General features: G+C 73.6%; 53 protein-coding genes (2 of these 53 only partly in view). 18 read left to right on the forward strand and 35 right to left on the reverse strand.

Going from position 1 to position 56,660, the window contains the following annotated elements:
* Positions 1-454, forward strand: the 3' end of a protein-coding gene (locus tag AC24FB_RS01790; RefSeq protein ID WP_425713090.1) for a hypothetical protein. The gene continues 566 nt to the left of window position 1, outside the view; 454 of the gene's 1,020 nt are visible here — the last part of the coding sequence; its start codon lies off the left edge, out of view; it ends in the stop codon at positions 452-454.
* Between the two features lie 4 nt (positions 455-458).
* Positions 459-1,298 carry a hypothetical protein gene (locus AC24FB_RS01795; RefSeq protein WP_425713089.1) on the forward strand — a complete coding sequence of 280 codons (840 nt, stop codon included), beginning with the start codon at positions 459-461 and terminating at the stop codon, positions 1,296-1,298.
* Between the two features lie 33 nt (positions 1,299-1,331).
* Here the strand turns inward: AC24FB_RS01795 and AC24FB_RS01800 are convergent, their stop codons facing one another.
* Complete coding sequence (locus AC24FB_RS01800) at positions 1,332-1,832, reverse strand: flavodoxin domain-containing protein (protein ID WP_425713088.1); 501 nt, start codon at positions 1,830-1,832, stop codon at positions 1,332-1,334.
* Between the two features lie 229 nt (positions 1,833-2,061).
* Here AC24FB_RS01800 and AC24FB_RS01805 point away from each other — a divergent pair, with 229 nt between their 5' ends.
* The 3 genes from AC24FB_RS01805 to AC24FB_RS01815 are packed head-to-tail and all read left to right on the forward strand — an operon-like array spanning position 2,062 to position 3,765.
* A complete protein-coding gene (locus AC24FB_RS01805; protein ID WP_425713087.1) occupies positions 2,062-2,451 on the forward strand; it encodes a hypothetical protein in 390 nt (129 codons plus the stop codon).
* Positions 2,448-2,723: a hypothetical protein gene (locus AC24FB_RS01810; protein ID WP_425713086.1), complete on the forward strand. Its 276-nt coding sequence runs from the start codon at positions 2,448-2,450 to the stop codon at positions 2,721-2,723. The genes AC24FB_RS01805 and AC24FB_RS01810 overlap by 4 nt, the downstream gene beginning before the upstream one ends.
* Before the next feature lies 1 nt (position 2,724).
* Positions 2,725-3,765, forward strand: coding sequence for a hypothetical protein (locus AC24FB_RS01815; protein ID WP_425713085.1), 1,041 nt, complete (start codon positions 2,725-2,727; stop codon positions 3,763-3,765).
* An 89-nt stretch (positions 3,766-3,854) separates the two neighbouring features.
* Here the strand turns inward: AC24FB_RS01815 and AC24FB_RS01820 are convergent, their stop codons facing one another.
* Entirely contained in the window at positions 3,855-6,659 is a 2,805-nt protein-coding gene (locus AC24FB_RS01820) for a phenylalanine--tRNA ligase subunit beta (protein WP_425713084.1), read from the reverse strand.
* 1 nt (position 6,660) lies between these two features.
* A complete protein-coding gene (gene pheS / locus AC24FB_RS01825) occupies positions 6,661-7,755 on the reverse strand; it encodes a phenylalanine--tRNA ligase subunit alpha (RefSeq protein ID WP_425713083.1) in 1,095 nt (364 codons plus the stop codon).
* A gap of 111 nt (positions 7,756-7,866) precedes the next feature.
* On the opposite strand from pheS, the gene AC24FB_RS01830 reads away from it, so the two are divergent.
* Positions 7,867-9,252: an NAD(P)/FAD-dependent oxidoreductase gene (locus AC24FB_RS01830; RefSeq protein WP_425713082.1), complete on the forward strand. Its 1,386-nt coding sequence runs from the start codon at positions 7,867-7,869 to the stop codon at positions 9,250-9,252.
* A 240-nt stretch (positions 9,253-9,492) separates the two neighbouring features.
* Here AC24FB_RS01830 and AC24FB_RS01835 read toward each other — a convergent pair whose 3' ends face one another.
* Positions 9,493-10,008, reverse strand: coding sequence for an aminoacyl-tRNA deacylase (locus tag AC24FB_RS01835; protein WP_425713081.1), 516 nt, complete (start codon positions 10,006-10,008; stop codon positions 9,493-9,495).
* Positions 10,009-10,247: 239 nt separating this feature from the next.
* Between AC24FB_RS01835 and AC24FB_RS01840 the strand changes: the two genes are divergently transcribed.
* The 7 genes from AC24FB_RS01840 to AC24FB_RS01870 all read left to right on the forward strand — a co-directional run bounded on the left by AC24FB_RS01840 (position 10,248) and on the right by AC24FB_RS01870 (position 18,191).
* Positions 10,248-10,976 (forward strand): DUF6318 family protein, encoded by a 729-nt coding sequence (locus AC24FB_RS01840; protein WP_425713080.1) that lies wholly within the window; start codon positions 10,248-10,250, stop codon positions 10,974-10,976.
* Positions 10,973-11,920 carry a hypothetical protein gene (locus AC24FB_RS01845; protein WP_425713079.1) on the forward strand — a complete coding sequence of 316 codons (948 nt, stop codon included), beginning with the start codon at positions 10,973-10,975 and terminating at the stop codon, positions 11,918-11,920. The genes AC24FB_RS01840 and AC24FB_RS01845 overlap by 4 nt, the downstream gene beginning before the upstream one ends.
* 179 nt (positions 11,921-12,099) lie before the next feature.
* Positions 12,100-12,522 carry a CBS domain-containing protein gene (locus tag AC24FB_RS01850; RefSeq protein WP_425713078.1) on the forward strand — a complete coding sequence of 141 codons (423 nt, stop codon included), beginning with the start codon at positions 12,100-12,102 and terminating at the stop codon, positions 12,520-12,522.
* Entirely contained in the window at positions 12,515-13,087 is a 573-nt protein-coding gene (locus AC24FB_RS01855) for an SRPBCC domain-containing protein (protein WP_425713077.1), read from the forward strand. The genes AC24FB_RS01850 and AC24FB_RS01855 overlap by 8 nt, the downstream gene beginning before the upstream one ends.
* A gap of 361 nt (positions 13,088-13,448) precedes the next feature.
* A complete protein-coding gene (locus tag AC24FB_RS01860; RefSeq protein WP_425713076.1) occupies positions 13,449-15,338 on the forward strand; it encodes an HNH endonuclease signature motif containing protein in 1,890 nt (629 codons plus the stop codon).
* 7 nt (positions 15,339-15,345) lie between these two features.
* The gene (locus tag AC24FB_RS01865; RefSeq protein ID WP_425713075.1) at positions 15,346-17,058 is read left to right on the forward strand and encodes an ABC-F family ATP-binding cassette domain-containing protein; all 1,713 of its coding nucleotides are present in this window, start codon (positions 15,346-15,348) and stop codon (positions 17,056-17,058) included.
* Positions 17,059-17,471: 413 nt separating this feature from the next.
* Positions 17,472-18,191 (forward strand): DUF488 domain-containing protein, encoded by a 720-nt coding sequence (locus tag AC24FB_RS01870; protein WP_425713074.1) that lies wholly within the window; start codon positions 17,472-17,474, stop codon positions 18,189-18,191.
* Positions 18,192-18,311: 120 nt separating this feature from the next.
* Here the strand turns inward: AC24FB_RS01870 and AC24FB_RS01875 are convergent, their stop codons facing one another.
* The 10 genes from AC24FB_RS01875 to AC24FB_RS01920 form a co-directional block, all read right to left on the reverse strand.
* Positions 18,312-19,268, reverse strand: a complete 957-nt coding sequence (locus AC24FB_RS01875) for a TrmH family RNA methyltransferase (RefSeq protein WP_487560785.1) — start codon at positions 19,266-19,268, stop codon at positions 18,312-18,314.
* A gap of 79 nt (positions 19,269-19,347) precedes the next feature.
* The gene (rplT, locus tag AC24FB_RS01880) at positions 19,348-19,728 is read right to left on the reverse strand and encodes a 50S ribosomal protein L20 (protein ID WP_425713073.1); all 381 of its coding nucleotides are present in this window, start codon (positions 19,726-19,728) and stop codon (positions 19,348-19,350) included.
* 30 nt (positions 19,729-19,758) lie between these two features.
* Positions 19,759-19,953: a 50S ribosomal protein L35 gene (gene rpmI / locus AC24FB_RS01885; protein ID WP_425708670.1), complete on the reverse strand. Its 195-nt coding sequence runs from the start codon at positions 19,951-19,953 to the stop codon at positions 19,759-19,761.
* Positions 19,954-20,029: 76 nt separating this feature from the next.
* Entirely contained in the window at positions 20,030-21,247 is a 1,218-nt protein-coding gene (gene infC, locus AC24FB_RS01890; RefSeq protein ID WP_425713072.1) for a translation initiation factor IF-3, read from the reverse strand.
* Positions 21,248-21,614: 367 nt separating this feature from the next.
* Positions 21,615-22,430, reverse strand: coding sequence for an SseB family protein (locus tag AC24FB_RS01895; RefSeq protein ID WP_425713071.1), 816 nt, complete (start codon positions 22,428-22,430; stop codon positions 21,615-21,617).
* Positions 22,427-23,293: a bifunctional 1-(5-phosphoribosyl)-5-((5-phosphoribosylamino)methylideneamino)imidazole-4-carboxamide isomerase/phosphoribosylanthranilate isomerase PriA gene (gene priA, locus AC24FB_RS01900; protein ID WP_425713070.1), complete on the reverse strand. Its 867-nt coding sequence runs from the start codon at positions 23,291-23,293 to the stop codon at positions 22,427-22,429. The genes AC24FB_RS01895 and priA overlap by 4 nt, the downstream gene beginning before the upstream one ends.
* On the reverse strand, positions 23,290-23,970 hold the full coding sequence (gene hisH, locus AC24FB_RS01905; protein ID WP_425713192.1) for an imidazole glycerol phosphate synthase subunit HisH: 681 nt from the start codon (positions 23,968-23,970) through the stop codon (positions 23,290-23,292). The genes priA and hisH overlap by 4 nt, the downstream gene beginning before the upstream one ends.
* A 186-nt stretch (positions 23,971-24,156) precedes the next feature.
* Positions 24,157-24,999 (reverse strand): hypothetical protein, encoded by an 843-nt coding sequence (locus AC24FB_RS01910; RefSeq protein ID WP_425713069.1) that lies wholly within the window; start codon positions 24,997-24,999, stop codon positions 24,157-24,159.
* Positions 24,996-25,595, reverse strand: coding sequence for an imidazoleglycerol-phosphate dehydratase HisB (hisB, locus tag AC24FB_RS01915; protein WP_425713068.1), 600 nt, complete (start codon positions 25,593-25,595; stop codon positions 24,996-24,998). The genes AC24FB_RS01910 and hisB overlap by 4 nt, the downstream gene beginning before the upstream one ends.
* Entirely contained in the window at positions 25,592-26,713 is a 1,122-nt protein-coding gene (locus tag AC24FB_RS01920; RefSeq protein ID WP_425713191.1) for a histidinol-phosphate transaminase, read from the reverse strand. Before AC24FB_RS01920 ends, hisB begins: the two co-directional genes overlap by 4 nt.
* A gap of 315 nt (positions 26,714-27,028) precedes the next feature.
* Here AC24FB_RS01920 and AC24FB_RS01925 point away from each other — a divergent pair, with 315 nt between their 5' ends.
* The 3 genes from AC24FB_RS01925 to AC24FB_RS01935 all read left to right on the forward strand — a co-directional run bounded on the left by AC24FB_RS01925 (position 27,029) and on the right by AC24FB_RS01935 (position 30,292).
* Positions 27,029-27,397, forward strand: a complete 369-nt coding sequence (locus AC24FB_RS01925; RefSeq protein WP_425713067.1) for a DUF952 domain-containing protein — start codon at positions 27,029-27,031, stop codon at positions 27,395-27,397.
* 205 nt (positions 27,398-27,602) lie between these two features.
* Positions 27,603-29,807: a RecQ family ATP-dependent DNA helicase gene (locus AC24FB_RS01930; RefSeq protein WP_425713066.1), complete on the forward strand. Its 2,205-nt coding sequence runs from the start codon at positions 27,603-27,605 to the stop codon at positions 29,805-29,807.
* Positions 29,808-29,860: 53 nt separating this feature from the next.
* A complete protein-coding gene (locus AC24FB_RS01935) occupies positions 29,861-30,292 on the forward strand; it encodes an SMI1/KNR4 family protein (RefSeq protein ID WP_425713065.1) in 432 nt (143 codons plus the stop codon).
* Between the two features lie 113 nt (positions 30,293-30,405).
* On the opposite strand, the gene hisD is transcribed toward AC24FB_RS01935, so the two are convergent.
* Complete coding sequence (hisD, locus tag AC24FB_RS01940; RefSeq protein ID WP_425713064.1) at positions 30,406-31,755, reverse strand: histidinol dehydrogenase; 1,350 nt, start codon at positions 31,753-31,755, stop codon at positions 30,406-30,408.
* Between the two features lie 189 nt (positions 31,756-31,944).
* On the opposite strand from hisD, the gene AC24FB_RS01945 reads away from it, so the two are divergent.
* Positions 31,945-32,181: an RNA-binding S4 domain-containing protein gene (locus AC24FB_RS01945; protein WP_425713063.1), complete on the forward strand. Its 237-nt coding sequence runs from the start codon at positions 31,945-31,947 to the stop codon at positions 32,179-32,181.
* A gap of 11 nt (positions 32,182-32,192) precedes the next feature.
* Here AC24FB_RS01945 and AC24FB_RS01950 read toward each other — a convergent pair whose 3' ends face one another.
* The 11 genes from AC24FB_RS01950 to AC24FB_RS02000 form a co-directional block, all read right to left on the reverse strand.
* Complete coding sequence (locus AC24FB_RS01950) at positions 32,193-32,963, reverse strand: SRPBCC family protein (RefSeq protein ID WP_425713062.1); 771 nt, start codon at positions 32,961-32,963, stop codon at positions 32,193-32,195.
* A complete protein-coding gene (gene dnaE, locus AC24FB_RS01955) occupies positions 32,960-36,520 on the reverse strand; it encodes a DNA polymerase III subunit alpha (RefSeq protein ID WP_425713061.1) in 3,561 nt (1,186 codons plus the stop codon). The genes AC24FB_RS01950 and dnaE overlap by 4 nt, the downstream gene beginning before the upstream one ends.
* A 222-nt stretch (positions 36,521-36,742) precedes the next feature.
* Positions 36,743-37,198: a GNAT family N-acetyltransferase gene (locus AC24FB_RS01960; RefSeq protein ID WP_425713060.1), complete on the reverse strand. Its 456-nt coding sequence runs from the start codon at positions 37,196-37,198 to the stop codon at positions 36,743-36,745.
* A gap of 98 nt (positions 37,199-37,296) precedes the next feature.
* Positions 37,297-38,232, reverse strand: a complete 936-nt coding sequence (locus AC24FB_RS01965; RefSeq protein ID WP_425713059.1) for an RluA family pseudouridine synthase — start codon at positions 38,230-38,232, stop codon at positions 37,297-37,299.
* Positions 38,225-39,523, reverse strand: a complete 1,299-nt coding sequence (lspA, locus tag AC24FB_RS01970) for a signal peptidase II (RefSeq protein WP_425713058.1) — start codon at positions 39,521-39,523, stop codon at positions 38,225-38,227. Before lspA ends, AC24FB_RS01965 begins: the two co-directional genes overlap by 8 nt.
* A gap of 7 nt (positions 39,524-39,530) precedes the next feature.
* The gene (locus tag AC24FB_RS01975; RefSeq protein ID WP_425713057.1) at positions 39,531-40,289 is read right to left on the reverse strand and encodes a DivIVA domain-containing protein; all 759 of its coding nucleotides are present in this window, start codon (positions 40,287-40,289) and stop codon (positions 39,531-39,533) included.
* 246 nt (positions 40,290-40,535) lie between these two features.
* A complete protein-coding gene (locus tag AC24FB_RS01980; RefSeq protein ID WP_425713056.1) occupies positions 40,536-40,838 on the reverse strand; it encodes a YggT family protein in 303 nt (100 codons plus the stop codon).
* Between the two features lie 4 nt (positions 40,839-40,842).
* The gene (locus tag AC24FB_RS01985; RefSeq protein ID WP_425713055.1) at positions 40,843-41,388 is read right to left on the reverse strand and encodes a cell division protein SepF; all 546 of its coding nucleotides are present in this window, start codon (positions 41,386-41,388) and stop codon (positions 40,843-40,845) included.
* Positions 41,389-41,448: 60 nt separating this feature from the next.
* Positions 41,449-42,315 (reverse strand): purine nucleoside phosphorylase YfiH/LACC1 family protein, encoded by an 867-nt coding sequence (locus AC24FB_RS01990; protein WP_425713054.1) that lies wholly within the window; start codon positions 42,313-42,315, stop codon positions 41,449-41,451.
* Positions 42,316-42,325: 10 nt separating this feature from the next.
* On the reverse strand, positions 42,326-43,732 hold the full coding sequence (ftsZ, locus tag AC24FB_RS01995) for a cell division protein FtsZ (RefSeq protein WP_425713053.1): 1,407 nt from the start codon (positions 43,730-43,732) through the stop codon (positions 42,326-42,328).
* A 231-nt stretch (positions 43,733-43,963) separates the two neighbouring features.
* The gene (locus AC24FB_RS02000) at positions 43,964-44,617 is read right to left on the reverse strand and encodes a cell division protein FtsQ/DivIB (protein ID WP_425713052.1); all 654 of its coding nucleotides are present in this window, start codon (positions 44,615-44,617) and stop codon (positions 43,964-43,966) included.
* A gap of 22 nt (positions 44,618-44,639) precedes the next feature.
* On the opposite strand from AC24FB_RS02000, the gene AC24FB_RS02005 reads away from it, so the two are divergent.
* Entirely contained in the window at positions 44,640-45,233 is a 594-nt protein-coding gene (locus AC24FB_RS02005; RefSeq protein ID WP_425713051.1) for a hypothetical protein, read from the forward strand.
* On the opposite strand, the gene murC is transcribed toward AC24FB_RS02005, so the two are convergent.
* The 9 genes in view from murC to ftsL are tightly spaced (at most 52 nt apart) and all read right to left on the reverse strand, a layout consistent with a single transcriptional unit that may run on beyond the window.
* Positions 45,184-46,566 (reverse strand): UDP-N-acetylmuramate--L-alanine ligase, encoded by a 1,383-nt coding sequence (murC, locus tag AC24FB_RS02010; RefSeq protein WP_425713050.1) that lies wholly within the window; start codon positions 46,564-46,566, stop codon positions 45,184-45,186. The two genes, AC24FB_RS02005 and murC, sit on opposite strands and share 50 nt — an antisense overlap.
* Entirely contained in the window at positions 46,559-47,617 is a 1,059-nt protein-coding gene (locus AC24FB_RS02015) for a UDP-N-acetylglucosamine--N-acetylmuramyl-(pentapeptide) pyrophosphoryl-undecaprenol N-acetylglucosamine transferase (protein WP_463654098.1), read from the reverse strand. The genes murC and AC24FB_RS02015 overlap by 8 nt, the downstream gene beginning before the upstream one ends.
* Before the next feature lie 52 nt (positions 47,618-47,669).
* On the reverse strand, positions 47,670-48,914 hold the full coding sequence (locus AC24FB_RS02020) for a peptidoglycan glycosyltransferase FtsW (protein ID WP_425713048.1): 1,245 nt from the start codon (positions 48,912-48,914) through the stop codon (positions 47,670-47,672).
* Positions 48,911-50,434, reverse strand: coding sequence for a UDP-N-acetylmuramoyl-L-alanine--D-glutamate ligase (gene murD, locus AC24FB_RS02025; protein WP_425713047.1), 1,524 nt, complete (start codon positions 50,432-50,434; stop codon positions 48,911-48,913). Before murD ends, AC24FB_RS02020 begins: the two co-directional genes overlap by 4 nt.
* Positions 50,431-51,516, reverse strand: coding sequence for a phospho-N-acetylmuramoyl-pentapeptide-transferase (gene mraY / locus AC24FB_RS02030; protein WP_425713046.1), 1,086 nt, complete (start codon positions 51,514-51,516; stop codon positions 50,431-50,433). Before mraY ends, murD begins: the two co-directional genes overlap by 4 nt.
* Positions 51,513-52,985 carry a UDP-N-acetylmuramoyl-tripeptide--D-alanyl-D-alanine ligase gene (locus AC24FB_RS02035; protein WP_425713045.1) on the reverse strand — a complete coding sequence of 491 codons (1,473 nt, stop codon included), beginning with the start codon at positions 52,983-52,985 and terminating at the stop codon, positions 51,513-51,515. Before AC24FB_RS02035 ends, mraY begins: the two co-directional genes overlap by 4 nt.
* Positions 52,982-54,523, reverse strand: coding sequence for a UDP-N-acetylmuramoyl-L-alanyl-D-glutamate--2,6-diaminopimelate ligase (locus AC24FB_RS02040; RefSeq protein WP_425713044.1), 1,542 nt, complete (start codon positions 54,521-54,523; stop codon positions 52,982-52,984). The genes AC24FB_RS02035 and AC24FB_RS02040 overlap by 4 nt, the downstream gene beginning before the upstream one ends.
* On the reverse strand, positions 54,520-56,319 hold the full coding sequence (locus AC24FB_RS02045; protein ID WP_425713043.1) for a peptidoglycan D,D-transpeptidase FtsI family protein: 1,800 nt from the start codon (positions 56,317-56,319) through the stop codon (positions 54,520-54,522). The genes AC24FB_RS02040 and AC24FB_RS02045 overlap by 4 nt, the downstream gene beginning before the upstream one ends.
* Positions 56,319-56,660, reverse strand: partial view of a cell division protein FtsL gene (gene ftsL, locus AC24FB_RS02050; RefSeq protein ID WP_425713042.1) — the 3' portion only. 84 nt of this gene lie beyond the right edge of the window; 342 of the gene's 426 nt are visible here — the last part of the coding sequence; its start codon lies beyond the right edge, outside the window; it ends in the stop codon at positions 56,319-56,321. The genes AC24FB_RS02045 and ftsL overlap by 1 nt, the downstream gene beginning before the upstream one ends.

Consider the following 56,660-nt stretch of genomic DNA (forward strand, 5'->3'; position numbering starts at 1 on the left):
GCAGGCGATCGAGGACCTGGGCGCCACTGTCATCGGACTCGGTGTCGAAGAGGCCACCGGCGCGATGGCGAATCGATGGGAACGGGTGGCTCGGGAGTTCGAGGCGGCCGCGGAGCAGCCCGAACCGCGGCGGATGCACGACCCCGATCTCGAGCGCTGGCGTGCTCTCCAGGAGGAGTACCGGAGCGGCAATCGCATCGCCGTCCCCGGCGCGCGTGTCCTTCGCACCCTGTCACGGGTCATCGGCCCGGTCATGGTCGCGGCCGACGTCATTCACGGCGACGAGGACTCCACCGCGCTCGCCGACATCTTTCCGGGCGGCGGGTGGCTCTACGAGCAGGTCGTGCCCGAGCACGCACGCGCGGTGGCGGACGACCGCATCGACACCGTCTTCGATCATCTCGACCAGCTGACCAACAAGGGACGCTGGGCCACCGACGCGCCATTACCCTGAGGCGGTGGACGAGCAGCGGACGTACCGGCGCACCTCCGAGACCGCTCCCCGTCCGCCCGAGTGGGACCGCCCGGTCACCCGCTTCTGGCTGGAGGCACTGCTGGGGGTTCTCGCCGTCGGGCTCGCGTACGCCGCTGTGACGATGCCGGGCAGCGGCTCGCTGCTCGGCACGATCGGAGTCTTCCTCCTCCCCCTCTCCGCCCTCCTCGGCCTCGCGGCGCTCGTCGGACCACGCGCCCGACGCCGACCGGGCACCCTGGTCGCGGCACGCTCGCCCGGGGGGTTCCTCCGGCTGGAGGCGGACCCGTCCGTCGCTCGCCTCGCGTTCGCGGCCTTCCTCGCGGCGGGGCTCACGGGGCCGTTCCTCGCCGTCGACGTCCTTCTTCAGGGCGCGAACCCGGTGCTGCCCCCGCCGTGGCTGACGATGCCGATGTTCGTCGCCACGCTCGTCGGCCTGCCGATGGCGTGGGAGCTCGGCCGCGGCCGCCTGCGCGCCGCCGAGATGACGCTGATGCCGGAGACGTTCGCCGTCGACGCCGTGATGACGACGCGCACCGTCATGTGGTCGCGGATCCGCTCGATCGAGCCGGTCCCCGGCCGCGGCGCGCGCGTCACGGTCTCGAGCTCGGCCCCCATCGACCGGAAGCGCCGGGGCAGCACGGGACGCGGGCGGGCCACGACCGTCGTCGAGGACCCCCAGCTGACCGAGACGTTCTCGCTGGCCGCCTACCCCGGCGACCCCGCCGTCCTGCTGTCGATCCTGCACGCGCTCGCGGACTCCCCCGACGCCGCCACCCGCCTCCTCGCCGAGTCCGACCCGGCGGGGACCGCCGTCGACCTGTGACGAACGGCGAACCGGCTCCGCGCGTCTCCGCCCCTACGCCTCCGCGTGCTCCGCGAGCTGGGCGCTGATCTCGCCGGCGAACTCCTCGATCGCCGCCCAGTCCCGGAAGTCGCCCTCCATGCCGCCGGCCATGCGGATGACGCTGCGCTCGCGCAGGCCGAGCAGGCTCGGGTCGAGGCGGCCGCGGAACGTGCGGTAGTCGATGGGGTCGAGCGCGGTGATGAACCGGGCGGCCCGCATCGGGTCCTGCACCTCACCGTGCGGCACCCCGGCGAGCCCCACGGAGAACACCCACACCGGCAGGGCGCGCAGCACCTCGGCGCGCTCGGAGACGAACGTCCGCATCGCCTCCATCCACTGGGTCATGTAGACGGCCGACCCGACGACGACGGCGTCCACGCCGTCCAGGGATACCGCGGACGACGGCGACACCCGCCGCGACAGGTGGCCGGCCGCGCGGAGCACCTCGACGATGCGGTCGCCCACCTCGTCGGTGGCGCCGTGCTTCGAGCTGGTGACGACGAGGATCTTCATGACAGCACGATGCCTGACGCTCCCGCTCGACCACCAGGGACCATCGTCCTTCGGTGAGGTCGGGGGCGACGAAGGGCTGATGGCCGCACAGGACGTCGACCGACGTCGTCGGACGTGCCCCATCTCTCACGGGCACCCCTGACCAGGGCGAACTCCCCGCCGATCTCCCCGCCAGCCCACATGCGTACGCATACGCTGGTCGAGTCACCCACGAACGAGAAGGACCCCCGTGAGAATCCCCGTGATGGGCTCCGCCCCGCTCCCCCCGATCGTCTACGTGCCCGTGGTCGCGCAACCGGGCGAGAACGACCCCCGCTATGTCCTCCTCGAGCTCGAGGGCGGTCAGGTGGGGGTTCCCATCTATACGGCGCTGGACCGGCTCCAGTCGGTCTTCGGCCTCGAGCACGGCTGGCGCGTCACCCCGCTCCCGGTCATCGAGGACCTCATCGCCCGCGGCCACGCAACGGTCGCCGCGATCGACCACGGCGCACCGAACCCGGCGCCCGGCCCCGACCTGGAGGCGCTGCGACGCGCGCCCGAGGGTGACGGAGAGACACTCGGCGGGATGCGTCTGCGCCCCGTCGACCGCTACGACGTGCTCGGGAGGCAGACGCGATGACCGACGAGATCGAGATCGACGAGACCACGATGACGACGCTCAAGGATCGTCACGTGGGCATCGTCGACGACCACGCGGCGATCGAGGACCCGGTCGAGGGCGACTTCGGCTGGGGTGCGGAGCACGTGTCGGGCATCGTCGCCCGCACGTCCGACTGGCTGGGCAGGTCGACGTCGCACAACGGCAAGGTCGCGCTGCTGCTGCAGGACGTCTGGGACCGGTTCCAGAACGACGACGACGGCGCCGCGGCGCTGTTCGACCAGGCGATCTGACATGGCCGACGCGATCAACACCGAGGTCCCGGGCGACCCCGACCAGGTCCTCGACGTCGCCGACTGGCTCCGCAAGGCCTACCAGTCCTTGGAGCAGGCCTTCGTCGATCTCGACCTCAACGTCACCCGCGCCTACGAGAGCTTCCACGGCGATGCCGGCGCCGCCTACGCCTTGTACGCCGAGGCCCTGCGGGAGGTGATCACCGAGTCCTACAACCGCACCAACGAGGCCGAGACCGAGGTCCGCGTCTACAACACCAAGATGCGCCTCATCCAGGGGACGATGGAGACCTACCGGGGCTACGCGTCGACGATCGGGCTCGAGGTGGCGGGCTTCCTCATCCACCCGCCGCCCGCGCCACGAGCGGTCCCCGCCTGGAACCCGCTCGACCCGACGTACACGCTGGCCGAGTACGGCGTCCAGATGGGGGCCCGTGCGGCCGAGGAGTTCAAGGTCGGCGAGTACGACCGGCTGGCCGAGGCGGTCGACGGCGAGATGGTCGAGTACCTCGACTTCATCGACTACCAGCTCGCCCCGGTCCTCACCGAGATGAACGAGGCGACCGGTCTGGACGAGCTCGTCGAGGTCGAGCGGCTGGGCAACAGCAAGGCCTCAGACGCGCTCGCGGACTACGTCGACCAGCAGGTCGAGCGGCACGGACGGCACGCGGCGGACTGGGAGGACAAGGCCAAGACCGCTCGTCACCGGACGCACGACCTCGGCCTCGAGCGGTGGGACCGCGCGCGTTACGACGCCGACGAGGTCGAGGCCCAGGGGCACGACCGCGAGGCCGAGGACGCGCGGAACAAGCAGCGCGGGTGGGGCAAGGTGGGGAAGGCCGTGCCGGTCCTCGGCATCCCCCTCACGGCGATCGACCTGGCGTCCACCGAGGAGGACTCGACCGTGCTCGTCGAGTCGCTCCCGTGGGTGGGGCCGATCCTCGGGCCCGCCTACGAGGCGTGGGTACCGGAGCACTGGCAGGCCCGCGCGGACGACCTCGTCGACAACGTGACGGACCCGATCTTCCGGCTCTTCACCTGACGGGTCAGGGACTCACCAACCGCAATCTCGACGACGACGAACCGCAGTCTCGACGAAAGGGCGGAGGTGCGGGGCGTCGGCCGGGGTCGTCAGGCGCGGAGGGTCGCCCCGAAGCGCTCGCCCACCCCGGCGACGATCCGCTCGCGCACGCCCGCGATGTCCTCGGCCGTGAGTGTGCGGTCCGGCGCGCGCAGCCGCACGGCCACCGCGTAGCTCACGCGCCCCTCGCCCACCTGGTCGCCCGCGTACACGTCGAAGAGGCGGACCTCCTCGGCGAGCTCGCCGGCGGCCGCGCCCACGGCGGACACGACGTCGGCGGCCGGAACCTCCGAGTCGACGACGAACGCAAAGTCCTCCTTCGCCGACGGGAACGTCGACACCGCGCGCACCTGCACGGGCTCGGTCGGGGCGGCCGTGAGCAGGTCGAGGTCGAGCTCGAACGCGGCCGTGCGGGCGGGCAGGCCGAACGCCGCGACGACGTCCGGGTGCAGCTCGCCGGCGTGCCCGAGCACGGCGTCCTCACCGTCCGCGACGCCCACGCCCACGACGCGCGCGCTGCGGCCCGGGTGGAACGGGGCGATCGCCTCCGCCTCGACCCGCACCTCGACGCCGACGACCGCGGCGGCGGTGCGAGCGAGCTCGATCGCGTCGGCCCAGTCGGCGGAGCGCCCGGGGGTGAGCGGACCGGCGGGCACCTGGACGCCGCCGAGCACGCCGGCCACGTGGCGCGGCTGGGCAGGGACGGCGACGGCCAGGGCGGACAGCTCGGCGTCGGACGGGCGCTGCGCGGCGCTCGGGGTGATCGCCGCCACGACGCCCGCGGGCCGCGTGACGACCCCGGTCTCGAGCAGGGCGAGCGCCCCGGAGGCGCGCGAGACGTTCCGGCGGGCCGCCTCGAGCAGCGTGTCGAGGATCGACGTGCGCAGCGCACCGGAGTCGTCGGCGAGCGGGTTGCTCAGGCGGACGACGGCGCGCCGTTCGTCGTCGGGCGCGTACCCGAGGCGGTCGTGGACGTCGCCGATGAACGGGTAGGTGAGCACCTCGGTGAGGCCGGCCTCGGCGAGGGTGCGCGAGACGTCCCGACGCCGCACCTGCGCCCGGGTGAGTCCGCCGCCCTGCGGGGAGGACGGCAGGATCGACGGGATCGCGTCGTAGCCGTCGAGGCGGGCGATCTCCTCGACGAGGTGGGCGGGGCCGACGAGGTCGGGGCGCCACGACGGCGGCGTCACGTCAAGCGTGCCGGACCGCCCGGCGCCGGCCGCGCCGTCTGCACCAACCGCAGTCTCGACGGAATCGGTCATGCCGTCTGCACCAACCGCAGTCTCGGCGGATTCGGCCGGGCCGCCCGCGCCCTGAACCGCACTCTCGGCAGATGTGTCGCCGACCGTGCAGCCGATCGCGGTGAGCAGCTCGACGACGCGCTCACGTGAGTAGTCGACACCCACGAGCCGGCGGGCCTCGGCGGGGTCGAACGCGATCGCGCCGGGCAGGGCGGGCTCGCCGACGTCGCCGACCATCACCTCGTCCGCCGTGCCGCCGCCGAGCTCGACGAGCAGGTCGACGACGCGCTGCGCGGCCACCGGCGCGAGCAGCGGGTCGACGCCTCGCTCGAACCGCTTGGCGGCCTCGGACGGGAGTCGGTGGCGGCGCGCGGTGCGGGCCACGGAGATCTGGTCGAAGTGGGCGGCCTCGACGAGCACGTCGGTCGTCGACGCGGACACCTCGGTCGACTGCCCGCCCATGACGCCGGCGAGGCCGAGCACCCGGGAGCCACGGCCACCGGTCTCCCCGGCCGCGTCACCGTCACCGGCCGGCGCACTCGCACTCGGCCCACTCGCACCCGCCTCGCCCGCGCCCACCGGCGAGTCCGTGATGAGCAGGTCCTCGGGGTGGAGCGTTCGTTCGACGTCGTCGAGGGTGGTGAGACGCTCCCCCGACCGGGCGCGACGCACGACGATCGGGGCCGCCACCCGCGCGAGGTCGTAGGCGTGGATCGGCTGGCCGAGGTCGAGCATGACGTAGTTGGTGACGTCGACGGTCAGCGAGATCGGGCGCATCCCGGCCGCGCGGAGGCGGGCGGCGAGCCACGGCGGGGTGGGGCGCGCGGGGTCGATGCCGCGGACCACGCGGGTGACGAACCGGTCGGCGCCGGGCACGCCGTGGATGGGGTTCTCGTCGACGATCTCGACCCCGAAGGCACCGGGCGTGGCCGCGGGGATCGCGCCGCCGGGCAGGTTCTCGGGCAGGCCGGGGTCGGTGAAGGCCGCGCCCGTCGAGTGGTGGTACTCGCGGGCGACGCCGCGCATCGAGAAGCAGTACCCGCGGTCCGGGGTCACGTTGATCTCGAGGATCTCCTCGCCGAGGCCGAGGACGCCGGTGAGGTCGGAGCCGAGCTCGAGGGCGCCGGCCGCGTCGGCGCCGAGCAGGTCGGACAGGTCGATGATCCCGTCGTGCTCGTCGGACAGGCCGAGCTCGGCGGCGGAGCAGATCATGCCGTCGGAGGTGTGGCCGTAGGTCGTTCGCGGCGAGATCCGGAAGTCGCCCGGCAGGACGGCGCCCGGGAGCGCGACGACGACGAGCTGGCCGGCGTAGACGTTCGGCGCGCCGCAGACGATGCCGCGGGACGGGACGTCGGCGGGCTCGGCGCCGGTGCCGGGGGCGTCGTTGAGCTCGCCCACGTCCACGCGGCAGTAGCCGATCGTCTTGCCGTTGCCGTGCGTCTCCTCCTCGCGGGAGAGCACGCGCCCGACGACGAGGGGACCCGTCACCGGCGCCGGCGCGATCCCCTCCTCCTCCAGTCCGACGCGGACGAGGTCCTCGGCGAGGCGCTCGGCGGTGGTGCCGGCGGGGACGACCGTGTGCTCGGCGAGCCAGGTGATCGGGACGTACGGCATGTCAGTTGCCCCTTCCGGTGGTGCCGAACTGCTGGGTGAAGCGGACGTCGCCCTCGACGATGTCGTGCATGTCCGCGATGCCGTGGCGCAGCATGAGCGCGCGCTCGACGCCGACGCCGAACGCGAAGCCCGTGTAGCGGTCCGGGTCGATGCCGACCGCGCGGAGCACGGCGGGGTTGACCATCCCGCAGCCGCCCCACTCGATCCAGCCGGCGCCGCCCTTCTTCTGCGGGAACCACAGGTCCATCTCGGCGCTGGGCTCAGTGAACGGGAAGAAGCTCGGGCGCAGGCGCGTGCGGGCCTCGGGGCCGAACATCGCGCGGGCGAAGTGGTCGAGCGTGCCCTTGAGGTGCGCCATCGTCAGGCCCTCGTCGACGGCGAGGCCCTCGACCTGGTGGAACACCGGGGTGTGCGTGGCGTCGAGGGCGTCGGTGCGGAAGACCTTGCCGGGGCAGGCGATGTAGATCGGGGGCTCGCCGTCGAGGAGCTCGCGGGCCTGGACCGGCGAGGTGTGGGTGCGCATGACGAGGCCCTCGGCGGCGCCCTCGATCGCGGCGCCGGACGGGTCGGTGACCTCGCCGACGTAGAACGTGTCCTGCATCTGCCGCGCCGGGTGGTCGACCCCGAAGTTGAGGGCGTCGAAGTTGAACCACTCGTGCTCGAGCTCGGGGCCCTCGGCGATCCGCCAGCCGAGCGAGGAGAAGTGGTCGGAGACGTCGTCGATGAGCCCGGTCAGCGGGTGGCGGGCGCCGGTCGCGCGCGGGCGCCGGACGGTGACGTCGACGGTCTCCTCGCGCAGGACGCGCTCGGCCTCGGCGGCCTTGAGCTCGGCCTCGCGGGCGGCGAGCGCCTGCTGGATGCGGCCCTTGGCCTGGCCAAGAATCTTGCCGGCGGCCGGCTTGTCCGCCTTGTCGAGGTGGCGGATCTGCTGGTTGGCGCCCGAGATCGGCGAGGCGTCCCCGACGTGCGCGAGTCGCGCCGCCTTGAGGTCCTCGAGCGACGTGGCCGCCGCGAACGCCTCGGTCGCGGCGGTGACGGCGGCGGAGACGCCGGCCTCGTCGAGCGGGCTCAGGGGCTGCGGGTCGTCGGTGGGCACGGTGCCCGATCCTACCGAGGTCGGCGTCGCGCCCCGCCCCCGTCCGCCGAGACTGCGGTTGGTGGCCATTCCCACTCGCCGTGATCGCCACGGCAGTTCTACGGTTGAGACATGACCGATTCGACCGAGTCCGACGTCCCTGGCCTCAAGCGGCTCGAGCCCAGCCCCAACCGCCGTGGCGTGCGCGAGCACGTCGTCATCGTCGGCGGCGGCTTCGGCGGACTCGCCGCCGCCCGCGCGCTCAAGAACGCGGAGGTCGACGTCACGCTCGTCGACAAGAACCTCTACAACACGTTCCAGCCGCTGCTCTACCAGGTGGCCACGGCGACGCTGAACCCCGGCGACATCTCCTACTTCCTCCGCTCGGCGCGCGGGAAGCAGAAGAACCTGCGCGTCGTGCGCGGGGAGATCACGGGGGTCGACGCCGACGCGCACCGCGTGCAGCTCGCCGACGGTCGGCGGATGCGCTACGACCGGCTGGTCCTCGCCGTCGGCGTGACCGCGAACTTCTTCGGCACGCCCGGCGCCGACGAGCTCGCCTACCCCCTCTACACGCGCAGCCAGGCGATCCGCCTGCGTGACACCCTCTTCGCGCGCCTCGAGGCCGCCGCTCAGCACCCGGACCCGGGCGACGTGCGCGTCGTCGTCGTCGGAGGTGGCGCGACCGGCGTCGAGACGGCCGGCGCGCTCGCGGAGCTGCGCAACAAGGACTTCCCCATCGCCTACCCGGACATCGACAAGTCGCGGATGCACGTGACGCTGGTCGACATGGCGCCGAACCTGCTCATGCCGTTCTCCGAGCACAGCCAGCGGTACACCGCGGAGGCCCTGCGCGAGCGCGGCGTGGACCTGCGGCTCGGCAGCGGCGTCAAGGAGGTGCGGTCGGACGGCGTCGAGCTCGCCGACGGCACCTTCCTGCCGGCGATGGTCGTCATCTGGGCGGGCGGTGTGACGGCCTACAAGCAGGTCGGCGACTGGGGCCTGCCGCAGGGCAAGGGCGGCCGGTTCGAGACGGACGAGTACCTCAAGGTCGTCGGCGTCGAGGACATCTACGCCGTGGGCGACGCCGCCGTGAGCCCGGCCGGCCTCCCCCAGCTCGCGCAGCCCGCGATCCAGGGCGGCGAGTACGTGGGCGCCGTCATCGCCGAGGAGACCGGTGCCGCGCGCGACCACCGTCCCGCGCGCCGGGCGCTGCCCTTCCAGTACGACGACCAGGGGATCCTCGCGACGATCGGCCGCAGCTCCGCGGTCGCCGAGGTACGCGGCCTGCCCAACCTCACCGGGTTCCCCGCGTGGACGATCTGGACGGGCGTGCACCTCATCTCGCTGCTCGGCCAGCGCAACCGCGTGGCCACGATGGTCAACCTCGGCTCGCGCTACCTCACGTGGCGCGGCGGGCACAACATCATCGTCGGCGACGCGCCGCCCGAGGCCCGCTTCCCCCGCACGCACGTGTCCGGCGGGAAGCCCGAGGTCAAGGCGGCTCCCGGGAAGTAGGCCATTGCCGGAAGGTGCCGGCGGGACGTGGCGGGGCGGAAGAACCGCGCACGACGACGAACGACGCGGTGGCGTGGCCGCGCGGTGTCACGTGCGGTCGTGGCGGCGCGGGGTCACGTGCGGTCGCGCCGTCGCGCGGGTGACAGCAGGACGAGGGGCCGGCAGGGAGACTGCCGGCCCCTCGTCGCGTCCGCCGTTCGTCGTCGTGCGGGGTGATCGTGTGGCACCCCGGCGCCACCGCTACTCCGAGATGTCGGCGAGGGTGGCGCCCACGGCGGAGACGACGTCGTCGGCCTGCGCAGTGATCCCGACCCCGGGCGCTCCCCCGCCGATCGAGATCCGGCGGCCGGCGACGGACTCGTCGACGTAGACGGGCCAGGCGGTGGTCGAGCCGAAGGGCGTGATGGTGCCGCGCTCGTAGCCGGTGACCTCGCGGGCGCGGTCGGCGTCGGGCATGGAGAGGCGGGAGACGCCGAGGAGCGCGCGGAGCTTGGGCCACGAGATCTGGCGGTCGCCGGGGACGAGGGCGAAGACGTAGTGCTCGTCGTCGATGCGGACGACCATCGACTTCACGAGGTCGCGGGGCTCGACGCCGCGCGCGGCCGCCGCCTCCTCGAGCGACGAGACCCGGCCGTGACGCGTGACCTCGTGCGCGATGCCTGAGGCGCGGACGGCCTCGATCGCGGGGGTGGTGGGGTGGTCGGCGTCGCGGGTGTTGGGGGTGCCGGGCGTGGTCTCCGCGTGCTCGTCGGTCATGGGGCGAGCGTACGGGCCCGGCAGTCCATGCCCCCTCCGGGCCCCGCGGTCCGGGCCCCCTCCGGGCCCAGCAGTCCATGCCCACTCGCCGATCGGCCGCTCACGCGAGTCCACATTGCGCCGTGCTGTCCATCTATCCACAGATTTCGTGAAGTCAGGTGGGTGTGGGGCGTTGACCCGCTAGCGTCTCGGACATGACGCGATCAGGGGGGCGTCGCGCAGCGGCGTGGTCGACGGGGGTGCTCATCGCAGCACTCGGGCTCGCCGCGTGCGGCGACGGGGACGACGACGAGAGCAGCACCGGGCCCGGGACAGGTGGTGACGGGCCCACGAGCGAGCCGACGTCGGAGAGCGGGACGTCCGAGACGGGCTCCGAGGGCGGGTCGGAGACCGGGTCGGACGGCGGGTCGAACGGCGGCGAGTCCCCGACCGAGGCGCCGAGCGGTGGCGAGGAGTCGCCGTCGGAGGTCTCGACCGACGACATCGACTTCACCGAGTGGGAGCTCGAGCGGCGCGGCCGGCCCGCTCCCGAGCAGCCGCCCGAGATGAGTGAAGACGGCGAAGCAGGGGCAGTCGCGACGGCGGAGTACGTGGTTGAACTACTCGACTACGCGTCCGTCACCGGCAATGTCGCTGAGCTCGAGGAGATTGCATCTCCAGATTGCGGCACCTGCCGTGATGCCACTGACCAGATTCGCACGAATGTCCGGGAAGGCATCTACATCGATAGCGAGTCGTTTGTTCTGTACGACTCACTTGCGGGCCAATCTGAAACCGATCCATCAACCTGGAGTGTGGCAGTCCAAGGGCTCCATGAAGCGGGAACCGAGGCCGACCATCATGGCGAACTCATCGGCGAGTTCGCAGCACAATCCGTGACCTACTTCGTGGACACATCGTGGGACGGTAACCGGTGGACCGTTTCCGGCCTCAGCACCTGGTATGGCGATGAGGAAGCAAACCAATGAGATCTGGAATCACTAGGGCGATCATCGCCATCGCGATACTGAGCCTGGTGCCATTTGCTGTTCCTCACCACGCATTCGCCAACCCCTGCGCAGGAGTCGGCGCAGGCAGTTCCTCCAACGCCAGAGTGGACGTTGGCAACACCGAAGTCGGGTCAAACATCACGGGCACTGGCACGTGCACCGATATAGATCCGAACGCCAACCCACTCATCGACGATCACCGGCCCGCGCCTACCCCGACAGGCACACGGGCCGACAACCCCATTCTCGGTATCGACGCCGGGGCCAACACCGGCACCTGGCGCGCACTCATCCACGGCCCCCGCCTGGACTGCACCTCGGAATACCGCCGACAAGGCGCCGCCGAGATCATTCTCGACGACAACCTCTTCTGCAACCGCGGCAGACCCCAACCCACCACGCCCACCGCCACGCCAGCTACTCCCGGGGCTCCCCCACCGCCGGTCCAGGCCGCAGCACCCGTCGTCATCACCGTCAGCTACCAGGAAGCCGTCGACCTGCTGGTCGAACCCGGCGAAGCGATGATGGACGGCCGGTGGCAGCTCGCCCAGATGCCCGTCCTGCTCTGGACCACCGCCCGCGAACACATCGCCACCACCGAGATCCTCGGCACCCAGGTCTTCGTCCGCTTCACCCCCACAGAACACACCTGGGACCCCAACGACGGCACCGAACCCTTCACCACCACCGGCCCCGGCGCCCCCTACCCGAACCACACCATCTCCCACCCCTACACCCAGGGCTACGACGCCATCCACGTCACCCTCACCACCGAATGGACCGCCGAGTTCCTCGTCCAGGGCGAGACCGACTGGCAACCCATCCCCGGCACCATCCCCATCACCACCCGCACCGACCCCTTCGAGGTCCGCACCCGAGAAGTCCGCCTCGTCCCCGAATGCGCCATCCACAACCACTGCTGACTCACCCACCCAGCAGCACTCTCGACGACGACGAACCACAACCCCGACGGATGACGGCGCACTGAACCGCACTCTCGACCACGAACACGGCGCCCAACCACAACCCCGACGACGCCCCCTCAGCACGCCCCAACAAGCTCACCCGTGACCCACGCCATATCGAGGACTAGCATCGCGACATGCGTATCGACGAGGTGGTCCGCCGCAAGGGACACGAGGTCGTCACCATCCGCTCCGACGCCACCGTCGGGGAGCTCCTCGACCTGCTCGAGCAGCACCGCATCGGCGCGGTCGTCGTCTCGGACTCCGACGGCCACGTCGACGGGATCGTCGCCGAGCGCGACCTCCTGCCCCTGGTCCGGGAGGACGGCGCCACCTCGCGGCTCGTCAGCGACATCATGGTCCGCGAGGTCGTCACATGCGGACCCAAGGACGAGCTCGAATCCCTCGCCCGGACGATGACGGAGCACCGCGTGCGACACCTGCCCGTCGTCGACGAGGAGAAGATGGTGGCCATCGTGTCCATCGGGGACGTCGTCAAGAACCGCCTCGACGAGCTTCAGGCCGAACGCGACCACCTCGAGGGATACGTGCATGGCTGACGGCACGACCGACGGCGGAGCCCTCCAGCGCGCTGTCGTCGACCAGCTCAACCGCTACGAGTTCTACGCCTCACTCACGCAGGACCCGTCCGGGACCCGGTGGCTCGACACGGGCTGGGACGTCGACGGCGGCGCCGACGAGGCCTGGCGCTGGTTCGTCGAGCCCGCGCTGCTCGCACGCTGGTCGCCGATGGTGCCCGACCGCGTGCTCGACTTTCCGGGCCCCGCAACCGTGCGCGAGAACCCGGGCGACGATCCCGTCGACGCCGAGGTCCTCGTGGTCGATCCGAGCCGCAGGCTGATCGAGCTGCGCTGGGGCCCGTCGACGGTGCGTTGGTGGGTCCGGCACATCACGGACACGGAGTCGAACATCGAGCTCCGGCAGTCTGTCGCCGACCCGCAGGAGGCCGCGATGATGGCGGCCGGCTGGGCGATCTGCCTCAGCACGCTCTCCGCACTTCTTTCGGGGCACGACGTCGATCGCGTCGTCGGTGCGGACGCCCTCGGCTACGGCTGGGAGTCGATCCGGGATACGTACAGCAGGAACTTCAACGCCGACCGCTGAGGTCGCGGTGCCGCGGCCCACCCGCACGACCAGCGCGGAGGCACTCCGGGGCCCACCCGCGCGCCCCGAGCGGTTGCCTTCCACCTCCCCCGCACAGCCCGCGCGGACGCCTTCCCGAACCACCCACGCGCCCACGCGGGCCCTCCTCACGATCCACCCACGCGCCCACGCGGGCTCTCCTCCCGATCCACTCGCGCGACCCGCGTGGGCTCTCCGCACTCAACTGCCGTCGAACGGATTGCCGGCTCACACCCCTTGCACTCGAACACCTGTTCGAGTAGAGTGGTCTCATCAGGTCGAGGAGGTGACTGCGATGGTGCTCTCTGCACTCGGTGCACGGGAATTCGATGCCCGTACCCTCATGGCCAATCTCGACGACTGGTGGGAGCGCCAGCCGTCCCGGGACTGGGCGGCCGAGGACCCGATGTCCGCGGACAACCTCGAGGCGCAGCCTCTCAGCGATGTCGACCTCGACGAGTGGTTCACCTCTGAGCTTGGCCTGGACGGCGAGCACGAGTACGCGGAGCTGCACCCGCACTTCCCCTGCTACGACGAGATGGTCGACTCCGCTGAACCCCACTTCTGGTGGCCCGGGGCGGACAGTGCGAGCGAATCGGCTGGTCCGAAGGGTGCGAACGGCTCGGGCGACGACGCCGAGTACCGGGACCCGGTCGAGTCGCTGCGGGCGGTCGTCGCGGAGTTCGACCGAGCCGTCGAGACGAACTGGCATGCGCAGACCGGATCGACCGTGCACGAGGCTCACCGGCTGATCGAGATGGCGGAGCGCCAGATCGCCTCCGCCAAGGCCGGCGTCCTCACCGCGGCCGAGGCGAACGGACTGTGGGCGATCGAGGGATGGCGCACCTTCAAGGCCTTCGTACGGCACACCACGGGAACGACGTCGGGTGCCGCCGGGAGACAGGTCACTCGTTCGCGAGCGCTGCGTGAGCACCTGCCGCACACCCATACGGCGCTCGGCAAGGGCCTCATCGGCATCGAGCACGTCAACATCCTCGTCCGCGAGGCCCTGCGGACCTCGAACCTCAAGAAGCAGCTCCTGGACGAGGAGCTCGGCGAGGAGTTCCTCGTCGCGCAGGCGCAGTTGATGACCGCCGACGAGTTCAGCAAGGTCGTGCGGACGTGGGCCATGATGGCCGACCCCGAGGCAGCCGACGAGGCGTGGCGCGAGGCGGAGACCAAGGAGGAGCTGACGATCGCTCCCACCCTCGACGGCTACCACGTTGCCGGGTGGCTCGACGAGCTGTCGGGCCGCGTCGTCCACGAGGCACTGGACGCCCACATGGGGACGAAGAGTGCCGAGGACACCCGCACGCCGGCACAGCGCCGGGCCGCCGCCCTCGTCTCCCTCGCGCACCAGTCCCTCGACGTCGGGCTGCAGGGCGCCCACGCCCGGGTCCGGCCGCACGTGACCGTCACCGTCGAGATCGAGACGCTGCGTGCTCTCGCGGCAGCGACCGGCTCGGTGGTGCCACCGGTCGACGAGGCATCTGCGGACGACAGGCCGATCGACGGTCCGGACGTCGGATCGAGCGCGTTCTTCCCGCCCCACTCCGATCTCGCAGCGCTGCGTCGGCTCGGAGGCCCGCGCGAGGCAGGTACCGACGAGCCGCTGTTCGAGCTCTCCGATGACGCCCGGGAGTGGCTGCAGGCCTGGAGCCCGGGCGACGCCCACGTGATCTCGACCGCGATCGACCCCCGTGCGATGGCCGGGGTCGCTCCGGCCACGCTCGAGGACGGCACCCCGATCCCGCCGGCGCTGCTGTCCCGGCTCACCTGCGAGAGCTCGCTGTCCCGGGTGATCTTCGGGCCCGACTCGACGGTGCTCGACGTCGGCCGGGAACAACGGATCTTCCCCGCCCACATGGTGCGGGCCATCCATGCCCGCGACCGACATTGTCAGTTCCCGGGCTGCGACGAACCACCGGGCTTCGGGGAGATCCACCACTCGCTCCAATGGGCCCGGGACAACGGCCCCACGAGCGTCGAGCACGGAATCCTCCTGTGCTGGCACCACCATGACTGGGTGCATGCGAACACCGTCTCCATCGTGCGCGACGACGGCGAGTGGCGCTTCTACGACCGCAACGGTCGACTGCTCAAGGCGCAGAGGACCGTCTCGAGCCTCGCGAGCGGGTTCAGCGACGCCGGCGAGCGTGAGAACGACTACGGCAGCCGTGCCAGCGGCGGCACCGGCAATCCCCTCGCGCCGACCGAGCAGCCTGGCCGATGATCGACGCATGGCCCACCTGGACGTCTCCGGCATCACGTACGCGCTCCCGGACGGGCGGCCGCTGCTCGACGAGGTGAGCTTCGGCGTCGGGGACGGTGCGCGGGTCGCTCTCGTCGGGCCGAACGGCACCGGCAAGACCACCCTCGTCCGACTCATCACCGGCGACCTCGACATGCAGGACGGCGCGATCACGCGGCAGGGAGCCATCGCGCACATGAGCCAGCTCGTCGGCCGGACCGGCGGGGAGGCGACCGTCCGGGACCTGCTGCTCGGCGTGGCACCGGAACGGATCCGACAGGCCTCCGAGGCACTTGATGCCGCCGAGCTCGCCGTCATGGAGGTCGACGACGAACCCGCCCAGATGGCGTATGCCCAGGCACTGTCCGACTGGGGCGACGCCGGCGGCTACGAGTTCGAGACCACCGTCTGGGACGCCGTGTGCACCGACGCCCTCGGGCTCCCGTTCGAGCGCGCCCGCTGGCGTGACGCCTCGACCCTCTCCGGCGGCGAGCAGAAGCGACTGGTCCTCGAGGCGATGCTGGCCGGCCCGGCCGACATCCTCGTCCTCGACGAGCCGGACAACTTCCTCGACGTCCCCGCCAAGATCTGGCTCGAGGAGCGCCTGCGCGCGTCGTCGAAGTCGGTCCTCCTCGTCAGCCACGACCGTGAGCTGCTCTCGGCGACCACCACCGCCGTCGTCACGCTGGAGCCGGGCGCCGCCGGGGCGGTCGCGTGGACACACCCGGCGTCGTTCGCCACCTGGCACGACGCGCGTGAGGCACGGAACGCCGACCTCGCCGAGCAGCTCAAGCGGTGGGAGGAGGAACGGCTCAAGCTCAAGCGACTCGTCCAGATGTACAAGCAGAAGGCGGCATACAACTCGGACATGTCGTCCCGTTACTCGGCCGCCGTCACGCGCCTCGAGCGGTTCGAGAAGGCCGGCCCACCGGAGAAGGTCTCGATCGAGCAGGACGTGCGGATGCGACTCGTCGGCGGGCGCACGGCCAAGCGCGCGATCGTCGCCGAGGGCCTCACCTTGCTCGATCCCGGAGACGCCACCGGCGGTCGCCGACTGATGGACCCCTTCGACGCCGAGATCTGGTTCGGGGAGCGCGTGGCCGTCCTCGGTTCGAACGGGTCGGGGAAGTCGCACCTGCTCCGCCTCCTCGCCGGCGGCGGGACCACCCCGGAGAAGGAGCACCTACCCGTCGGGGACACCGTGGTGCCGTCGGTCCCCCACACGGGCGTCGCACGGCTGGGCTCGCGTGTCCGACCGGGCTGGTTCGCCCAGACGCACGAGCAGCCGGCACTGCACGGCCGCACACTCGTTGAGATCCTCCACCGTGGCGACGAGCACCGGGTCGGGCGCCCGCGAGACCTCGCCGCCCGCGCACTCGACCGATACGGCCTCGCCAGGTCGGCCGAGCAGACCTTCGACTCGTTGTCCGGCGGACAGCAGGCGCGCTTCCAGATCCTCCTGCTCGAGCTGTCCGGCGCAACGCTCCTCCTGCTCGACGAGCCGACCGACAACCTCGACCTCCACTCCGCCGAGGCGCTGCAGGAGGCGCTCGCCGCGTTCGAGGGCACCGTCGTGGCGGTCACCCACGACCGGTGGTTCGCCCGGAGCTTCGACCGGTTCCTCGTGCTCGGATCGGACGGCACGGTGCGGGAGACCTCCGAGCCCGTGTGGGACGAGGCACGCGTGGCGCGGCAGCGATGAGCCCGGGTCGACTGCTCGACGTCGGGCGCTTGACTGCCCCCGCGCTGCGACGCGTCAGAAGCTGCCTCGTCACCTTCAACGATCGCCACCCGCGGAGCCACAACGACCACTTCCACCCGTGGATCGTGCGCCGCATCCCCCGCACCCCCGCGCGGGCACTCGGCGTCGGGTGCGGCCGGGGGTGCCTCGTCGTGGAGCTCGCGGCGCGCGTCGGCACGTCGCGAGGCATCGTCGCCCGAGCACCTGGTGAAGGACCCGACGATGTCCTTCGACGAGCTGCACGCCGTCGTCGACCGGGCGATGCCGGGGGCGCGCGCATGCGGCGCCGGATCGGGTTCCGCCACACCGTCGAACGGGAGCGGGGCGCCTGACTCGACGGGCGCCCGCACCACCACCGTGCCTACGCTGACAGGATGACCACGGTGCTGACCGTCGGGCACGGCCGCCAGGAGGCCGAGGAGCTGCTCGAGCTGTTGAACGGCGCCGGCGTCGCACGCCTCATCGACATACGCTCGTTTCCCGGTAGCCGTCGCAACCCGCAGTTCGGTCAGGGCGAGATGGAGCGATGGGTGCCGAACGGCGGGATCGAGTACCGGTGGGCGAAGCCTCTTGGCGGGCGGCGACGCCCGGTGCCGGGCAGCCGGCACGTGGCGCTGCGGCACGAGTCGTTCCGCGCCTACGCGGACCACATGGAGACTCCGGAGTTCCTCGACGTCGTCGACGAGCTCCTCACGATCGCCGACGAGGCCACTGTCGCCGTCATGTGCAGCGAGTCCGTCTGGTGGCGCTGCCATCGCCGTCTGCTCGCCGACCACCTCGTGCTCGTGCGCGGGGTCGAGGTCACTCACCTCATGCCGGGCGGGCGGCGCGCCGAGCACCGACCGACCGAGGGGGTCCGGGTCGAGCTGGACGCGGTGGACGCGGGTGACCGCACCCTGGGCGGAGTCCCACGCCCTGACGCCACGGGCGAGTTCGACGACGTCGGCGCACCCGAGGGGGCGACGCACACCGACCAGCCCCGCACGGGCCGTGCATGCAAGGACCGGACGCACACACGTCGGACGCACACATGTCGGACGCGCCCGGGCCGGCATCTCGTCTACGACGTCGGAGTCACGCCCCCGCTCGTATGACCTGCCGGCTCAGACCACGTGCCCTCTTAGACCCCGTGTCCTCAGACCACGTGCCCTCTTAGACCCCGTGCCGTCAGACCCCGTGCCCGCATACCACGTGCCCTCTTAGACCCCGCGCCCTCAGACCTCGCGGCGCTGGGCCCGGGCGCTGGCGTAGAGGCACAGCGCGGCGGCGGTGGCGAGATTGAGCGACTCGGCGGCGCCGTGGACGGGCACGCGCACGACCGCGTCCGCGAGCGAACGCTGAGCCGCCGTCAGACCGTGCGCCTCGTTGCCGACGAGCCAGACGGTCGGTGCTGCCAGGTCAGGGGCGAGCAGGTCGGTCGCTGCGAGCTCGCCCTCGACCGAGAGCTGCAGCCCGTGCGCCTGGGCCAGCGCGCGGTCGGCGAGCTCGTCGAGATCCCAGTCGCCGGCGCCGTCGGCGGCGAGGACCTGCATCCCCGCGGCGCGCAGCTCGGACACGGCGGCCTCGACCTCCACCCCGCCGACGACGGGCAGGTGGAACAGCGAGCCGGCCGTCGCGCGGACGACCTTGGGATTGGTGACCTCGACGCTGCCCGTGCCCATGAGCACGGCGTCGGCCCCTGCGGCGTCGGCGGAGCGGATGACCGTCCCGGCGTTTCCGGGGTCGCCGGCGGCGACGAGAAGGGCGACCAATCTCGGACCGGACGCGACCACGGAGGCGAGGTCCGGCGTCGGGGAGGGGGTGTCGTCGTGACCGGCACTCCCGACCGAGGAGGCCTCGTGACCGGAGTCTCCACCGCCCCGGCGGGCAGCCCCGGCGGCCGCCCCGGCACCGGCACGACGCCCGGTGCGCTCGATGTTCGCCACCGCGAGCACGCCCTGCGCGTCCGGGCTCATCGCGCGCACGACCTCGGCGGTCGCCTCGTGCAGGTAGACCCCGGCCTCGAGCGCGGCCTCGACGACGTCGTGATGCTGAAGCGCGGCGTCCTCGGCGACGTAGACGTCCCGGACCCGCTCGGGCGCGAAGCGCATGAGCTCGCGCACGGCCTGCGGTCCCTCGACGAGGAACTGGCCGTGCCTGGAACGCGCCGAGCGCCCGGACAGCGCCGCCACCCTCCGCACCCGCTCGGAGCGGGGGTTGGTCAGCGGTGCGTCCGGGCGCTCGGAGCGACCCGCACGGTCCGGGGCCAGGTCAGGCCGCCGGCGCGTTGACGTCGGTCGGCAGGGCCTTCTTCGCCACCTCGACGAGGGCCGAGAAGGCGGCCGGGTCGGAGACCGCGAGCTCGGCGAGCATGCGGCGGTCGACCTCGACCTCGGCGGCCTTGAGGCCCTGGATGAACCGGTTGTAGGTCAGGCCGTCGGCGCGGACCGCGGCGTTGATGCGCTGGATCCACAGACGACGGAAGTCGCCCTTGCGAGCCTTGCGGTCGCGGAAGGCGTAGGTCTCCGAGTGGAGGACCTGCTCCTTCGCCTTGCGGTAGAGACGCGAGCGCTGCCCGCGGTAGCCCGACGCCTTCTCGAGCGTCGAACGGCGCTTCTTGTGGGCGTTGACCGCCCTCTTCACACGTGCCATGTCAGGTGCTCCTCAACCTCTGCTCAGGCCTTACAGGCCGAGCATCTTCTTGACGTTCTTGGCGTCGCCGCCGGTGATCTCGCCGTCGTTGGACAGACGACGGACCTGCCGGCGCGACCGCTCGGCGAACTTGTGCACCTTGCGCGTGCGCTCGTGCATGATCTTCCCGGAGCCGGTGACCCGGAACCGCTTCTTGGCACCGGAGTGCGTCTTGTTCTTCGGCATGCTTCCCTCTCGGTCGCGCCCTCGCGCGACGTCTGCGTTCGTGACCTGTCGGCCGTCGGACGTTCCTTGCTGGCCGCTAGGCCGAGGCCTTGGGGGCTCCCGGCTTGGGGGCGGCGGGCCGGGGCGTCGCCGACGGCTTCGGCGCTCCCGGCTTCGGTGCAGCAGCCGGCTTGGCGGCGGTGGCCGGCGTGGCTGCAGGCTTGGGTGCCGACGGCGTGGCGCCGCCGGAGGATGTGGTCGACCGCGCCGGCGACGGCGTGCCCGAGGCGGCCGGACGCGCCGACCCCGCGGACGAGCCGGAGCCGGAGCCCGAGCCCGACGGCCGGGGCGAACCGGAGCCCGACGACGCCGGACGCGGCGCACCCGAGCCCGACGGACGCGGCGAACCGCTCCCCGACGACGCGGGCCGCGGGGCCCCCGAGCCGGACGACGCCGGACGGGCGGACCCGGACGACGCCGGACGCGGCGCACCCGAGCTCGACGGACGCGACGCACCCGAGGACGCGGGACGCGACGGGCCGGACGACGCCGGACGACCAGAGCTCGCGGGCCGCGACGACCCCGAGGACGGACGCGAGGGGCCCGACGACGAGCCCGACGTGCGCGGGGCGCCGGAGGACGCGGGGCGCGCCGGGGCGGACGTGCGCTCCGACGGCGGCGCCTTGGCGAAGACGGGCGCCTCGATGACGGGCGCGTCGGGCGCGGCGACGGGCGCCTGGGCCGCGGGCTTCGCGGCGTCGGCCTGCTTCTTCTCGTCCTTGTGCTCCTCGGAGGACGCCTTGCGGGCCTCCTTCTCGGCGGCACGCTTCTTCAGCTGCTCGGTGTGCGCCTCGGACTTCTTCTTGTACGGCCCGATGACCATGGTCATGTTGCGGCCGTCCTGGCGCGGCGCGGACTCGACGGACCCCAGGTCCGCGACGTCGTCCGCGAGGCGCTGCAGCAGACGGATACCCATCTCCGGGCGCGACTGCTCGCGGCCGCGGAACATGATCATGACCTTGACCTTGTCGCCGCCCTCGAGGAACCGCACGACGTGACCCTTCTTGGTCTCGTAGTCGTGCGCGTCGATCTTCAGGCGGAAGCGGATCTCCTTGAGCATCGTGTTCGCCTGCTTGCGGCGGGCGTCACGGGCCTTCACGTCCGACTCGTACTTGAACTTGCCGTAGTCCATGAGCTTCGCGACCGGCGGTCGCGCGTCGGGGGCCACCTCGACGAGGTCGAGGTCCGCCTCCTGGGCAAGCCGAAGGGCGTCCTCCACGCGGACGACGCCGACCTGCTCTCCGCCAGGGCCCACGAGTCGAACCTCGGGGACGCGGATACGGTCGTTGATACGGGTCTCGCTGATGCTGAGCTCCTTGCTCCGTCGGGAATATCGCCGACCGACCGCCGGGAGCCATGACAAAGGCCTCCGACGCAAGAGCGCGGAGGCCTGGGCGTACGCCGGAGCGCACATGGACGAGACGGTCCGCCTCGCCCGACCAGATACCCGGTGCCCCAGGGGCGCCAAGGTGGGATCTCTCCGCTTGCTCGCCGGTCACGCGGACGCGACCGGCCGGTCAGCCATCCATGTTACCAGGCGGCGGCGTCGGCTCCCAGAGGTCACGCACGTGCCGTGCGTCTCGGCGGGGACACATGCCCGACGACGACGAACCGCGCCCTTGTCAGCCGGTCTGATCGTCCGCGACGAGCGCCGGGTACAGCTCGAGGGAGTCGACCCGGTGGCGCAGCTCCTCGAGCTCGCCGAGGCGCTCCGAGACGCGCGCGAGCTCGGCCTCGAGGCCCGCCCGGTCGAACCCCGGCCGCACCGCGAGGACCACCCGCAGCTCGGCGCGCACGCCGGCCTCGAGCCGGACCCCGAGGATGTTCGACGACCCGCGCAGGGCGGAGGTCACCGCCGTCGGGAGGTCCTCGTCCTCCCACGGCGGCACCCACTCCTCCCCCGCCGCGACGGCTCCGACCGCCGGCCGGCCCACGAGCACCGGCCGCTCCGAGCCGGGGTCGACGACGAGGATCTGGTCCTCGGTCTGCGTGGCCGACGCGGCGGCGCGCGTGCCCTCGACCGGCACCGGCCGGGCGCTCGGGTCCCAGGCCCGCATGGCGTCGTAGCTCGAGAAGGCCGGCAGGGCGGCTCGCCCGTCCGGCGTGGCCACGGTGACGGAGGCGGCGGAGGCCACGGCGTCGGCCTGGGCGTCGCCGGAGATCTGCTTCTCGTGCCGCGCGACCTCTCCGTCCTCGGTGCCGGGGTGCGAGTGTGCGACGACGGGCACGAGGACGCGGCCGGTGCGCAGCTCGGCGACGACGTCGAGCAGGCGCCGCGCCGGGTCCGTCTGCGCGAGGGCGGCGGCCATCGACTCGGTGACCGAGCCGTCGTCGCCGGCGAACGGGTTGGCCTTGAGCATCCGCCCGGCCCACGGCTGGCCGGCGGAGTCGGAGAGCTCGGAGGGCCGGCGGCCGGAGCCGGGGACGAGCTCGCTCATGCGCGTCCCGCCACGTCGAGCGCCTCGGGCAGCGTGAACGCGCCGGCGTACAGGGCCTTGCCGACGATCGCCCCCTCGATCCCGGCCGGGACGAGCTCGCGCAGGGCGGCGAGGTCGGCGAGGCTCGAGATCCCGCCGGAGGCGACGACGGGCGCGGACGTCCGCGCGGCGACCTCGGCGAGCAGCTCGAGGTTGGGGCCCTGCAGGGTGCCGTCCTTCGTCACGTCGGTGAGCACGTAGCGCGCGCAGCCGTCGGCCTCGAGGCGGGCCAAAACGTCCCACAGGTCGCCGCCGTCCTCGGTCCAGCCGCGCGCGGCGAGCGTGGTGCCACGGACGTCGAGCCCGACGGCGATCCGGTCCCCGTGCTCCGCAATCACCCTGCTCGTCCACTCCGGCTGCTCGAGCGCGGCGGTGCCGAGGTTGACGCGGGTCGCGCCCGCGTCGAGGGCGCGGGCGAGCGAGGCGTCGTCGCGGATGCCGCCCGAGAGCTCGACCGAGATGCCGAGCTCGCCGGCGATGCGGGCGAGCAGCTCGTGGTTGGAGCCGCGGCCGAAGGCGGCGTCGAGGTCGACGAGGTGGATCCACGTGGCGCCGTCGGCGGCGAAGCGGGCGGCGACCTCGGCGGGCTCGCCGTACTCGGTCTCCGAGCCGGCCTCGCCCTGGACGAGGCGGACGGCGCGGCCGTCGACGACGTCGACGGCGGGCAGCAGGACGAGCGGGGGTGCGTCGCCACCGCTGGCGGCGGCGGTGGGGGCTGCGGCGGCGGTGGGGGCTGCGGCGGCTGGGACCGAGGCATCCCCGGGGGCAGCAGCGGTCGGAGCGTCGTGGGCTGCGGCGGCGGCAGTCGGGTCGGGCGCGGTCATGCGGATCCTCCGAGATCGGCCACCCAGGTGCGCAGGAGGTGCGCGCCGGCGTCGCCGGACTTCTCGGGGTGGAACTGGGTGGCGGTGAGCGGCCCGTTCTCGACGGCGGCCACGAAGGGGGCGCCGTGCTCGGACCAGGTGACCTGGGGCGGGGTGGTGCGGCCGTCGGTGAACTCGGCGGCCGGATCGGTCAGCACCCCGTAGGAGTGGACGAAGTAGAAGCGCTCGTGCTCGACGCCGGCGAACAGGCGGCTGCCGGCGGGCGGCGTGACGGTCGCCCAGCCCATGTGCGGCACGACCTCGGCGGGCAGGCGGGTGACCTCGCCGGGCCACTGGCCCAGGCCGTCGGCGCGGACGCCGTGCTCGGTGCCCGAGTCGAACAGGACCTGGAGCCCGACGCAGATGCCGAGGACCGGGCGCCCGCCCGCGAGGCGGCGGTCGATGAGCCGCGGCGCGTCGACGGCGCGGAGCTGCTCCATGACCGCGGCGAACGCACCGACGCCGGGGACGACGACGCCGTCCGCCGCCTCGACCAGGGCGGGCTCGGCGGTGAGGGTGACGTCCGCGCCGGCGCGCTCGAGCGCGCGCACGGCGGAGCGCACGTTCCCGGAGCCGTAGTCGAGGACGACGACGCTCGGGCGGCGTGTCGCGTCGGCGGGCAGCGAGCCGGCGCGCACCGAGTCGGTGCTCGCAGGGTCGGTGCGCGGCACGTCGGTGTGCGGCGCGTCCGTGCGCGCCGAGTCGGTGCCCGCCTCGTCGGTGCGCGCCGAGTCTGTCCTCGCCCCGTCCGTGCTCGCAGGGTCGGTGCGCAACTCGTCGCTACCCGTCCTGTCGCCGGGCGTCGGGTTGCCGGTGGTCCCCACTCAGTCGCCCCGTCCGAACAGGCGGCGCTTGGGGCCGCGGCCGGTGACGTCGATCGCGCGGACCGCACCCTTGATCTCGTCGGGCGCGCGGCGGCCGAGCACGATGTCCTCGACCACGTCGTCGGCGTTGGCGAGCAGCAGGCCCGGCGGGACCTCCTTGCCCGGCTCGCCGGCGGTCCACTCGCGCGCGACGAGGTGCCCGGCGAGACCGCTCTCGAGTCCGGTGTCGACGCCGAGGTCGGCCAGGACGAGGACGACGCCGCGGCGCGTGATCGTCGACATCGCCGTCGCGAGCTCCTCGCCGGCGTTCTCGCTCGGCTCGGGGAGCGCGACCTCGGCGGCGTCGGCGGCGGTGAGCTCGGCGGTGCCACCGCTCTGGTCGTCGCCCGGGTCGACACTTCCCCGGTCGGCGCCCGTGTCGTTGCTCGGGTCCGCAGCGCCGGCGTCCGCGGCGCCGGCGTCCGCGGCGCTGACGTCCGCGGCGCCGCCCGCACTCCTCGCGTCGCGCGCCGTTCCGGCCAGCGGGTTCCGCCCGGCGGGAGCGTCACGACGAGCGTCCGCGCCGCCGAGCGGGTCCGCACCGGGCGCGGCGGCGTCGTCGTCGGGCATGGACGTTCCCGGCCCGGCGGGAGCGGAGGGGGCCTCGCCGAACAGCTCGGCGATGTCCCAGTCCGTGTGCTCGGCCTTGGCCGGCAGCGGGCGCGTGACGACGACCCCGGAGCGCGAGGGCACGGCCACGGCGTCCGTCATGCCGAGCTGCTTGCAGGCGGCGGCGACGACGTCGGGGCGCGCGAACGGCGTGAGCACGATCGCGAGCCGGTCGGGCGTGGCGGGCACGCTCACAGCGCGCCCTTGGTCGACGGGACGCCCGTGACGCGCGGGTCGATCGTCACCGCCTCGCGGAGCGCCCGGGCGAAGGCCTTGAACTGGGCCTCCACGACGTGGTGCGGGTCGCGGCCGGCGAGGACGCGCACGTGCAGGCAGATCGCCGCGTGGTGGGCGATCGACTCGAACACGTGCCGCGTGAGAGAACCGGTGAAGTGGCCGCCGATGAGGTGGAGGGCCTGCGCCTCGGACTCACCGGTGTGCACGCAGTAGGGCCGGCCCGAGACGTCGACGACGACGTGGGCGAGCGCCTCGTCGAGCGGGACGGTGGCGTCGGCGAACCGCGTGAGACCCACCTTGTCGCCGAGGGCCTGGCGCAGCGCCTGGCCGAGGCTGATCGCCACATCCTCGACGGTGTGGTGGACGTCGATCTCGATGTCGCCCGTGGCGCGCACCGTGAGGTTCATGCCCGAGTGCTTGCCCAGGGCGGTGAGCATGTGGTCGTAGAACGGCACCGAGGTGGAGATCTCGGTCCGCCCCTCGCCGTCGAGATCGAGCTCGACGAGCACCTGCGACTCGGACGTCGTGCGCTCGACGCGTCCCGTCCTGCTCATGACAGCACCTCTTCCAACGCCGCCCGGAAGCGGTCGTTCTCCTCGGGCGTGCCGACCGACACGCGCAGCATCCCCTGCGGGCCGACCTCGCGGATGAGGACGCCCCTCGACACCAGAGAGTCCCACACCGCGTGCCGGTCCTCGAAGCGGCCGAACATGACGAAGTTCGCGTCCGAGTCGGCGACCTCGAGCCCGCGGCCGCGCAGGTGGTCGACGAGGGCGTCGCGCTCGTCGCGCAGCAGCTTCACCTGGCCCATGAGGGAGTCGCGGTGGGACAGGGCCGCGAGCGCCGCGGCCTGCGTGATCGCGGACAGGTGGTACGGCAGGCGCACGACGCGCAGGTGGTCGACGAGCTCGCGCGCCGCCGCGAGGTAGCCCAGGCGCAGGCCCGCCATGCCGAAGGCCTTCGACATCGTGCGCGCGACGGCGAGGTGCGGGTGGTCCGCGAGCAGCTCGAGCGCCGACGGCGTGCCCTCGCGGCGGAACTCGCCGTAGGCCTCGTCGATGACGACGACGGTCGCGGTGGGGGTGTCGGCGTCGTCGGGGCCCGTGGGCGTGTCCGCGGGGCCCGTGGTCCGCGCGTGCTCGAGGAGCGCGAGGAGGTCCTCGGTGGCGAGCGCCGTCCCGGTGGGGTTGTTGGGGCTGGCGAGGACGAGGACCGCCGGGCGGTGCTCGGTCATCGCGGCGCGGGTGGCGTCGAGGTCGACCGTGAAGTCGTCCGCGCGGTCGACGGTGACGAAGGCCGTCTGGGTGTCGCGCGCGTACTCGGGGTACATCGAGTAACTCGGCGTGGCCGTCAGCATGGTGCGGCCGGCGCCGCCGTAGGCCTGGAGCACGTGGAGGAGGACCTCGTTCGACCCGTTGCCCGCCCAGATCTGCTCCGGACCGAGCTCGACGCCGGACTCGACGGCGAGATAGGCCGCCAGCTGCTCGCGCAGCTCGGGGAAGTCGCGGTCCGGGTAGCGGTTGAGGCCGGTCGCGGCGGCCTGGACGGCGCGGGCGATGTCCTCGGCGACCTCGGGGGCAGGCGCGAACGGGTTCTCGTTGACGTTGAGGATCACCGGCACGTCGATCCGGGGGGCGCCGTACGGGCTCAGGCCCGCGAGGTCGGGGCGCAGCGGGAGCCGGGCGGCGGGCGTGGTCGGCTCCGCGGCTGGCTCGGGGGTCGGCTCCGCGGTCGGCTGCCCGTCGTCGCCGGAGGTCGTGCTCTGGTTCGTTCTCACCACCCGATGGTAGGAACTCCGGGGCCCCGGTGGCACGCGGTCTCAGCGGCGGGCGGCCCTGGCGAGGTGGCCCCGACCACATGGGGTGGCGCCGACCACGCTCGGATCGAGACGTGGCACATCCTTTGCCCGCTAGCGGTGTCCGGTCTCACGAATCAGAGCCGCCGTGACCCCTCAAAAGGCGCTCGTCCCGCGGCTAGCCTGGCACTCGTGGAGCACATCTGGCACCTGGCGTACGCGGCGGACCTCGCTGACGCGCGTGAGACAGGGATGTATCGGATCTCTACGCGCGGCGCGACGCTGGAGTCGGTCGGATTCATCCACGGGTCCTACCCCGAGCAGCTCCCCGGCGTGGCGGCATCGGTGTACGCCGACGACCCCGAGCCGCTCGTCGTGCTCGTGCTCGACCCCCACGTGCTGCGCTCGTGCGGCCTGGACGTCCGCGACGAGCCGGACCCCGCCGATCCCACCGGCCCCGTCTACCCGCACATCTACGGTCCGATCCCGATGGACGCGGTCGTCGCCGTGCGGCCCGCGAGCCTCGACGCCGGCCAGCTCGTCGTCGGCGCGCCCGCCTGACGCGGGTCCCTTCCGGAGAATCCGCTCGAGCCACGCGTCCGACGTCGGACATCCCGCCGCGCCCCCGTCCGGCCATCGGTCCGGCGCCCGGTGCGCAGCCGCGGACCCACCTCGCCCGCGCCCGGCCTGCATCCCGGCGCACCGTCGTCCACAGCCCTCCCGAGCGACGCGCGCCCGTGTCCCACCGCGCACGTAGCGTGGCCGCATGACCTCGATCGACCCGGCCGGATCCGCGAGCCAGCTCGAGCATCCCGGCCCTCTCGACCACCCCGGTCCCCCGGACGCACCTGAGAATCCCGAGCTCCGCGACCAGGCGGAAGGTGTCCTCCGCGCGCTCGTCGGGCGCGAGGACGCACGCCTACGTGACGACCAGTGGCGGGCGATCGAGGCGCTCGTCGGGGGGTCGCGTCGGGTGCTCGTCGTCCAGCGCACCGGATGGGGCAAGTCGGCGGTCTACTTCGTGGCGACCGCGCTGCGCCGCCGCTCCGGCGCCGGGCCCACGGTCATCGTCTCCCCGCTGCTGGCCCTCATGCGCGACCAGATCGCCGCGGCCTCCCGCGCCGGCATCACGGCCGTCACCCTCAACTCCACCAACGTCCAGGAGTGGGACGAGGTCCACGCCGACATCGCGCGCGGCGCCGTCGACGTCCTGCTCGTCAGTCCCGAGCGGCTCAACAACCCGGCGTTCCGCGACCAGGTCCTCCCCCGGCTCGCCGCCGACGCGGGCCTCGTGGTGGTCGACGAGGCCCACTGCATCTCCGACTGGGGCCACGACTTCCGGCCCGACTACCGGCGCATCCGCACCCTCCTCGCCGACCTCCCGGGCGGGGTGCCCGTCCTCGCCACGACCGCGACGGCGAACGAGCGCGTGACCCGCGACGTCGCCGAGCAGCTCGGCGGCGCCGGCGAGGTGCTCGTGCTCCGGGGCAGCCTCGACCGGCCGGCGCTGCACCTGGGCGTCGTCGAGCTGGCGGACGACGCGGCGCGGATCGCGTGGCTCGCCGGCCAACTCCCTCGCTGGGACGGCTCGGGCATCATCTACGCACTCACCGTGTCCGCCGCGCACACCGTGGCCGAGCAGCTGCGCGCCGCCGGGCTCGAGGTCCGCGCCTACACCGGCCGGACCGAGCCCGCCGAGCGGGAGGAGCTCGAGGCCGACCTCAAGGCCAACCGGGTCAAGGCCCTCGTCGCGACGTCCGCGCTCGGCATGGGGTTCGACAAGCCGGACCTCGCGTTCGTCGTCCACCTCGGCTCCCCGTCCTCGCCGGTGGCGTACTACCAGCAGGTCGGGCGCGCGGGCCGCGGGGTCGACCGGGCCGACGTCGTCCTGCTGCCGGGTCGCGAGGACCGGGCGATCTGGCAGTACTTCGCCTCCCTCGCGTTCCCGCCCGAGGAGTCCGTCCGCACGGTGCTCGACGTCCTCGGCGACGGCCAGGTCCGGTCGACCCCGGTCCTCGAGACGGCCGTCGACCTGCGCCGGACCCGCCTGGAGACGATGCTCAAGGTTCTCGACGTCGACGGGGCGGTCCGGCGCGTGCGCGGCGGTTGGGAGAGCACGGGGCAGCCGTGGACCTACGACGCCGCGCGCTACGAGCGGGTCGAGGACGCCCGCCGCCGCGAGGCCGACGCGATGCTCGCCTATGCCCGGCTCGAGCCGCCCGAGTGCCGGATGGCGGTCCTGCGCACCCACCTCGACGACCCCGACCTCGAGCAGGGGTGGCGGTGCGGGCGCTGCGACCTGTGCGGCGGCATGGAGCTCGCCGCGACCGTGGACGCCGAGGCGGCGCAGCAGGCCCGCTCCGGTCTCGACCGCCCCGGCCTCGAGATCGAGGCGCGCCGGCAGTGGCCCTCGGGCATGGACCGCCTCGGCATCGACCTGTCCGGCAAGATCCCGCCGGCCGAGCGGGCCGAGACCGGGCTCGCCGTGGGCCGGCTCGACGGCGTCGGCCTCGCGGGGGCGCTGCGCGGCACGCTCGGGACGGGGGCGGCGGACGGCCCGGTCCCGCCCGAGCTCGTCGGGCCGCTGCGGCAGACCCTCACCGCGTGGGCGGCGGGGGCCGAGCCGGTCGCCGGGATCGTCGCGGTCGACTCGACGACCAGGCCCCAGCTCGTCCGCGACCTCGCCGTGCACGTCTCCCAGGTCCTCGGCGTCCCGGTGGTCGGCGCGCTCGTCCCGGAGCCCGGCAGCGAACCGGGCCGGCACGACGTCAACTCCGCCAGCCGCCTCGCCTCCGTCTCACGACGGCTGCGGATGGGGCTGTCCGAGGCCGCGCTCGCCGGGCTGCCCGGCCGCCGGGTCCTGCTCGTGGACGACTCGACGGACTCCGGCTGGACGCTGACCGTGGCCGCCCGGATGCTGCGGCTCGCGGGGGCGGACGCGGTGGTCCCGTTCGTGCTCGGGGTCGTCTAGCGCGCCACGGTCCCGGGCCGGCACAGCCCGCCCGGACCGTTAACCTGGCCGGCATGGCCCCCTCCCCATTGACGAGCTACGTCGAGCCCGACGCCGAGGTCACGGGGGCGAGCGAGGCGGACCTCGACCGGGTGGCCCGTGAGTACGGCCGCGCCCTGCCCGCCGACTACGTCGCGCTCATCACCACGCTCGGCGGCTACAACGGCGACCTCCTCGCGGCCGACGGCGCCCCGCTCCTGCAGTTCCCCGTCAACGACGCGGACGGCGTGCTCTCGGACTCCGGCTACGCGAGCATCGACGACCTCGACGGCATCTCGGTGGCCGGCACCGACGACTGGCGGATCGTCCTCGTCCAGCACGGCGACCAGGACCGCTACGCCCGGGTGGGGCTCGGCAGCGGCGACGTCGAGATCGTGTGGTCCGGGCGGTTCACCGACGTGCTCGACACGTACCGCGAGCGGGCTGCGGGCAAAAGGGAGGCATAGCCGCGGGGCGCGCCTCCCCTACTCCCCCGCCGGCCGCGCGGGGCAGACCAGCAAGCGTCGTGACCGGGTGAGCCCGACGGGCGTAGGCCGGGCCGCACCTCCCCTGCTCCGTGCTACTCCCCCGCCGGCCGTGAGGAGAAGCGCCGCACGTTGACGGCGTCCGCGTGCGCGGGCAGGTCCTCCGCCTCGGCGAGCGCGCGCAGGTGCGGCGCCTCGGCCGCGAGCGCGTCCTTCGTGTACTCGATGAGCTGGACCGGCCGGAGGTAGGCCATGACGGACAGGCCGGACGTGAACCGCGCGGTCCCGCCGGTGGGCAGGACGTGGTTCGAGCCCGCGAGGTAGTCCCCCAGCGGGACCGGCGAGTAGCCGCCGACGAAGATCGCGCCCGCGTTGCGGATGCGCGCGGCGACGGCCGGGGCGTCCGTCGTCTGGATCTCGAGGTGCTCGGCCGCGTAGGCGTCCGCCACCTCGATCGCCCGGTCGAGATCCTCGACGACGACGGTCGCCGACTGCGGCCCGCCCAGCGCCGTGGCCACCCGCTCGGCGTGCCTCGTGCCGGCCGCCAGCTGCGTCAGGTGCTCGTCGACGGCGTCGGCCAGGGCCTCGTCGTCGGTGATGAGGACGCTCGCGGCGGCCGGGTCGTGCTCGGCCTGGCTCAGCAGGTCGGCGGCGACGTGCAGGGGGTCGGCGCTCGAGTCGGCCACGACGGCGATCTCCGTGGTCCCGGCCTCGGCGTCGATGCCGACGAGCCCGCGGACGAGGCGCTTCGCAGCGGCGACGTAGACGTTCCCGGGGCCGGTGACGACGTCGACGGGCTCGGCGAGCACGTCCGCATCAGGAGTCCCGTCCTCCCCTGCCGCGCCGTGGGCGAGCAGAGCGATCGCCTGGGCGCCGCCGGCCGCGTACACCTCGGTGACGCCGAGGAGGGCGCACGCGGCGAGGATCGTCGGGTGCGGGAGCCCGCCGCGGTCGGCCTGCGGCGGGGAGGCGACGACGAGCTCCTCGACGCCCGCGGCCTGCGCGGCGACGACGTTCATGACGACGCTCGACGGGTAGACCGCGAGCCCGCCCGGCACGTAGAGGCCGACGCGGCGCACCGGCAGCCACCGCTGGTGGACGAGGCCGCCGGGGGTGATCTCGGTGGTGACGTCGGGCGGGACCTGCGCGGCGTGACCCGCGCGCAGGTGCTCGGCCGCGCGGGACAGAGCGGTGCGGACCGCGGGGTCGAGGGCGTCGAGCGCGTCGGTCAGTGCCTCGGCGGGGACACGCAGGTGCTCGGGGCGAACGCCGTCGAACCGTTCGGCGGCGTCCCGCACGGCGGCGGCGCCACGGGCGCGCACGTCGTCGAGCACGGGGGCGACGGCGGCGGCCGCGGCCTCGACGTCGAGCGCGGCGCGCGGCAGCGTGTCCGCCAGCTCGGCGCGCGAGAGGGTGCGGCCCCTGAGGTCGATTCGACGCAACATGGCGTCACTGTAGATCCGCGGGCAGCGCGGGGGCCGGGGCGATCGGGAGGCGGACCGTCGTGGTCGCGGGCCATCGTGAGTGTGGGCCGGCCTCGGGGGCGGATGCGGATGCGGATGCGGATGCGGATGCGGATGCGGATGCGGATGCGGGACGGTGCCGCCCCCACCCGTCCTGCGACAATGTCCGGCATGTCGCCCGTACCCATCGACGTCGTGGTCCGCGTGCCCGTCCGTCTCGGCCAGCTCCTCCAGCTCTCCGGCATCGCCGACACGGGCTCCGACGCCCGCACCCTCGTGGCCGACGGCGACGTCCTCGTCGACGGCACCGCCGAGATGCGTCGCGGCCGGCAGCTGACCGGCGGTGAGGTCGTCGAGGTGCGCCGGTCCAGAGGCGTCGAGGCGGTCCGTGTCGTGGCGGAGGACTGATCGCCCTCCCCTCAGGCCACCGGCAGCATCCGCCCGAGCTCGACCGCCGCCGCGAGGCGCTGGATCGCCCGCAGCGCGGGAGAGCGCACCTCGGAGGCCGGCAGCTCGTCGAACATCTCCGCGAGCTGGTCGAGGAACCCGAACCAACCGCCGAGGGCCGAGCGCACCTGGTCCTCGTCGGCGGCCGCATAGGTGAGGGTGAGCGCGACGCGGGGTTCGTCGTCGGAGGGGGTGGGCTCGTCGTCGGACGGGGTGGACCCGTCGTCGGAGGGGTGCGAGCTGTCGTCGGAGACGTCCGTCTCGTCGTCGGAGGTGATCGCCGGGTCCACGGAAGCAGCCCGCTCGACCTCCGTGATCTCGAGGCGGATCTCCGCCGGTCCCTCGCCCGCCGCGCGCCACTCGAGGTCGCACGACCGGCCGGGCTCGACCGCCACGACCGTCACCTCGGACGGGTCGCCCCTGCCGTGGTCGACGCGCACGGTGCCGGGCTCGCTCAGCGGGCCGTCGAGCTCGCCGAGCCACGTGGCCGTGTAGCGCGGATCGGTGAGCGCGGCCCACAGGGTGACCGGGTCGACCGACCACTCGCGTCGCTGGGTGAGAACGATCCGGGAGTCGGCGCCTTCGGCTCCGTCGACGCCACCAGCACCCCCGCCCTCCCGGCGCAGCGTCCCGAGCTCGCGCAGGTCCAGCCCGCCGAGCGGCTCACTCGCCGCCCCGCCCAGCGCGCCGCCCATGTCCCCGCCGGTCGACCCATCGGCCGCCCCGCTCGTCGCCGCGCTCACTGCGCCGCCACGCTTCCCAGGCAGCCCGGCCCGAGCAGGGCCTTGAGGTCGCCGTACAGCGCGGGCGAGGAGGAGACCCGGAAGCGGTCGGACAGCGACAGCACGGTGTGCACGGCGGCCCCCTCGACCACGACCCGGACCTCGGTGGACCCCGGGTGCTCGCCGAGCACCCGTCCGAGCCGGTCGATCATCGCCCCGTGGACGCGGTGCTCCGGCAGGTAGATCGTCAGCGGCCCGGTCCCGTCCTGCAGGGTGGGGATAGTCATCGAGTCGGCGACGACCTGGACGTTCTCATCGCGCACCGAGGCGCGCCCCTTGATCGAGACGATCGTGTCCTCCGACAGCGCGTGTGAGACGCCGATGTAGGACTGCGGGAAGAACATGACGTCGATCTCGCCCGAGAGATCCTCGAGCGTGGCGATCGCCCACGGGTTGCCCTGCTTGGTCAGCTTGCGCTGGACGCTCGTCACCAGCCCGGCGATCGTCACGCGCCTCCCGTCCACCGGGTTGTCCTCCGACGCGCTCACGAGGTCCGAGACGTCGGTGTCGGCGTGCTGACCGAGCGACCCCTCGAGACCGGCGAGCGGGTGGTCGGAGACGTACATGCCGAGCATGTGCCGCTCGAACGCGAGCTTCTCCCGCTTGTCCCACTCGGGCAGGTCGGGGATCTCGATGTCGAAGCCGACCTCGGCCCCCTCGACGGCCGCGAACAGGTCGAACTGGCCCACGGCCTCGTTCCGCTTGACGTCGACGACCGCGTCGACCGCCTCCTCGTGCCGCGCCACCAGCGCGCGCCGCGTGTTCCCGAGGGTGTCGAAGGCGCCGGCCTTGATGAGCGACTCGATGGTCCGCTTGTTGCACACCACGGCGGGCACCTTGTCGAGGAAGTCCTGGAAGCTCGTGAACGCGCCCTTCTCCTCGCGCGCCTCGATGATCCCCTTGACGACGTTCGCGCCGACGTTGCGGATCGCCCCGAGCCCGACCTTGATCTCGTCGCCGACCGGCGTGAAGTCGGCGGCGGAGGAGTTGACGTCGGGCGCCTGGACGGTGATGTTCATGTGCCGGCACTCGGACAGGTAGAGACCGAGGCGGTCCTTGTTCTCCTGCGAGTTCGTCAGCAGCGCGGCCATGTACTCGACCGGGTAGTGCGCCTTGAGGTAGGCGGTCCAGTACGACACGAGCCCGTACGCCGCGGAGTGCGCCTTGTTGAACGCGTAGTCCGAGAACGGCAGGAGCACGTCCCACAGGGCCTTGACGGCCGCCGCCGAGAAGCCGCGCTCGAGCATGCCCGCCTCGAAGGTGACGAACTGCTTGTCCAGCTCGGCCTTCTTCTTCTTGCCCATCGCGCGGCGCAGGAGGTCCGCCTGTCCGAGGCTGTACCCGGCGACCTTCTGCGCGATCGCCATCACCTGCTCCTGGTAGACGATGAGGCCGTACGTGGTGCCGAGGATCTCGGCGAGCGGCTCCTCGAGCTCGGGGTGGATCGGCGTGATCGGCTGCTGGCCGTTCTTGCGCAGCGCGTAGTTCGTGTGCGAGTTCGCGCCCATCGGGCCCGGCCGGTACAGGGCGCCGACGGCGGAGATGTCCTCGAAGTTGTCCGGCTTCATCTGGCGGAGCAGGGTGCGCATGCCGCCGCCGTCGAGCTGGAAGACGCCGAGGCTGTCGCCGCGCGCGAGCAGCTGGTACGTGCCTTCGTCGTCGAGCCCGAGGTGCTCGAGGTCGACCGGCTCCTTGCCGTTGCGCCCGATGTTCGTCATCGCGTCGTCGAGCACCGTGAGGTTGCGCAGGCCGAGGAAGTCCATCTTCAGCAGTCCGAGCCCCTCGCACGTGGGGTAGTCGAACTGCGTGAGGATGAAGCCGTCGCGCGGGTGGCGCATGACCGGGATGACGTCGGTGAGCGTGTGGCTCGACATGATGACGGCGCAGGCGTGGACGCCCCACTGCCGGGTCATGCCCTCGAGGCCGGTCGCCATGTCGTAGACCCGCTTGGACTCGGGGTCCGCGCTCAGCACGTTCCGGAACTCGCCGGCCTCGGCGTACCGCTTCGAGCTCGGGTCCTCGATGTCCTTGAGCGGGATGTCCTTGGCCATGATCGCCGGCGGCATCGCCTTGGTCAGCTTCTCCCCCATGGCGAACGGGTAGCCGAGCACCCGGGCGGAGTCCTTGAGGGCCTGCTTGGACTTGATGACGCCGTAGGTGACGACCTGGGCGACCCGGTCGTCGCCGTACTTCTCGACGACGTAGTCGATGACCTCGCCGCGCCGGCGCTCGTCGAAGTCGACGTCGAAGTCCGGCATCGAGACGCGGTCCGGGTTGAGGAAACGCTCGAAGATGAGGCCGTGGACGAGCGGGTCGAGATCGGTGATCCGCATGGCGTAGGCGACCATCGAGCCGGCGCCGGAGCCACGCCCCGGCCCCACGCGGATGCCGTTCTCCTTGGCCCAGTTGATGAAGTCGGCGACGACGAGGAAGTACCCCGGGAAACCCATCTGGGTGATGACGCCGACCTCGTACTCCGCCTGCTTGCGCACGTGGTCCGGGATGCCGTCCGGGTAGCGGTAGCGCAGCCCGCGCTCGACCTCCTTGACGAACCACGAGTGCTCGTCCTCGCCCGCCGGGACGTCGAACCGCGGCATGAAGTTCGCGCCGTCGGCGGCGGTCGTGAAGGAGACGTCGCACTGCTCGGCGACGAGCAGGGTGTTCCGCACGGCGTCCGGGTGGTCGGCGAACAGGTTCCACATGTCCTTGCTCGAGCGCAGGTGGTAGCCGGTGCCGTCGAACTTGAAGCGGTTGGGGTCGTCGAGCGTCGAGCCGGAGTTGAGGCAGAGCATCGCGTCCTGCACGGACTTCTGCTCGGCGGTGACGTAGTGCGAGTCGTTGGTCGCGAGCAGCGGCGCGTCGATCCGCTTGGCGAGCTCGAACAGCTGCGGCATCGTCCTCTTCTCGAAGTCGTTGCCGTGGTCCATGATCTCGACGTAGAAGTTCTCGCGGCCGAAGATCTCCTGGAGCTCTCCGGCGGCGCGGACGGCCTCCTCGGTCTGGCCAAGCCGCAGCCGGGTCTGGACCTCGCCCGAGGGGCAGCCGGTCGACGCGATCATCCCGTTGGCGTACTGCTGGAGCAGGTCGCGGTCCATGCGCGGCCACTTGCCCATCTGGCCGTCGAGGGAGGCGTGCGAGGCCATCCGGAAGAGGTTGTGCATGCCCTCGGTCGTGCGCGCGAGCATCGTCAGGTGCGTGTACGCGCCCGACGCCGACACGTCGTCACCCTTCTGCCAGTCCTCGCCCCAGCGCACGCGCGTCTTCTTGTCGAACCGGGAGGTCCCGGGGGTCACGTAGGCCTCGACGCCGATGATCGGCTTGATGCCCTTCGCCGTCGCCGCCCGGTAGAGCTCGAACGCGCCGAACACGTAGCCGTGGTCGGTGATCGCGACGGCCTTCTGCCCCTGCCGCTCGACCTCGTCGACGAGGGCCGAGATCTTCGCCGCGCCGTCGAGCATCGAGTAGTCGGTGTGGACGTGGAGGTGGGCGAAGTCCTGCTGCGCGGGGGTCGAGGGCATACCCACGATCGTAGGTTCGACCTCCGACGACGAGGGCACCGGTCCGCCGCCCCCGCGAGGTCCGCGGCGTGTCCCGGCGTGTCCCGGCGTGTCGTTCGCTGCCGCCGCTGGTTACTTCCGGTCAGCCGCCGCATGACCGGCTCCGTCGCCGGGATGCCGCTCAGCCGCTCAGCCGCTCCGTCGCCGGGATGCCGCTCAGCCGCTCCGTCGCCGGGATGCCGCTCAGCCGCCGAGCGTGAGCGCCATGTCCTTGTGCCAGATGCCGGCGTCGAGGTAGCGGCGCTCGGACACCAGCGCGTACCCGAGGCCGGAGTAGAAGCCGATCGCGTGCTCCTGGGCCTCGATGTCGACGCGGACGCTGCCGTCGGGCCCCAGGTGCTCCGCCTCGGCGACCGCGTGGAGCGCCTGCATGACGGCGCGGCCCGCGCCCGTCCCCCGCGCCGCGCGGAGCACGGCGACCCGGCCGATCCGCACCACGCCCGGGCCCTCGGGCAGGAGCCGGGCGGTCGCGACAGGGAGCTCCACGCCGTCCGCGCCGGTCGTCACGCCGAGGACGTGGACCGTGCCCGGGTCGGTGTCGAGGTCGTCGATCTCCTCCTCGCCGGGGACCTTCTGCTCCTCGACGAAGACCTCCCACCGCACCCGCCAGCAGGCCTCGAGGTCGGCGCGGTCGGTCACGCGTCGGACGGTGGTGGGCGCGTGGCCGGCCGGCTCGTGCGCCGCCGGTCCGGTCGCGGCCGGCTCGCTCCCGGCCTGCTCGCTTGCCGCCGCTCCGCTCACCGTCCCGCCTCGCGGAGGACCTCCAGGGCGGCCGCGAGGTCGTCCGGGTAGGGCGAGGCGACCTCGACGCGCGCGTCGGTCACCGGGTGCGCGAACGCCAGCCCGACGGCGTGCAGCCACTGCCTCGTCAGCCCGACCCGGGCGCCGAGCGTGGGGTCGGCGCCGTAGGTCGTGTCGCCCACGCACGGGTGCCCCACCGCGGAGGTGTGGACGCGGATCTGATGCGTGCGGCCGGTCTCGAGCCGGATCTCGAGCAGGGACGCGCCGGGCATCGACTCGAGCGTCTCGTAGTGCGTGATCGCGTCCTTGCCGCCCGTGACGACGGCCATCTTGTAGCTGTGCCGCGGGTCCCGGCCGACGGGCGCGTCGACGGTTCCCGCGCTCGGGTCCATCTGGCCCTGGACGAGGGCGTGGTACGTCTTGTCGACGGTGCGCTCCTTGAACGCCCGCTTGAGCACCGTGTACGCGCGCTCCGACTTCGCGACGACCATGAGGCCGGACGTGCCGACGTCCAGCCGGTGGACGACCCCCTGCCGTTCCGGCGCTCCCGAGGTGGACACGCGCCGGCCGGAGGCCGCCAGGGCGCCGACGACCGTGGGTCCGTCCCAGCCCGGTGAGGGGTGGGCGGCGACGCCCACGGGCTTGTCGACGACGACGATGTCGTCGTCCTCCAGCGCGATCGCCATGCCCTCGACGGCGGTGGGCGTCGGCGGACCGGGCGGTCGCTCGGGCTCGGGCAGCGTGACCTCGAGCCACGCCCCCGCGGTGAGCCGGTCGGACTTGCCGACGGGGGCGCCGTCGAGGAGCACGTCGCCGCCTGCCGCGAGCTCGGCTGCGCGCGTGCGGGAGAGGCCGAGCAGGCGCGCGATGGCGGCGTCGACCCGTTCGCCGGCGAGCCCGTCGGGCACCGGCAGCGACCTGACCTCAGGCACCGGGGCGCTCCGTGCCGTCCGCGGCACTGGCGTCATCGACCTGAGCGTCCGGCGCGCCCTCGGCCCGCTGGGCGGCCTCCGCCGCCTCCCGACGACGACGCAGCTCCCGTCGCGTGATCCGCTCGCCCGGGGCGGCGGTCACCGTCGGCGGGGCCGTGGGCGTGGGGGTGGGCGCCGTCGCGGCGGCGGCCGGGGTCGTCGCGCCGGGTGTCGAGCCCGACGACGACGTGGCACCGGCAGGGCCCGACGACCGTGCCGCCGTCGCAGCCGCTCGGTCGGACGCCGGGGCGCCGGTCGCCGCCGCGTCGTTCGTCGTCGTGCTGGTCGTCGTCGTGCTGGTCGCCGTCGTGCCCGAGGTGGCCGCGCCCACGTCGGTCGCGCCCGAACCGTTCGTGCCCGATCCGGTCGCGCTCGCCGCGCTGGCTCCGGCTCCTGTGCTGCCGGCGTTGCTCCCGGTACTGCCGGAGCTGCTCCCCGCGCTGCCGGTGGTTCCGGCCCCGAGGCGGCGCTCCCACCAGGCCTCGGGATCCTCGTCGTCGGAGGCCTGGGCGGTCTGTCCCGCCGTCGCGGCGACCAGCCAGTCGGGGTCGGAGTCGCCGTCGGCCGAGGAGTCGGTGGAGCCCGCCCCTGCCGACCCCGCGGCGCCCGCGCCGGTACCGGCGCTCGTCCCGGTCCCCGAGCCTCGGGCCGCGCGCGAGCCCCCGGCTGCACCGGCGGCCACGGTCGCGGTGTCGTCGTCGTGGCCGTCGCCCGAGTCGGCGTCGGAGGTCTCCCCCTCCTTCGCGTCCGACAGTCGCGTCCCGTCGATCTCCCGGCCCGTGAGGGCGAGCACGCAGATCATCAGCGCCGCCACGACGATCCCGATGTCCGCGACGTTGCCGACGAACCAGTCGTAGTAGGCGAGGAAGTCGATGACGTGGCCCTCGAACGGCCCCGGGTCGCGGAAGAGACGGTCGATGAAGTTGCCGACCGCGCCGCCGAGCAGGAGCCCCAGCGCGATCGCCCACGGCATCGAACGGAGCCGCCGCGCGTAGAAGAGGATGACCACGACCACCACGGCGATGATGAGTGTGAACAGCCAGGTCGTACCGCTGCCCAGCCCGAAGGCCGCACCGGGGTTGAAGACGAGGCGCAGGCCGAAGTATTCGCCGAGGAGCTCGATGCGGCGTCCGTCGGCGAGTTGGTCGAGCGCGATGGCCTTCGTCACCTGGTCGATGACGGCGACGGCGGCCGCCAGCCCCAGAAGGAGGGACAGCAGCCGCCGTGACGCGCCGGGTGCGGCGGTGCTCATGGGGCGGTCAGATTCCGCTCTCGCGGCTGCCGGTGCCACCCTCGACGGTGCTGAGGAGCTGGTTGAGGTAGCTCTTCAGACGCGTGCGGTAGTCGCGCTCGAACGTGCGCAGCTCGTCGATCTTCCGCTCGAGGAGCGAGCGCTCCTGCTCGAGCTGGGACAGCGTGCGGTTCGAGTGGGCCTCGGCCTCGCTGACGATCCGCTCGGACTCCGCCTGGGCCTCGGAGACGAGCCGCGCGGACTCGGCCTGGCCGTCGGCGACGTACTCGTCGTGCACCCGCTGGGCCATGGCGAGCATCCCGGCGGCCGAGTCGGGCGTGGTCGAGGCGGTGGCCGGCGCGGCAGCGGCTGCGGCCGGGGCGGCGGTGTCCGTGGCCTCGGGCTGCTCGGCGGGCGCCTGCGGCTCGGCGGTGGCGGCCGCGGCGTAGGGCTGCGGCGTGGCCGGCGGGGTGTCGTGCACGGAACGGCGGGTGGGCGCCGCGGCGACGACCGGCGTCTCCGCGGTGTCGTGGGTGGCGGGCTGCTCCTCGGCGTCTGCCTGGTCCGCGGCCGACGTGTCGGCCGGAGCCCCGGACGAGAGCTCCGCGACGCGAGCCTCGGAGGCCTCCAGGCGCGCCTTGAGCTCCTCGTTCTCCGCGTAGACGGAGCGGAGGGTGTCCACCACCTCGTCGAGGAAGTCGTCAACCTCGTCCTGGTTGTATCCCTCGCGGAACTTGGTCGCCTCAAACTTCTTGTTGAGGACGTCGTCGGCGCTGAGCAGTGCCATCTCGTCTCACCTCGATCTTGGTCGGTCGTGGCTGGACGCCACGCGCGTCCGCGCCCCAGATTACTCAGAGGTCGGCGGAAGCATCGGACGCCGGGCCGGAGCAGCCCGTGCGGGCGCGCCGGATCGGCGTGGTCGTTGCGCCGGTCGCGGACCGGCTCGGGGCCGGTCGCGGTCCGTTCGCCTCCCACTCTCGGGCCGCTCCACCGGCGCCGGCGTGGTCGACCTGCCCTCCGGGTCGACCTGCCCTCAGAGCAGGGCGACGGCGAGCAGCGGCAGCACGAAGCCTCGGAGCAGCTGGACGCCGAGGAACAGGATGATGAAGCCGAGGTCGAGGGAGACCTGGCCGATGCGCAACGGCGGGATGAACCGCCGGATGAACCGCAGCGGCGGGTCGGTCAGCCCGTAGACCAGGTTGGCGACGACGAGCACGAACCCCGTCGGCCGCCACGTCCGCGAGAAGATCTGCACGAGGTCGAGGACGACCCGGGCGAGCAGGACCAGCAGATAGAGGAAGAGGACGAGGCTCAGCGCGTCGAGGACGATCCGCACGTCGTCAGGCGCGGGCGAAGTCGAACCCCGAGCGGGGCGACTCCTCCTCGGCGTGCGTCACGGCCACGCTGCGGGGCGCGAGGATGAACGCGCCGGGCGAGACCTTCTCGAGCACGCCGCCGAGAGCCATGGCGAGGCCGGCGGAGAAGTCGATGAGCCGGCGCGCGTCGGCCTCCGAGATGCCCTCCATGTTGAGGATCACGGGGGTGCCGGAACGGTAGGCGTCACCGACCGCCGGCGCGTCGTTGTAGCTCGTGGGACGCATGGTGACGATGCGGGAGAGCTCGACGTCCACGGGGGCCTCCTGGCGGGCGGGTGCGAGGCGGGTGATGTGGGTGACCTCGGCGTGCCGCTCGTACGGCTCGGCCGGATGCTCGCGGGTCTCGTCGGCCTCGCGGCGGTAGTCGTCGGAGCGGCGCTCCTCGGCGGGGCGACGGTCCTCACGACGGCGGTCGGCCGGCTCGTCGTAGCCGCCCTCGCCCTCGTACAGGTCGTCCTGCGGCTCGGCGAAGGAGAGGTACTCCATGAACTTGCGCATGGTGCCGGGCATGGGGACTACTCCTCGATCGAGACGGCCGGCGGAGAGGTCGCTCCCGCCACGTCACAGACGCTAACTGCTGGAGGTCGGCGTGGCAGGTTCGACGCGCCGGGCGAGTCCCGCTCCGACCGTGACGATCCCCGCGAACCGCCCCGTGCGCCGCTCCCCCGCGTGGGTCGCGCGGCGGTAGGAGTACAGCGCCTCGTCCTCATAGGTGCAGGCGTGCTCGCGGGTCACGCGCGTGACACCGAGGGCGTCGAGCTGGGCGTGCACCGCGGCGGCGACGTCGAGCCCCGGCGTCCCGTCGCGGGTGGTCGACCCGGCCGCGGGGTGGACGGCCGCGACCTCGTCGCGCAGCGGCGCGGGCACCTCGTAGCAGCGCCCGCAGATCGAGGGACCGAGGTGGGCGGACAGGTCCGAGGGTGCGACGCCGGCGTCGGCGAGCGCCTCGAGGGCGGCCGGGACGGCCCCGGCGACGAGGCCCGCGCGGCCCACGTGGACCGCGGCGGCGGCGCGGCCGGCACCGTCGGCGAGCAGCAGCGGGACGCAGTCGGCGACCATGACGCCGACCGACACGGTCTCGCCCGCGCGCGGGAGCGCGACGAGCACGTCGGCCTCCCCGACCGTCTCGCCGAACGCCTCACCGGCGGTGGGGGCGGGCGTGTCACCGGCGGCCGTGGCACCGGCGCCCGCTCCGGCGACGATCCGCACGGCCGTGCCGTGCACCTGGGTCATCCACGCGACGGGCCCGCCGACGAGCTCCGTGACGCGCTCGCGGTTGGCCCGCACGTGACCGGGGTCGTCCCCGACGTGCGGGCCGAGGTTGAGGCCGCCGGACGCGGCCGCGGCCCACGGCGGCGTCGAGACGCCGCCGTGGGCCGTGGTGAACACGCCGTGCGCCGCCGGGCCGAGGTCGGCGGCGCGGACAGGGACAGACATGCGACTCGGTCTACTTGAGGAAGTCGGGGATGTCGAGGTCGTCGTCCCGGGTGTCGGTGTCCGGGAACACGCGCGGGACCCGGTTGCCGTTCGGGGCGGGACGCTGCGGACCTGCCGGGGCCGGGCGGCCCTGGTAGCCCTGCTGCCCCGGCTGTCCCTGGCCGCCCTGGTAGGCGTCCTCGGCCTGCCGCTGCTCGCCGCGGGCCTCCGCGAACCGGGGGTCGCCGTAGCCCTGCTGGGCCGGGGCGTCGCCGCGCTGCGCCTCGACCGGCTGGTCGGGCGCCTGGCCGGCGGCCTGGGCGGGCACCGGTGCGGGACGCTGCTCGGCCGGCGCCTGCTGCTCGAAGACCGGGCGGGACCCGGCCTGGGCGCTCTCGCGACCACGCTGGGCGCCCGCGTCGGCGTCGGCGGCGGGACGCACGGCGGCGAGCGGCCGGCGGTTGACGGTGGACTGGGCACCCGTGGGGCCCACGCCCTCGTCGAAGCCGGCGGCGATGACCGTGACCCGCACCTCGTCGCCGAGGGCGTCGTCGATGACCGTTCCGAAGATGACGTTCGCCTCGGGGTGCGCGGCCTCCTGGACGAGGCGCGCGGCCTCGTGGATCTCGAACAGGCCGAGGTCGGAGCCACCCTGGATGGAGAAGAGCACGCCGTGCGCGCCGTCGATGGACGCCTCGAGCAGCGGCGAGGAGATCGCCCCCTCCGCGGCGTCGACCGCGCGGTCGTCGCCCCGGGCCGAGCCGATGCCCATGAGCGCCGAGCCCGCCCCCTGCATGACGGACTTGACGTCCGCGAAGTCGAGGTTGATGAGGCCCGGGGTCGTGATGAGGTCCGTGATGCCCTGGACACCGGACAGCAGCACCTCGTCCGCCGCGTTGAACGCGTCGAGGATCGAGACGTTCTTGTCCGAGATCGAGAGCAGCCGGTCGTTCGGGATGACGATGAGCGTGTCGACCTCGTCGCGCAGCGCCTCGATCCCGGTCTCGGCCTGGAGCCCGCGGCGCCGGCCCTCGAAGCCGAACGGGCGGGTGACGACACCGATGGTCAGGGCGCCGAGCGAGCGGGCGATGCGCGCGACGACCGGCGCGCCGCCGGTGCCGGTGCCGCCGCCCTCGCCGGCGGTGACGAAGACCATGTCGGCCCCGCGCAGGACCTCCTCGATCTCCTCCTCGTGGTCCTCGGCCGCCTTCTTGCCGACCTCAGGGTCGGCGCCGGCGCCGAGCCCGCGCGTGAGGTCGCGACCGACGTCGAGCTTGACGTCCGCGTCCGACATGAGCAGGGCCTGCGCGTCGGTGTTGATGGCGATGAACTCGACGCCCTTGAGGCCCGCGTCGATCATGCGGTTGACGGCGTTGACGCCACCGCCGCCGATGCCGACGACCTTGATGACCGCCAGGTAGTTCTGCGGTGCTGCCACGTTGTTCCCCTCGTCCGTGCCTGACCTTCAACCTCGACTTGAAGGTGAGACTTCTGTCCTTGTCTGGCGCAGGGAAGGTAGTCGCGACGCGAGGGTTCATGGGGAGCGACGCGCCACGAGAATGACAACGGTGTCGTTCGACGTGCGGTGCGCGGGGCGTGGGGGTCGGAACCGCGCCCGGCACGACGTCGCGCCGGGAGGCGCGGTCGGCCCCGGCCGGTTCGCGCCGGCTCAGCCGCCCGTCGTCGGGCGCGTGGGGATCGACACGTCGTAGCGCGAGGACGGCGACTGCTCGATGAGCACGAGGAGCACCTCGGACTTCAGGGTCGACTCCTCCGAGCTCCCCCACAGCACCTCGGCGCCGTCGGTGAGGGTGAGCGTGATGACGCCCTGCGCGGAGACCGCGGCCGACGCCACCTGGGAGCGCAGCTCGGTCGGCATCTCGCCGAGCGCCTCGAGCAGGGAGGTGAGCGCGCGCGTGCCGTCCTCGGGGTCGTCGGGGACGTCGACCTGGGGCAGCGTGCCGTCGGGCTCGTCGACCTGGGCGACCTCGGTGCCCGTGTCGTCGAGCAGCGCCCACCCGCCGTCGACCTGCGTGACCGCGACCGGCACGCGCGGGGTCACCTCGATCTCGAGCCCGGTCGGCCAGGCGCGTACGACCTCGGCGTCGGCCACGCCCGGGAGCGCCCGCACGGCCTCGTCGACGGCCTCGGTGTCGACGCGCGCGAGCGGCGTGCCGACCTGCGGGTCCGCGGCCGCGGAGACCTCCGCGAGGTCGACGTACGGGGACTCGGCCGTCGTCGTCGCCTCGACGTCCTCGAGCGCGGTGAGCGGGGAGAACAGGAGGGCCCAGGCGGCGCCGAGCAGCACGACGAGCGCCACCACGCCGATGATGATCCGGCGGCGCGTGAGCCGGCGCGCGGCGGTCTCCTTCTCTGCGCGGCGCTCCGTCAGCGACGCGGTGGGTCGCGCGGGACCGCGGCGGCCCCCGCGCGCATGGACGGGCGGGGCGGCCGGCGTCGAGGAGCCGCTCGAGGTCCTGGTCGCCGAGGAGCCGCTCGGGCTCGTGGTCGTCGCAGTGGCGCGGGACTTCCCCCTCGCGCCCGACGACGACGCCGCGCCCCCCGATCCGCCGGCCGCCGTGGCGGAGGAACCGCCCGACCTCCCGGAGGCACGCCGGGCCACCGACGTGCCGGACGAGCCCGTCGCCCTGGCCTTCCCGTTCTTCCCCGACGCCCCCTTCGTCCCAGGCTCCCCGGTCGTCCCGGACGCCGACGCCGGTCCGGCCTTCCCGGACGCCGCGGCCCTCCCGGCCTTCCCGGACGCACCGGCCTTCCCAGCCGTCCCGGAACCGTCGCCGGACGTCGCAGCGCCGTCGTCGCCCGCCTGCGGGCGCGACCCTGTGCGCCGGGGCGGAGTCGGCTCACCCCGCCGCGGCGGTCGGGGCGCCCTCACGTCCGTGCGCCCAGGTGGTCGAGGACGACCGGGCCGAGCTCGGTGACGTCACCGGCCCCCATGGTGAGCACGAGGTCCCCCGGGCGTGCGGCGGCCGCGATCTCGCGGGCGGCCTCGTGCCGGTCGGCGACGAACCGACCGTCGGACATCCGCGCGGTGACGAGCGAGCCGTCGACCCCGGGCTCGGGGTCCTCCCGCGAGGCGAACACGTCGGTGACGACCGCGAGGTCGGCGGCGGACAGCGCGGCCGCGAACTCGGCGGCGAACGCGCGCGTGCGGGAGAACAGGTGCGGCTGGAAGAGGACGAGGACCCGCCCGCCGTCGGCGGCCACCCGGGCGGCGGCGAGCGTCGCGGCGACCTCGGTGGGGTGGTGCGCGTAGTCGTCGACCACACGCACTCCCCCGGCCTCGCCGCGGGGCTCGAACCGGCGGCCGGTCCCGCGGAACTCCCCCAGGGCCGCGGCGGCGTCCGCCAGGTCCACCCCGAGCTCGACCGCGACGGCGACGCAGGCGGCCGCGTTGCGCAGGTTGTGCACCCCGCCCACGGCGAGCTCGAGGGCGGCCGAGCGACCGGCCACCTCCACGCCGCCGCGGGCGCCGTCGACGCTCGGCTCCCCCACCCTCAGCGCGACGTGGGCCTCGGCACCCTCGACCGCACCCGTCGTGCCGTACGTGACCACCCGGGCCCCGCGCGCCGCGGCGGTGGTGGCGAGGCGGCGGGCGCCGTCGTCGTCGGCGCAGGCCACGAGAAGCCCACCGGGGCGGATCCGGTCCGCGAACTCCTCGAAGGCGGCGTGGAACGCCTCGGCGCTGCCCCAGTGGTCGATGTGGTCGACCTCGATGTTGGTGACCACCGAGATCCGCGGGGCGTAGTTGAGGAAGGAGCCGTCGGACTCGTCGGCCTCCGCCACGAACGTGGTGCCGCCACCGAGGTGCGCGCCGGGGCCGACGCCGACGACCGAGCCGCCGATGGCGTAGGACGGGTCGAGGCCGGCGCCGCGCAGGGCGACCGCGAGCATCGCGGAGGTCGTCGTCTTGCCGTGCGCGCCGGCGACGGCGACGAGGTCGAGATCCTCGGCGACCAGCTGCAGCGCCTCGCTGCGGTGGAGGACCGGCAGTCCGGTCGCGCGCGCGTGGGCGAGCTCGGGGTTGGTCTCGCGCACGGCCGTGGAGACGACGACGGTCGCGCCGTCGGGCACGTGCGCGGCGTCGTGGCCGACGTGGACGTCCGCCCCCGCGTCCGCGAGGGCGGCGAGCACGGCGGAGTCCTTGGCGTCGGAGCCGCTCACGCGGGCTCCGCGGGCGAGGAGCAGGTGGGCGACGACGGACATGCCCGCGCCACCGATGCCGACGAGGTGGAAGGCGCGGGTCTCAGCCACGTGCCACCGCCGAGACGAGCGCGGCCAGGGGCCCGGCGCCGTCCCCGGGGCCGGCGGACGCGGCGGCGTCGCCCATCTCCCGCAGGCGGTCCGGGTCCGCCAGGAGCGGGGTCACGGTCTCGCGCACGGCTGCGGGCGAGAGGTCGGCGTCCTCGACGACGATCCCCCCGCCGGCGGCGACGACGTCCGCGGCGTTGAGACGCTGCTCCCCGTTGCCGTGGGGCAGCGGGACGTAGATCGCGGGCAGGCCGAGGGCGGAGAGCTCGGCGACGGTCCCGGCGCCGGAGCGGCAGACGACGAGGTCGGCGCAGGCGAGCGCGTGCTCCATCTCGCCGAGGTAGTCGAGCACGTGGTAGTCGTCGTGGCCCTCGACGGCCGCGCGGACCGGGGCGTCCTTGTCGCGTCCCGTGAGGTGGAGGACCTGGGCGTCGGCGAGGTCTCCCGCGCTCGCCGCGAGGGTCTCGTTGATCCGCTGGGCGCCCAGCGAGCCGCCGGTGACGAGCAGGACGGGTCGGTCGGGGTCGAGTCCGAGTGCGCGGGCGCCGGTCTCCCGTGCAGCGAGGCGTCCGGCCTCGTCCGCCCGGGCGGCGACGAGGTCGGCGACGGCGCGGCGCAGCGGGAGGCCGGTGACCTCGGTGCGCCCGCGGCGTGCGGCCAGCGGGGTCGAGGCGAAGGTGAGGGCGACGGCGGCCGCGGTGCGCGCGCCGACCTTGTTGGCCAGGCCCGGCCGCGCGTTCTGCTCGTGGACGACGACCGGGATCCCGGCGCGGCGGGCGGCGAGGTAGGCGGGCGTCGCGACGTAGCCACCGAACCCGACGACGACGTCGGCCGAGGTGGCCTCGATCGCGGCGCGGGCGGCGCGCACGGCCGCGCGCAGGTTCGTCGGCAGCCTTAGGAGGTCGGCCGTGGGTCGCCGGGGCAGCGGGACGCGCGGGACCGGGTGGAGGTCGAGTCCGGCGGCGGGGACGAGACGGGACTCCAGCCCGTCGGCGGTGCCGAGCGCCGCGCAGCTCGCGCCGTCCTCGGCCAGCGCCGCGGCGGTGGCGAGCATGGGGTTGACGTGGCCCGCGGTACCGCCGCCCGCGAGCAGGACGCGCAGGGGCTCAGCCACGGCGGGCCTTCCGAGGGGTGGCCGTCACCGCGCCCGTGCGCCGGGCGTGCCGGGAGCGCACGCGCAGTGCCTCGCGCGCGCCGGGCTCGGTGCGGGCGAAGCCCAGGAGGATCCCGATGCCGAGCAGGGTGGCGATGAGCGCCGAGCCGCCGGCGGAGACGAGCGGCAGGGGCACGCCGAGCACGGGCAGCAGGCCGATGACGACGAGCATGTTGACGATCGCCTGCCCGAAGATCCACGCGCCGAGCCCGGCAGCGGCGATCTGGACGAACGGGTCGTCGTGCCGGCGCACGATGCGGTAGATCCCGGCGGCGAGCACGGCGAACAGGACGAGCACGACGAGGGTGCCGATGAGGCCGAGCTCCTCGCCGATGATCGCGAAGATGAAGTCGTTGTGGGCCTCGGGCAGGTACTCCCACTTCTCGCGTGACGCGCCGAGGCCGACCCCGGAGATGCCGCCCGAGCCGAGCGCCCACAGCCCGTGCAGGGGCTGGAGGCCGGCGCCGAGGGGGTCGGACTCCGTGAGGCCGAAGAACTGGCCGACCCGCGCGCGACGCGAGGCCGAGGACATGACGAGGAAGGCAGCGAGGCCCGCGCCGACGACGCCGACGAGCGCGAACCACCGCAGGCGCAGGCCGGCCACGTAGTAGGCGCCCGCCACGAGGATCACCATGATCGCCGCGGTGCCCATGTCGTGCCCCGCGAGGACGAGGGTGATCGCCGCGCCGGCCCCGATCACCCCGGGGATCGCGGCGTGCAGGAGATTGTCCATCACCTTGACCTTGCGGGCGAGGACGGCGCCGAGCCAGATCGCGAGGGCCAGCTTGAGGAACTCCGCGGGCTGGATGACCTGGCCGGTGCCGGGCAGGACGATCCAGTTGAGGTTGCCGCCCTGGCCGCGCGCGAAGCCGGTGAAGATGAGGGACTGCAGGGCCAGGCCGAGGACGAGCAGGACCCATGCGGACCTCCGGTAGAAGCCCGGCGGCACGAGGGCGGCGACGAACGCGCCCGCCACGCCGACCGCGAGGAAGAGCAGCTGGCCCACCCACTCCTGGTACGGCGAGCCGGTGTCCGAGATGGCGGTGACCGTCGACGCCGACAGGCGCATGACGGCCCCGACGGCGACGAGCAGCGCCGAGGAGGCCGCGATGAGGTAGAAGCTGAGCGCCGGGTTCTCCTCCCGGCGGGGCTGCGCGGGTGCCTGGGTGACGACGCGGCGGGAAGCGGTGGCGGTCATCTCTCCTCCTGCGTCGCGAGGGCGGCGACCGCGTCGGCGAACACGCGCCCGCGGTGGTCGTAGCTGCGGAACTGGTCCATGGAGGCGCTGGCGGGGGCCAGCAGCACGGTCTGCCCGGGCAGCGCCCGGGACGCGGCCAGCCCGACGGCGCGTTCCATCACCGTCTCATCGTCGTCCGGAACGACCTCGACGAGCGGGACGTCGGGTGCGTGTCGCCCCAGAGCGCTGAGCATCGGCTCGCGGTCGCGCCCGATGAGGACGACGTGCGCGAGCCGGTGGGCGTGCGCGGCGACGAGCTCGTCGAAGCGGGCGCCCTTGGCGAGCCCGCCGGCGATCCACACGACCGAGCGGTCGCCGTGGGCGGCGAGGGCGGCGTCGGCCGCGTGGGCGTTCGTGGCCTTGGAGTCGTCGACGAACCGGACCCCGCCGTGGGTCGCGACGTGGGTGGCCCGGTGGTCCTCGGCACGGTAGGCGCGCAGGGCGTCGCGGACGTGGTGGGGCTCGGCGCCCGCGGCGCGGGCGAGCGTCGCGGCGGCGAGGGCGTCGAGCACGAGGTGGTCGGGCACGTCCTCCGCGCCCGCCCCGGCACCGAGCAGGTGCGCGAGGTCGGCGACCTCGCCGAGCTCGGTCGCCGCCGTCCACCGGTCCGCGCCCACGCGCTCGGCGAGGACCCCCTCGACGACGCCGACCTGCGACACGGCGGGCGGCCCGAGCGTGAGGCCGACCGCGCGGGCACCCTCGGCGACGTCGGCCTCCTCGACCATCTCGCGCGTGACGGGGTCCGCCTCGGAGTAGACGCACAGCCCGGTGACGCCGCGGTACACGCGCGCCTTGTCGGCCCGGTAGGCCGCGAACGAGCCGTGCCAGTCGAGGTGGTCGGGCGCCACGTTGAGGCAGGTCGCGGCCAGCGGGGCGAGCGAGTGGGTCGAGTGCAGCTGGAAGCTCGACAGCTCGGCGGGCAGGACGTCCGGCCCCTCGCCGCCCGCGGTGACGATCTCGACCGGCGGGGTGCCGACGTTGCCGACCGCCGGCGCGTCGAGCCCGGCGGCGGCGAGGATCGCGGCGGTCATCGTCACGGTCGTCGTCTTGCCGTTCGTTCCGGTGACGGCGAGCCAGGGCGCGTACCGGCCGTCGCGGCGCGGGCGCTGGAGACGCCAGGCGAGCTCGATCTCGCTCCACACCGGGATCCCGGCGGCCGCCGCCCGGGTGAGCAGCGGCGAGGTGGCGGGGACGCCGGGCGAGACGACGAGGACGTCGGGCGCGAGGTCGAGCGTGGCCTCGGCGAGCTGCTCCGGGGTGGCGCCGGCGGCGAGCCGCGCGCCGGGGGCGTCGGACCGGGCCGCCTCGAGCGCCTCGTCTCGCGAGTCGGTGGCCACGAGCTCGCCCACGCGGCCGGCCAGCGCGCGCAGCGCGGCCCGGCCGGACGTGCCGAGGCCGACGACGCCGACCCTCGCCGAGGCGAGCTCGGCCGCCGACCGCTCGGCCCACGCCGCGCGGGCCTCGTCCGGGGGGACGGTCATGAGACCGCGACCCACTCACCGTAGAAGATCGCGAGGCCCGCGGCGGCGCACAGCAGCGCGACGAGCCAGAACCGCACGACGATCGTCACCTCGCCCCAGCCGGAGAGCTCGAAGTGGTGGTGCAGCGGGGCCATCTTGAACACCCGCTTGCCGGTGGCCTTGTAGACCCCGATCTGGATGACGTCGGAGATGACGACGGCGACGAACAGTCCGCCGATGACGACCCCGAGGAACTCGGTGCGGGTGAGGATCGTCATCCCGGCCAGGGCGCCGCCGAGGGCGAGGGAGCCCGTGTCCCCCATGAAGATCTTCGCGGGGTTGGTGTTCCACCACAGGAACCCGAGGCACGCGCCGACGATGCAGGCAGCGATGATCGTCAGGTCCCGCGGGTCGCGGATCTCGTAGCAGCCGGCGCCGGGCTCGGCGAGCACCTGGCAGGACTGGTTCGACTGCCAGAACGCGATGCCCGTGTACGCGGCGAAGACGATCGCGGACGTGCCCGTGGCCAGCCCGTCGAGGCCGTCGGTGAGGTTGACGGCGTTCGTCCAGGCCGTGATGAGGAAGTTCGCCCAGATGATGAAGAGCACGAGCCCGATGGCGGCACCCGCGAAGGCGAGGTCGAGGGGCAGGTCGCGGACCCACGAGATCGCCGTCGAGGCGGGCGTGCGGTTGTTCTCCGACGGGAACTGGAGGGCGAGCACGGCGAAGGAGATGCCGATGAACGCCTGCCCGATGATCTTCGCCCGCGCGTCGAGCCCGAGGGACCGGGCCCGGGAGATCTTGATGTAGTCGTCGAGGAACCCGATGACCCCCATGCCGACCATGAGGTAGAGCAGGAGCAGGCCCGACACGTGCGGAAGCCGCCCGGCCGAGAGGTTGGCGACCGCGTAGCCGATGACGGTGGCGGCGATGATGATGACGCCGCCCATCGTCGGCGTGCCGCGCTTGGTCTGGTGACTCGTCGGCCCGTCCTGGCGGATGAACTGGCCGTACTCGCGGCGCACGAGGAGCCGGATGAACGCGGGTGTGCCGAGCAGCGTGACGACGAGCGCCACGCCGGCACCTACGAGGACGGCTGTCATGGGCGCATCTTCTCGTCCCCGGGCGCGTCAGGCGCCGAGGCGAGGCCGTCGGTCGATGTGAGAAGGTCCGCGACCTCCCACACGCCGGACCCGCGCGAGCCCTTGAGCAGGACCGCGTCGCCGGGGTGGGCGACCTCCCGCACGCGCGCCGCGATGACCTCCGGGGTCGACCCGGTCAGGTCGTCCACCTGGATTCCCGCGTCGCGTGCGGCGGCCGCCAACGGCGCCGCCTCCTCGCCGACGACGACGACCGCCTCGATCCCCCGCGCGAGCAGGACCTCGGCGAGACCCGCGTGCTCGGCGGCGGACTCCTCGCCGAGCTCGAGCATGTGGCCGAGCACGGCGACCCGGCGCCGACCGGGCGCGATCGCCTCGAGCGTCGCGAGCCCGGCGCGCATCGAGTCGGGGTTGGCGTTGTACGAGTCGTCGAGGAGGAGGACGTCGCCGGCGAGCGTCGACACCGCGGTGCGGTGGGCGGAGCGCGGACCGGCCACGGCGAGGCGGGCGGCGAGGGCGTCGAGGTCCTCCCCCAGCGCGAGGCCGGCGGCGGTCGCGGCGAGCGCGTTGGCCACGTGGTGGGGACCGACGAGCGCGAGGCGCACCTGCGCGCTGCCCGACGGGGTGCGCACGGTGAAGCTCGCCCGTCCGGCGTCGTCGGCGCGCACGTCGGTCGCGGCGAGGTCGGCGGCCGGGTCGCCCGCGGCGGAGAACGTGAGGACGTCGCCGGGCGCGAGGGAGGCCATCGCGGCGACCCGGTGGTCGTCGGCGTTGAGGACGGCGGTGCCGGTGGGGACGAGGCCGGCCACGAGCTCGGACTTCGTGCGGGCGACGTTGTCGATCCCGCCGAAGTGGCCGAGGTGGGCGCGGCCGACGGCAAGCACGATCGCCACGTCGGGCGGCGCCACCGAGGTGAGGTACTCGAGGTTGCCGACGCGGTCGGCGCCCATCTCGAGGACGAGGGTCGTCGTCGCCTCGTCCGCGCGCAGCACGGTCAGCGGCAGGCCGACCTCGTTGTTGAGCGAGCCGGGCGGCGCGACGAGCGGGCCGCGGGGGGTGAGGAGGTCGACGAGGAGGTCCTTCGTCGTCGTCTTGCCGACCGAGCCGGTGACGGCGACGACGCCGGGGCGCTCACCTGCGGGCCGCACGGCCCCGCGCAGCTCGGCGAGCGAGTGGCGGGCGAGGTCGCCGAGGGCGGCGACGGTGTCCGGGACGACGACGAGGCGGGACGCGTCGACGCCGTCGGCGAGCGGGCGGGCCGGGTCCGTGACGAGGGCCCCGACACCGCCGGCGGCGAGCGCGGAGGCGACGTGCGCGTGCCCGTCGGTGCGCTCGCCGACGATGGCGACGAACAGGTCCCCGGGGCCGACCTCGCGGGAGTCCTGGAGGACGCCGCCGGTGACGAGGAGGTCTCCGACCTGCGAGGACGAGCCGGTGGCGCGGGCGACCGCGTCGAGTCCGATGGTGATCACGCCTCATCCTCCCCCGACGCGCGACGCGCGAGGGCCGCCCGGGCCTCCTCGCGGTCGTCGAGGTGGTGGGCGACGTCCCCGACCTCCTGGACCGTCTCGTGCCCGCGACCGGCGAGCAGGACCGTGTCCTCGGGCGCCGCGGCGAGGATCGCGTGGGCGATCGCGGTGCGCCGGTCGCCGACCTCGGTCACGGACGCGCCCTCGACCGCGTGGGCGCCGGCGAGGATCTCGGCGCGGATGGCGGCGGGGTCCTCGGAGTGCGGGTCGTCGTCGGTGACGACGACCTCGTCGGCGAGGCGGGCCGCGACGGCCCCCATGAGCGGGCGCTTGACGGCGTCGCGGTCCCCGGCGGATCCGGTCACGCACCACAGGCGTCCGCGGGTGGTCGGCCGCAGCTCGGTGAGCACGGTCTCGAGGGCCTCGGTGTTGTGGGCGAAGTCGACGACGACCCGGGGCGCCTCGGCGAGGACCTCCATCCGTCCGGGCACGGCGGGGCTCACGCCGCCGGCACCGGCGAGGGCCCGCTCGATCTCGGCCGGGTCGTGCCCCGCGCGCCAGACCATGCCGACGGCGAGCGCCGCGTTGGCCACGTTGAACGCGCCCGGCATGTCCGTGGAGGTCGCCACCCGGCCGTCCTCCCCCACCAGGGTGAGCTCGCCGGGAGCGCCGGACCGGACGCCCAGCTGCGCGTCGGCGTCGTGCCCGAGGCTCCACACGTCCCCGGGGCGGGCCTCCTCGGCAGACGCGGCCAGGCGCCGGCCCCACTCGTCGTCGACCGTGACGACCCCGGCGCGCGAGCGCTCGGGCGCGAACAGGCGGGCCTTCGCCGCGAAGTACTCCTCGACGGAGCCGTGCAGGTCGAGGTGGTCGGGCGTGAGGTGGGTGAAGCCGGCGACGTCGAACGTCACGCCGTCGACCCGGCCGAGCATGAGCGCGTGCGAGGAGACCTCCATGACGAGGTCGGTGACGCCCGCCTCGACCATGGCGGCGAGCACGGCGTGCAGCTCGTCGGCCTGCGGCGTGGTGAGCGCGGCGGGCACGGAGGTCCCGGCGATCCGGATCTCGACCGTGCCGATGAGGCCGGTCGTGCGCCCGAGCGCGGTGAGCACGTGGTCGACCATGAACGCCGTCGTCGTCTTGCCGTTCGTGCCGGTCAGTGCGTACGTGCGCAGCCGGTCCGCGGGGTTGCCCCAGGCCAGCGCGGCGAGCGGACCGACCACGGCGGCGACGTCGTCGACGACGAGGACCGGGACGCCCGGCTCCCCGTCGGCGCGCGCGAGGTCGGCGCCCGCGGCGTCCGTGAGGACCGCGGCCGCACTCCGTGCGACGGCGTCGGACGTGAACCGCGCGGCGTGGTGGCGGGCGCCGGGCCGGGCGACGAAGAGCTCTCCTCCGGTGACCCGCCGGTTGTCCGCGACGACCCCGGACACCGCCGTCCCGGGTTCCGGAGGCGCACCGACGAGGTGCGCGCCGGCAGCCCGCGCGAGGTCGGCGAGGTCGACGGGCGCGACGGCGGTCGGCCGCAGCGCGGGGGTCACTGCGGCCCCCACTCCACCCCGGGCTCGAGCGGCAGGTACGGAGCGGGCTCGGTCGACGGCGGGACGCCCAGGTGCGCCATCGTGAACTCGGCGACCTCGGCGAAGACGGGAGCGGCCACGCGCGAACCGTAGGACGCCCCGGCGGCGTTGTACATGACGACGCCGATCGCGACCTCGGGGGCCTCGGCCGGGATCGCGCCGATGAAGGTGCCGACGCGGCCCGTGAGCCCCCCGTTCTCGTCGGGGACCTGGGCGGTGCCGGTCTTCCCGGCCACGCGGTAGCCGTCGACGGCGGCGAGCTGGGCGGTGCCCTCCTCGGTCACGGCGCCCTCCATCATGGCGAGGGTGTCCGCGGCGCTCTCCTCGCTGACGACCCGCTGCCCGTCGAGCAGCGGGGTCGGCGTCATCGTGCCGTCGGTCTCCTCGACGGCCTCGACGATGTGCGGCTCCATGCGCACGCCGCCGTTGGCGATCGTGGCGGCGGTCGAGGTCGACTGCAGGACGGTGAGCGCGAGGCCCTGGCCGAACATCGAGGTGTAGTACTGCCGGTCGTCCCACTGCTCGTAGGGCGCGAGGATGCCGGAGGACTCGCCGGGCAGCTCGATGCCGGTGCGCTGGCCGAGGCCGAAGCGCTGGAGGTAGTCGTACCGGACGTCCGCGGGGACGGTGTCGCCGATCTGGACGAGGCCGGTGTTGTACGAGCGGGCGAGCACGCCGGCGGTCGTCAGGGTGATCGGGGCGTGGGAGTCGTTGTCGCGGAACTCCTGCCCGTTGGGCATCGTGATCGTGTCCGGGGTCAGCCACTCGTCGTCGACCTCGACACCGCCCGCGTCGAGCGCCGTGGCGAAGGTCGGGATCTTCCCGGTCGAGCCGGGCATGTACGGGGTGGTCACGGCGCGTGAGCCGCGGTCCTCGGCGGCCCACTCCTGGTAGTTGCCGGGGTCGACGGTGTTGTTGTCGCACAGCGCGAGGATCCGGCCCGTGCCGACCTCCTCGACGACGACGGCGCCCCAGGCGGCCGAGTGGCGCTCGACGGCCTCGTCGATGATCCGCTGGCACTCGTACTGGAGGTCGCGGTCGATCGTGGTCTGGACGTCGCGCCCCTGGACCGCGGGGACGTCCTCGCGGGTGGCGCCGGGGATGACCTGGCCGTCGCGGCCGATCTCGACCGTGGTCGAGCCGTCGGTGCCGGCGAGGACCTCCTCGTAGGACTGCTCGAGCCCGGCGAGGCCGGTGCCGTCGCGGCCGACGAACCCGGTGATGTTGCCGCCCGTGGTGCCGTTCGGGTAGAGCCGGTCGACCGTGGCCTCGGGCTCGATGCCGATGATCCCGAGCTCGCGGATCTGGCGCCACTGCGCGGGAGTGACGTCGCGGGCGATGTAGGCGAAGGTCGAGTCGCCGACCATGAGGGCGCCGAGCTCGGCGGGGTCGACGTCGAGGATCGGGGCCAGGCGCTCGGCGGCGGCCGAGATGCCCGTGCCGACGACCTCGCCGTCCTCGTCGCGCGCCTCGTAGCTCGTGATGAGCTGCTGGTTGACGCCGAGGTTGTAGGTCTGCACCGAGGTGGCCAGCACCTCACCGTTCGCGTCGAGGATCTCGCCGCGCTGCGCCTGGACGGCGTAGGTGCGGATGCGGTTGTCCCGCGCGTCGCTCGCGAGCTGCGGGCCCTCGAGGGCCTGGACCCAGATGAGCCGGCCGGCGACCACGAGGAGGATCGCGAGGAGGAGGACGAGGAGGATCCGCGTGCGTCGGATCCAGTCGCGCGGGGCGGTCGTCACCAGCGGCGAGCGTGGCATCAGTTCGTTCCCTCCTCGGTGGGTCCGCCGGTGATCTCACCGGACTCGAGCTCGATGAAGTAGGTGGTCTGCGGGCGGGTCATGCCGAGCTCCTGCGCGCGCTCGTCGAGGACCGAGGAGGCGCCGGCGGCGTCGATCTCGACCTCGAGCGCCGCGACCGACTCCTCGACGAGCGCGAGGTCCATCTGCCGGTCGTGGAGGGCGTAGGCGGCCTCAGCCATGCGGATGTTGAGCACGAGCACGGTGGCGAGGGCCGCGAGCAGGATGGCCGCGAGTAGCGCGACGAACGGCGCCCGCGAGCGCGCCGGGACCGGGCTGGGGACGACCGTGAGCCGGGATCG

Source organism: Georgenia sp. Z1344, assembly GCF_057652375.1.

What these genes read in the sequence shown, in the direction of transcription:
- AC24FB_RS01800 (WP_425713088.1), bottom strand. Translation starts at nt 1,832, where the DNA reads ATGAAGATCCTCGTCGTCACCAGCTCGAAGCACGGCGCCACCGACGAG.
- AC24FB_RS01810 (WP_425713086.1), top strand. Translation starts at nt 2,448, where the DNA reads ATGACCGACGAGATCGAGATCGACGAGACCACGATGACGACGCTCAAG.
- AC24FB_RS01815 (WP_425713085.1), top strand. Translation starts at nt 2,725, where the DNA reads ATGGCCGACGCGATCAACACCGAGGTCCCGGGCGACCCCGACCAGGTC.
- AC24FB_RS01820 (WP_425713084.1), bottom strand. Translation starts at nt 6,659, where the DNA reads ATGCCGTACGTCCCGATCACCTGGCTCGCCGAGCACACGGTCGTCCCC.
- AC24FB_RS01830 (WP_425713082.1), top strand. Translation starts at nt 7,867, where the DNA reads ATGACCGATTCGACCGAGTCCGACGTCCCTGGCCTCAAGCGGCTCGAG.
- AC24FB_RS01835 (WP_425713081.1), bottom strand. Translation starts at nt 10,008, where the DNA reads ATGACCGACGAGCACGCGGAGACCACGCCCGGCACCCCCAACACCCGC.
- AC24FB_RS01845 (WP_425713079.1), top strand. Translation starts at nt 10,973, where the DNA reads ATGAGATCTGGAATCACTAGGGCGATCATCGCCATCGCGATACTGAGC.
- AC24FB_RS01850 (WP_425713078.1), top strand. Translation starts at nt 12,100, where the DNA reads ATGCGTATCGACGAGGTGGTCCGCCGCAAGGGACACGAGGTCGTCACC.
- AC24FB_RS01855 (WP_425713077.1), top strand. Translation starts at nt 12,515, where the DNA reads ATGGCTGACGGCACGACCGACGGCGGAGCCCTCCAGCGCGCTGTCGTC.
- AC24FB_RS01860 (WP_425713076.1), top strand. Translation starts at nt 13,449, where the DNA reads ATGGCCAATCTCGACGACTGGTGGGAGCGCCAGCCGTCCCGGGACTGG.
- AC24FB_RS01865 (WP_425713075.1), top strand. Translation starts at nt 15,346, where the DNA reads ATGGCCCACCTGGACGTCTCCGGCATCACGTACGCGCTCCCGGACGGG.
- AC24FB_RS01870 (WP_425713074.1), top strand. Translation starts at nt 17,472, where the DNA reads ATGACCACGGTGCTGACCGTCGGGCACGGCCGCCAGGAGGCCGAGGAG.
- rplT (WP_425713073.1), bottom strand. Translation starts at nt 19,728, where the DNA reads ATGGCACGTGTGAAGAGGGCGGTCAACGCCCACAAGAAGCGCCGTTCG.
- rpmI (WP_425708670.1), bottom strand. Translation starts at nt 19,953, where the DNA reads ATGCCGAAGAACAAGACGCACTCCGGTGCCAAGAAGCGGTTCCGGGTC.
- AC24FB_RS01895 (WP_425713071.1), bottom strand. Translation starts at nt 22,430, where the DNA reads ATGAGCGAGCTCGTCCCCGGCTCCGGCCGCCGGCCCTCCGAGCTCTCC.
- priA (WP_425713070.1), bottom strand. Translation starts at nt 23,293, where the DNA reads ATGACCGCGCCCGACCCGACTGCCGCCGCCGCAGCCCACGACGCTCCG.
- hisB (WP_425713068.1), bottom strand. Translation starts at nt 25,595, where the DNA reads ATGAGCAGGACGGGACGCGTCGAGCGCACGACGTCCGAGTCGCAGGTG.
- AC24FB_RS01930 (WP_425713066.1), top strand. Translation starts at nt 27,603, where the DNA reads ATGACCTCGATCGACCCGGCCGGATCCGCGAGCCAGCTCGAGCATCCC.
- AC24FB_RS01935 (WP_425713065.1), top strand. Translation starts at nt 29,861, where the DNA reads ATGGCCCCCTCCCCATTGACGAGCTACGTCGAGCCCGACGCCGAGGTC.
- hisD (WP_425713064.1), bottom strand. Translation starts at nt 31,755, where the DNA reads ATGTTGCGTCGAATCGACCTCAGGGGCCGCACCCTCTCGCGCGCCGAG.
- AC24FB_RS01945 (WP_425713063.1), top strand. Translation starts at nt 31,945, where the DNA reads ATGTCGCCCGTACCCATCGACGTCGTGGTCCGCGTGCCCGTCCGTCTC.
- dnaE (WP_425713061.1), bottom strand. Translation starts at nt 36,520, where the DNA reads ATGCCCTCGACCCCCGCGCAGCAGGACTTCGCCCACCTCCACGTCCAC.
- lspA (WP_425713058.1), bottom strand. Translation starts at nt 39,523, where the DNA reads ATGAGCACCGCCGCACCCGGCGCGTCACGGCGGCTGCTGTCCCTCCTT.
- AC24FB_RS01975 (WP_425713057.1), bottom strand. Translation starts at nt 40,289, where the DNA reads ATGGCACTGCTCAGCGCCGACGACGTCCTCAACAAGAAGTTTGAGGCG.
- AC24FB_RS01985 (WP_425713055.1), bottom strand. Translation starts at nt 41,388, where the DNA reads ATGCCCGGCACCATGCGCAAGTTCATGGAGTACCTCTCCTTCGCCGAG.
- AC24FB_RS01990 (WP_425713054.1), bottom strand. Translation starts at nt 42,315, where the DNA reads ATGTCTGTCCCTGTCCGCGCCGCCGACCTCGGCCCGGCGGCGCACGGC.
- AC24FB_RS02015 (WP_463654098.1), bottom strand. Translation starts at nt 47,617, where the DNA reads ATGCTCGCCACCGCCGCGGCGCTGGCCGAGGACGGCGCGAGCTGCGCG.
- AC24FB_RS02020 (WP_425713048.1), bottom strand. Translation starts at nt 48,914, where the DNA reads ATGACCGCCACCGCTTCCCGCCGCGTCGTCACCCAGGCACCCGCGCAG.
- murD (WP_425713047.1), bottom strand. Translation starts at nt 50,434, where the DNA reads ATGACCGTCCCCCCGGACGAGGCCCGCGCGGCGTGGGCCGAGCGGTCG.
- mraY (WP_425713046.1), bottom strand. Translation starts at nt 51,516, where the DNA reads ATGACAGCCGTCCTCGTAGGTGCCGGCGTGGCGCTCGTCGTCACGCTG.
- AC24FB_RS02045 (WP_425713043.1), bottom strand. Translation starts at nt 56,319, where the DNA reads ATGCCACGCTCGCCGCTGGTGACGACCGCCCCGCGCGACTGGATCCGA.